At 42.3% G+C, this 57,671-nt stretch carries 40 protein-coding genes (2 of these 40 cut by a window edge); 20 read left to right on the forward strand and 20 right to left on the reverse strand.

The window, feature by feature from the left end; translation table 11 throughout:
• The 5 genes from B9T33_RS09845 to tviB all read right to left on the reverse strand — a co-directional run.
• A protein-coding gene (locus B9T33_RS09845) for an acyltransferase (protein ID WP_086178738.1) crosses the window boundary here: on the reverse strand, positions 1-158 show its start. The gene continues 391 nt to the left of window position 1, outside the view; 158 of the gene's 549 nt are visible here — the first part of the coding sequence; it begins with the start codon at positions 156-158; its stop codon lies beyond the left edge, outside the window.
• A gap of 94 nt (positions 159-252) precedes the next feature.
• Entirely contained in the window at positions 253-822 is a 570-nt protein-coding gene (locus B9T33_RS09850) for an acyltransferase (RefSeq protein ID WP_228145811.1), read from the reverse strand.
• Between the two features lie 23 nt (positions 823-845).
• Positions 846-2,018: an oligosaccharide flippase family protein gene (locus B9T33_RS09855; protein WP_086178740.1), complete on the reverse strand. Its 1,173-nt coding sequence runs from the start codon at positions 2,016-2,018 to the stop codon at positions 846-848.
• 10 nt (positions 2,019-2,028) lie between these two features.
• On the reverse strand, positions 2,029-3,054 hold the full coding sequence (locus B9T33_RS09860) for an NAD-dependent epimerase/dehydratase family protein (protein WP_086178741.1): 1,026 nt from the start codon (positions 3,052-3,054) through the stop codon (positions 2,029-2,031).
• A 13-nt stretch (positions 3,055-3,067) separates the two neighbouring features.
• Positions 3,068-4,345: a Vi polysaccharide biosynthesis UDP-N-acetylglucosamine C-6 dehydrogenase TviB gene (gene tviB, locus B9T33_RS09865; protein ID WP_086178742.1), complete on the reverse strand. Its 1,278-nt coding sequence runs from the start codon at positions 4,343-4,345 to the stop codon at positions 3,068-3,070.
• Between the two features lie 391 nt (positions 4,346-4,736).
• On the opposite strand from tviB, the gene B9T33_RS09870 reads away from it, so the two are divergent.
• From B9T33_RS09870 to ahr, 12 genes are all read left to right on the forward strand, one after another.
• Positions 4,737-5,807 carry a polysaccharide biosynthesis/export family protein gene (locus tag B9T33_RS09870; protein WP_213033196.1) on the forward strand — a complete coding sequence of 357 codons (1,071 nt, stop codon included), beginning with the start codon at positions 4,737-4,739 and terminating at the stop codon, positions 5,805-5,807.
• A gap of 2 nt (positions 5,808-5,809) precedes the next feature.
• Positions 5,810-6,238 (forward strand): low molecular weight protein-tyrosine-phosphatase, encoded by a 429-nt coding sequence (locus tag B9T33_RS09875; protein WP_086178743.1) that lies wholly within the window; start codon positions 5,810-5,812, stop codon positions 6,236-6,238.
• A gap of 28 nt (positions 6,239-6,266) precedes the next feature.
• Positions 6,267-8,459, forward strand: coding sequence for a polysaccharide biosynthesis tyrosine autokinase (locus B9T33_RS09880; RefSeq protein WP_086178744.1), 2,193 nt, complete (start codon positions 6,267-6,269; stop codon positions 8,457-8,459).
• Positions 8,460-8,705: 246 nt separating this feature from the next.
• Positions 8,706-9,419, forward strand: a complete 714-nt coding sequence (locus B9T33_RS09885; RefSeq protein ID WP_086178745.1) for an FKBP-type peptidyl-prolyl cis-trans isomerase — start codon at positions 8,706-8,708, stop codon at positions 9,417-9,419.
• 53 nt (positions 9,420-9,472) lie between these two features.
• A complete protein-coding gene (locus tag B9T33_RS09890; protein WP_086178746.1) occupies positions 9,473-10,165 on the forward strand; it encodes an FKBP-type peptidyl-prolyl cis-trans isomerase in 693 nt (230 codons plus the stop codon).
• 199 nt (positions 10,166-10,364) lie between these two features.
• Positions 10,365-11,105: a dienelactone hydrolase family protein gene (locus tag B9T33_RS09895; protein WP_086178747.1), complete on the forward strand. Its 741-nt coding sequence runs from the start codon at positions 10,365-10,367 to the stop codon at positions 11,103-11,105.
• Positions 11,106-11,156: 51 nt separating this feature from the next.
• A complete protein-coding gene (locus B9T33_RS09900) occupies positions 11,157-11,516 on the forward strand; it encodes an HIT family protein (RefSeq protein ID WP_086178748.1) in 360 nt (119 codons plus the stop codon).
• A gap of 144 nt (positions 11,517-11,660) precedes the next feature.
• A complete protein-coding gene (gene mutY, locus B9T33_RS09905) occupies positions 11,661-12,707 on the forward strand; it encodes an A/G-specific adenine glycosylase (RefSeq protein ID WP_086178749.1) in 1,047 nt (348 codons plus the stop codon).
• 54 nt (positions 12,708-12,761) lie between these two features.
• A complete protein-coding gene (locus tag B9T33_RS09910; RefSeq protein WP_086178791.1) occupies positions 12,762-13,301 on the forward strand; it encodes a M23 family metallopeptidase in 540 nt (179 codons plus the stop codon).
• Between the two features lie 16 nt (positions 13,302-13,317).
• On the forward strand, positions 13,318-13,563 hold the full coding sequence (locus B9T33_RS09915) for a hypothetical protein (protein ID WP_086178750.1): 246 nt from the start codon (positions 13,318-13,320) through the stop codon (positions 13,561-13,563).
• Positions 13,564-13,590: 27 nt separating this feature from the next.
• Positions 13,591-14,145 (forward strand): DNA-3-methyladenine glycosylase I, encoded by a 555-nt coding sequence (locus B9T33_RS09920; protein ID WP_086178751.1) that lies wholly within the window; start codon positions 13,591-13,593, stop codon positions 14,143-14,145.
• A gap of 49 nt (positions 14,146-14,194) precedes the next feature.
• Positions 14,195-15,217, forward strand: coding sequence for an NADPH-dependent aldehyde reductase Ahr (gene ahr / locus B9T33_RS09925; protein ID WP_086178752.1), 1,023 nt, complete (start codon positions 14,195-14,197; stop codon positions 15,215-15,217).
• 90 nt (positions 15,218-15,307) lie between these two features.
• On the opposite strand, the gene B9T33_RS09930 is transcribed toward ahr, so the two are convergent.
• Positions 15,308-16,750 carry a PLP-dependent aminotransferase family protein gene (locus B9T33_RS09930; RefSeq protein WP_086178753.1) on the reverse strand — a complete coding sequence of 481 codons (1,443 nt, stop codon included), beginning with the start codon at positions 16,748-16,750 and terminating at the stop codon, positions 15,308-15,310.
• A gap of 98 nt (positions 16,751-16,848) precedes the next feature.
• On the opposite strand from B9T33_RS09930, the gene B9T33_RS09935 reads away from it, so the two are divergent.
• On the forward strand, positions 16,849-17,283 hold the full coding sequence (locus B9T33_RS09935) for a hypothetical protein (RefSeq protein WP_086178754.1): 435 nt from the start codon (positions 16,849-16,851) through the stop codon (positions 17,281-17,283).
• 2 nt (positions 17,284-17,285) lie between these two features.
• Here B9T33_RS09935 and B9T33_RS09940 read toward each other — a convergent pair whose 3' ends face one another.
• On the reverse strand, positions 17,286-17,930 hold the full coding sequence (locus B9T33_RS09940; protein ID WP_086178755.1) for an START domain-containing protein: 645 nt from the start codon (positions 17,928-17,930) through the stop codon (positions 17,286-17,288).
• A 58-nt stretch (positions 17,931-17,988) separates the two neighbouring features.
• Complete coding sequence (gene dapB, locus B9T33_RS09945) at positions 17,989-18,810, reverse strand: 4-hydroxy-tetrahydrodipicolinate reductase (RefSeq protein WP_086178756.1); 822 nt, start codon at positions 18,808-18,810, stop codon at positions 17,989-17,991.
• 311 nt (positions 18,811-19,121) lie between these two features.
• Here dapB and B9T33_RS09950 point away from each other — a divergent pair, with 311 nt between their 5' ends.
• The gene (locus B9T33_RS09950) at positions 19,122-20,771 is read left to right on the forward strand and encodes a PglL family O-oligosaccharyltransferase (RefSeq protein ID WP_086178757.1); all 1,650 of its coding nucleotides are present in this window, start codon (positions 19,122-19,124) and stop codon (positions 20,769-20,771) included.
• 86 nt (positions 20,772-20,857) lie between these two features.
• Here the strand turns inward: B9T33_RS09950 and dnaJ are convergent, their stop codons facing one another.
• From dnaJ to B9T33_RS09970, 4 genes are all read right to left on the reverse strand, one after another.
• Positions 20,858-21,973 carry a molecular chaperone DnaJ gene (gene dnaJ / locus B9T33_RS09955; protein ID WP_086178758.1) on the reverse strand — a complete coding sequence of 372 codons (1,116 nt, stop codon included), beginning with the start codon at positions 21,971-21,973 and terminating at the stop codon, positions 20,858-20,860.
• A 108-nt stretch (positions 21,974-22,081) separates the two neighbouring features.
• Complete coding sequence (locus B9T33_RS09960) at positions 22,082-22,459, reverse strand: hypothetical protein (protein ID WP_086178759.1); 378 nt, start codon at positions 22,457-22,459, stop codon at positions 22,082-22,084.
• Positions 22,460-22,592: 133 nt separating this feature from the next.
• A complete protein-coding gene (locus tag B9T33_RS09965) occupies positions 22,593-25,730 on the reverse strand; it encodes an efflux RND transporter permease subunit (RefSeq protein ID WP_086178760.1) in 3,138 nt (1,045 codons plus the stop codon).
• Positions 25,727-26,836, reverse strand: coding sequence for an efflux RND transporter periplasmic adaptor subunit (locus tag B9T33_RS09970; protein WP_086178761.1), 1,110 nt, complete (start codon positions 26,834-26,836; stop codon positions 25,727-25,729). The genes B9T33_RS09965 and B9T33_RS09970 overlap by 4 nt, the downstream gene beginning before the upstream one ends.
• Positions 26,837-26,987: 151 nt before the next feature.
• On the opposite strand from B9T33_RS09970, the gene B9T33_RS09975 reads away from it, so the two are divergent.
• From B9T33_RS09975 to B9T33_RS09990, 4 genes are all read left to right on the forward strand, one after another.
• Positions 26,988-27,608, forward strand: coding sequence for a TetR/AcrR family transcriptional regulator (locus tag B9T33_RS09975; protein WP_213033195.1), 621 nt, complete (start codon positions 26,988-26,990; stop codon positions 27,606-27,608).
• A 155-nt stretch (positions 27,609-27,763) separates the two neighbouring features.
• A complete protein-coding gene (ppc, locus tag B9T33_RS09980; RefSeq protein WP_086178763.1) occupies positions 27,764-30,448 on the forward strand; it encodes a phosphoenolpyruvate carboxylase in 2,685 nt (894 codons plus the stop codon).
• A gap of 297 nt (positions 30,449-30,745) precedes the next feature.
• Entirely contained in the window at positions 30,746-32,050 is a 1,305-nt protein-coding gene (locus B9T33_RS09985) for a solute carrier family 23 protein (RefSeq protein WP_086178764.1), read from the forward strand.
• Between the two features lie 102 nt (positions 32,051-32,152).
• Positions 32,153-33,067 (forward strand): LysR family transcriptional regulator, encoded by a 915-nt coding sequence (locus B9T33_RS09990; RefSeq protein ID WP_086178765.1) that lies wholly within the window; start codon positions 32,153-32,155, stop codon positions 33,065-33,067.
• A 12-nt stretch (positions 33,068-33,079) separates the two neighbouring features.
• On the opposite strand, the gene B9T33_RS09995 is transcribed toward B9T33_RS09990, so the two are convergent.
• The 7 genes from B9T33_RS09995 to ilvD (B9T33_RS10030) all read right to left on the reverse strand — a co-directional run bounded on the left by B9T33_RS09995 (position 33,080) and on the right by ilvD (B9T33_RS10030) (position 42,363).
• Positions 33,080-33,817 carry a sulfite exporter TauE/SafE family protein gene (locus tag B9T33_RS09995; protein WP_086178766.1) on the reverse strand — a complete coding sequence of 246 codons (738 nt, stop codon included), beginning with the start codon at positions 33,815-33,817 and terminating at the stop codon, positions 33,080-33,082.
• A gap of 536 nt (positions 33,818-34,353) precedes the next feature.
• Entirely contained in the window at positions 34,354-34,776 is a 423-nt protein-coding gene (locus tag B9T33_RS10000) for a hypothetical protein (protein WP_086178767.1), read from the reverse strand.
• Between the two features lie 60 nt (positions 34,777-34,836).
• Positions 34,837-35,607, reverse strand: coding sequence for a sulfite exporter TauE/SafE family protein (locus tag B9T33_RS10005; protein WP_086178792.1), 771 nt, complete (start codon positions 35,605-35,607; stop codon positions 34,837-34,839).
• Positions 35,608-36,260: 653 nt separating this feature from the next.
• Complete coding sequence (locus tag B9T33_RS10015) at positions 36,261-36,548, reverse strand: chorismate mutase (protein WP_086178769.1); 288 nt, start codon at positions 36,546-36,548, stop codon at positions 36,261-36,263.
• Positions 36,529-37,851 carry a hypothetical protein gene (locus tag B9T33_RS10020; RefSeq protein ID WP_086178770.1) on the reverse strand — a complete coding sequence of 441 codons (1,323 nt, stop codon included), beginning with the start codon at positions 37,849-37,851 and terminating at the stop codon, positions 36,529-36,531. Before B9T33_RS10020 ends, B9T33_RS10015 begins: the two co-directional genes overlap by 20 nt.
• A 153-nt stretch (positions 37,852-38,004) precedes the next feature.
• Positions 38,005-39,690 (reverse strand): dihydroxy-acid dehydratase, encoded by a 1,686-nt coding sequence (gene ilvD / locus B9T33_RS10025; protein ID WP_086178771.1) that lies wholly within the window; start codon positions 39,688-39,690, stop codon positions 38,005-38,007.
• A gap of 843 nt (positions 39,691-40,533) precedes the next feature.
• Complete coding sequence (gene ilvD / locus B9T33_RS10030; protein ID WP_086178772.1) at positions 40,534-42,363, reverse strand: dihydroxy-acid dehydratase; 1,830 nt, start codon at positions 42,361-42,363, stop codon at positions 40,534-40,536.
• 464 nt (positions 42,364-42,827) lie between these two features.
• Here ilvD (B9T33_RS10030) and B9T33_RS10035 point away from each other — a divergent pair, with 464 nt between their 5' ends.
• Positions 42,828-43,241, forward strand: a complete 414-nt coding sequence (locus tag B9T33_RS10035; protein ID WP_143224007.1) for a hypothetical protein — start codon at positions 42,828-42,830, stop codon at positions 43,239-43,241.
• 90 nt (positions 43,242-43,331) lie between these two features.
• Here B9T33_RS10035 and B9T33_RS16355 read toward each other — a convergent pair whose 3' ends face one another.
• Positions 43,332-57,179 (reverse strand): tandem-95 repeat protein, encoded by a 13,848-nt coding sequence (locus tag B9T33_RS16355; protein WP_143224008.1) that lies wholly within the window; start codon positions 57,177-57,179, stop codon positions 43,332-43,334.
• A 373-nt stretch (positions 57,180-57,552) separates the two neighbouring features.
• On the opposite strand from B9T33_RS16355, the gene fmt reads away from it, so the two are divergent.
• Positions 57,553-57,671: the start of a methionyl-tRNA formyltransferase gene (gene fmt, locus B9T33_RS10130; RefSeq protein ID WP_086178774.1), read on the forward strand. It continues 841 nt past the right edge of the window; the window shows 119 of its 960 coding nt (coding positions 1-119); it begins with the start codon at positions 57,553-57,555; the stop codon falls past the right edge of the window.

A 57,671-nucleotide genomic window follows, 5' to 3' on the forward strand; every position in this document is an offset into this window, starting at 1 on the left:
ATGCTGACCAAGAACGGTTCCGAGCCCCAGCTTTTAATATAGATTCGGCAGTTTTCACCAACTTTCACACCTTTTTTACGTGCATAAGCCACACTGCCCTTTGCCATAAAATAAGCAAGATCAAACAGCTGTCGAAAAGCAGAAACCATAAATGCCATACGTATGACCTATGTCAGGATCAGAAAATCAAAAGGGAGAAAATTAAGCTGAATATTTTACGCTGAAAATATGTTTTACGATATGCATAGCACTTTATACAGATTTGATTTTTTTGGCCGGAATACCGACATACACCCCTGATTCAGGCAAAGGTTTTGACACTAAACTACAAGCACCAATCACGCTATCATCGGCAATAGTTACACCATCAAGTACCGTAACCCGTGCACCTAGCCAAATATTTTGCCCTAAACTCACGCCCTGCTTGGTAATCGCATCTTTCACCAACAGATCAGGCTCACCAAATTTATGGTTGCTGGCAATCAAAATACTTTGCGTACCAATACGGGTATTATCGCCAATCGTCACACCGCCACAACCATTGATAAAAGACTTAGAGTTAATGCTGACGTCTTGACCAATCGACACCTTGCCACCAAAGCATTTGATATAACAGCTTTCACCAATAAAACTGTGATCTGCAATTTCTAAAATCGCACCTTGCTCGACAATTAAACTGACATGATCTCCAATATAGACATTCTTTCCGATCTTGACTTGGCCATTAATCTCTAGGGTACACGATTTGCCGAAGTAACGGAATTGTGTGCCAAATGCCATGTTGTACAACACTTTACGGCACTGTGAAGCAAACCAATTCATGTATTTTAAGATTTTAAAAAACATCAGTTTTTGTTTCTCCACACCACATATAAAATGGCAAAGTTATAAAAAATTAATGCCACAGGCACCGCAAGTAACATATACACTTTATCAGCAAAGACTGCATAGAAGCCTGCAAATAAAGCAAACTTAATGATGAGTTCTACGATTTGCAACTTAAACAGCACTTGGCTGTTACGCTGAGCAATCAAAAAAGCGGAACTTGGTGGATTACAGAAAATCGCCCAATAGCCCAAAGCTAAAATTTGGAAATAGCTCGAAATACCCACCCATTCACTGCCAAAAACCCATAAATATAAAGATTCAGGCAATACAAAGACCAAGGCAAATAACGGCAGTGAAATTAAACTCAGTAGCACACTGGCTTTTAACGCATTCTGGCTTGAGTCCGCATCTTTAAATTTGCGAATAAAAAACTGACGCAGGGTTTGTGAGATTAGATTAATCGGGACACGCAAAGTCCGTTCAACAATGGCATAAAAACCCATCGCCTGCACACCGACAAAATGCGACACCACATAGTAAGGCAAATTATGTGAAAAACTATTCAGCAATGCATGAGGCGTGTTGGCATAAATAAAATCTTTGTAATGTTTAAATGCCTGCCAACTCACTTGATAGAGCTGATGTTTCAGTAAATAAATCAGCACCGCCACAATCATAATGACCGAGCTGAAGTTATAGCTGTTCACCAAACTAATTTGCATCACAAGCGGTAAAGACAGTTGAACCGCCACCACGATGGTACTACGAAAAACATTTAAACCTGCACAAAAATATTCTTTATGTGCGGAAAATTGATAATTATATAAACTCTGAATCAGGGTATTGGCAAGCACGCCTGTGGCGACTGCACTTGCCATTTCAACATTTAAAATAAAGCTGATGAAGATGCCACTAAGAATCGCAATGCCCGTTGAGAACACCGCCCCTTCAAAAATCAGACTCTTTTTATCTTGCTCGTCCGCGACTAACAATGCTTGATCGAGACGTAAATTGGCAACGGTCGATAAAACACTGACAATCGCCAATGCAATCCCGTAAGCGCCAAAGTCAGTAACAGAATATAGGCGTGTTAAAACAGGAAGTGCGATAAATGTAATTATCGCACCGACCAGTAAACTGAGTGTAATCAGTCCAATGGACTGATATTTTGCGAAAACTTTCGCAATCATCTGTTCAATATCATTTTAAGTTGTTTACGTACCAACGCATCGCAAGTTGAATGCCTTCAGCAATTTTAAACTGTGGCGTATAACCCAAGCCTTGCTCAATTTTGGCAATGCTGGCTTGTGAATGACGTACATCACCCGCACGAAAATCACGGTACACAGGATCACGGTCAAAGTTCACATCATTTGTCGCAAGCGCTGCCTGAATGGCACGGTACAACTCATTCAAAGTTGTTCGGTCACCTAGTGCAACATTATAGACCTGATTTTTTGCTTCATCACTTTGCGTTGTCGCAGCTAAAATATTCGCTTGCACAACATTTTGAATAAAACAGAAATCTCGACTGGTTTCACCATCACCATTGATAAAGACATCTTCGCCAGCAATCATTGATGAAGTCCATTTCGGAATCACCGCCGCGTAAGCGCCATTTGGATCTTGGCGTTGACCAAACACATTAAAGTAACGTAGGCCAATGGCTTTAAAGCCGTAAGTTTTTGCAAATACGTCTGCGTATAATTCATTGACGTACTTAGTAACTGCATATGGAGATAATGGTTTACCAATGTTTTCTTCTACTTTTGGCAATGCCGGATGATCACCATAGGTTGAACTGCTGGCTGCATAAGTGAAACTTGAAACATTGGCATCGCGTGCAGCAACCATCATGTTCAAGAATCCTGTGATATTTGCACTGTTAGTTAAAATAGGATCCGCTATTGAGCGCGGTACAGAACCGAGTGCTGCTTCATGCAGTACATAATCCACACCTGCACAAGCTTTTTGGCAATCTGCAAGGTTACGGATATCGCCTTCAATAAAGCTAAATTTTGCCCATTGTTCAGCAGTGACTAAGCTTTTTACTTCATCCAAATTATGCTGATGCCCTGTGGCAAAGTTATCTAAACCGACAACCGTTTGATCTAACTTTAATAATGTTTCAAGAAGATTCGAGCCAATAAAACCGGCCACACCCGTCACTAACCAAATTTTCGGTGCTGTTCTAAGGTTTGCACATACCTGTTGATATTGATTCATGATGGTATGCTCCTTACAAACGCAGATCAGATTCGGCTTGAGATAACACATATTTCAAGTCATATAACACATGCTCAGATTTACCTAAAGCACGGATAGCGTGCACGCCCATATCTTTAAATTGATGATGTGCAACGGCCAAAATAACGGCATCATATTTGCCATTTTCTAAGTTTGAAATTGGGCTAATACCATATTCATGCTCAGCTTCAGCTGCATCTACCCAAGGGTCATAGACATCTATCTGAGTGTGGTATTCTTTGAGTTCATTGACGATATCAATGATGCGGGTATTACGGATATCTGGGCAGTTCTCTTTAAAACTTAAGCCTAAAATCAATACCTTGGCATCTTCAACTTGAATGCGTTTTTTCAACATTGCTTTAACCAGTTGAGTCACCACATAAGCGCCCATACCATCATTTAAACGACGGCCTGCCAAAATAATTTCTGGGTTGTAGCCAATTGCTTGGGCTTTATGCGTTAAATAGTACGGATCAACACCAATACAGTGACCACCGACTAAACCCGGACGGAACGGCAAGAAATTCCACTTGGTGCCTGCAGCTTGCAAGACTGCTTCTGTATCAATGCCCATTTTATTAAAAATCAATGCCAATTCATTAATTAAGGCAATATTCACATCACGTTGGGTGTTTTCAATTACCTTGGCCGCTTCTGCAACTTTAATACTTGCTGCTTTATGTGTGCCTGCCTCAATAATCAAGTTATAGACTTGATCTACATAATCAGCGACTTCTGGTGTTGAGCCCGAAGTGATTTTTAAAATATTGGTAACACGGTGCAGTTTATCACCCGGATTAATACGCTCAGGGCTATAACCTGCATAAAAATCTTGATTGAATTTTAATCCTGAATTTTTTTCTAAAACAGGAATACATACTTCTTCGGTTGCACCAGGATAAACCGTTGATTCATAGACAACCACATCGTCTTTTTTAAGTACTTTAGAAATACTTTCGGATGCTTTAACCAAGGGAGTCAGGTCTGGTTGCTTAAATTCATCAATTGGCGTTGGAACTGTGACAATAAAGAAATTACAGTCTTCTAACTGCTGTAAATTCGTGGTATAGCTTAAATGCGTTGCTTGCTTTAATTCTTCTGGTGAAACTTCTAAAGTATGATCTTGTCCGCTCTGTAGCTCATCAATACGCTTTTGATGAATATCAAAACCCACAACGGGTACTTTTTTACCAAACTCAACAGCTAGCGGTAAACCGACATAACCTAATCCGATAATGGCAATTTTTAATTCGGAGAGTTGTAACATACTGAAGCCTATGCTATCGATGAATTTTCATTCATCTTCATGTTGTAAATAGCGTTAAATTATATCAGAAAATCATTTTTTGATTGTGTAATGATGTTCAACTCATAGATTAAAAATCTACGCTTAAATTTAAGTTAGACCATACTAAAGCATAGATAGACTCTTTAAACTTTCAATTTTGTTGGTAAAAATACGTTAATAAACTTAATTTATTTTATAAAAATGCTTTCTTAATATTACGATTTAAAACATCTTTGGCTATATTAACAATGACTATTAGTATAGAATTTTGCAGTCTAAAACATACAATTTGGGTAAATATACCCGTTTTAAAAGATTCAAATTTATAAATAGGATTTATATTCGCGTGAATTACTACCGTTATAGCATCATGTTGGCTTTGAGTCTTGGTATGGCTGGATGCGCAATGACCCCTGGACTACAGACATATGATTTACCAGAACAAGGTGCTTACCAAACTGATCAAGGGGCTGATCTAAATGTAGTACCTTTAACACAAGATAATATTCCTGCTATTTCTCAATCAAATTTCCAAGATTTCTCGCAAATTCAGTCCTTATTTCATCATCAGCAAACCATCTATAAATTAAGCGCGGGTGATGTGTTATCAATTCAACTTTGGGCATATCCTGAAATTACGCCACCTATTCAAGACGCAACAAATATTAAAGCAGTAGGCTACCCAATTGATCCAAATGGCAATGTACAACTCCCATTGGTAGGCTCAGTAAAAATTGCTGGGAAAACACTTGCTCAAACGAATTCATTTTTACGTAGTCAATTCAGTAAATATTTAAAACATCCTGACGTTGTGGTCAGAGTATTATCCTATGAAGGCAAACGTTACTTTGTAAATGGTCAGGTACTCAAAAGTGGTCAATATACTCTAAACGATCAACCTATTAGCCTTTACACAGCATTGGGTCAAGCTGGTGGCATCGATACTAAAACTGGCGATACCACCAATATTCAGTTGATCCGAAATGGTTCAACATACAATCTAAATACGATCCAACTCGAAAAAAATGGCTTATCGCTTCACAATTTACTTATCCGTCCCAATGACACTATTTTTGTAAATACAAAACAAGATCAAAAACTTTATGTCATGGGCGAGTCAAGTAAGAGCCAGGCAATTAACCTACGCGATCAGGGTATGTCATTAAGTGATGTATTAGGTGAAAGCGAAGGCATCAATCCATACTCGGCAAGTGCTGCAAGAATTTATGTCATGCGTACCAATGTTGAGCAAAAACAATCAACGATTTATCATTTAAACCTAAGTAGTATTGGTAATCTTGCTTTAGCAAATCAATTCCAAATGAAAAAGAATGATATTGTTTATATTGATGCAACTGGCTTGACGCGTTGGCAGCGTGTAGTTAATCAGATTATTCCATTCTCAAGTGCACTTTATAGTTTCGATCAACTTGGGAAATAATCATGGCTATTAAAAATATCCTCGTCGTCTGTGTTGGAAATATTTGCCGTAGCCCTATGGCGGAATATTTCCTCAAAAACAATTGCCCTGAACAGGTTATTGACTCAGCAGGATTATCTGCAATGGTTGGTCATGGGGCTGATGAAAAAGCCATTCATTGTATGGATCAATTTAATATTGATATGCGCCCACACATCGCAAAACAAATCAATGCGTCACTCATTAAGCAAGCTGATTTAATTTTAGTGATGAGCAACAATCAAGCTCAACACATAGAAAAGCAATGGCCGTTCGCTAAAGGGAAAGTCTTTCGTTTAGGGCATTGGCAGGGTCAAAATGTGCCTGACCCTTATAAGCATGATCAAGATTTTTTTAACGAATCTTGTAAAAACATAAGCAATTATGTTCAAGATTGGTTACCGCATTTTTAATATAAATTGAAGACTTAGTTGTTAAATTATGACTCAAACTGCAAAAAATGAAGATGATACTATTGATTTAAAAGAGCTATTTTTTTCACTGATCGCTCAGTGGAAATTAATTGCACTTTGCATCATATTAAGTTTAATCTGTGCCCTGCTCTATGTACGTACAACGCCTTCTATTTATTCAACTGATGCCTTAGTTCAAGTAGAAGATGGCAAAAGCGCCGCTTCAGCCGCTTTGCTAGGTGAGTTAAAAGATATGTCTGGCGGTTTGGGTCAAAAATCTCCCGCTGATGCTGAGATTGAAATCTTAAATTCTAGAATGGTCTTGGGTAAAGTTATTGATGATCTGAATCTCAATATTAAGATTAAAGACAAAAATGATAGTTTAGTTGGTCGACTATTTTCACCAGAAAAAGGCCAATTAAAATTTGACACACAAGGTGTCAGCTTCAATACCAAAAATAATAATTTTTTAATCAAGCAATTAGATGTTCCAAAATATTATCTTGATAAAAACCTTACCTTAAATTTTAAATCTGACGCACTCTATACTTTAAGCTATCAAGATAAAGTTGTATTTGAAGGTCAGCTAAATAAGCTGAATCAATTTACGGATAGCTACGGAACGTGGAAAGTTAATCTGTCAAGTACACAACCATTCAAACATGAGTTTACTCTATCTAAATTATCACTTCCTTCAGCTGTAAAAAATCTACAATTAAATTATGGCGTAGCTGAAAAAGGGAAAATGACAGGAATTATTGGACTTAACTATGCTGGTGAAGACAAACAACACATTACCAGTGTACTCAATCATATTTTAGAAATTTATCATCAGCAAAATATTGAGCGGAAATCGTTAGAATCTAAACAGACTTTAAGTTTTCTTGATCAGCAACTTCCAGAGTTAAAACAACAACTTGAACAATCTGAACTGAAATTCAACGAATTCCGAGAAAAATATAATACAATCGATGTTACTCAAGAATCTGAACTCATGCTCAAACAAAATATTGAGCTTGAGAAAATGCGTATTGAATTAAAACAAAAACAAGCTGAATTATCAGCAAAATATACACCTGACCATCCATTAATGTCTGAAATTAATGCACAGGTGAATACGTTAAATCAAAAGATTCAAGAACTCAACAAATCAATTAAACAACTGCCTGAAACCCAGCGTTTATATTTACAACTGTATCGTGATGTTAAAGTAAATACTGAGCTTTATACATCCCTGCTCAACAGCTACCAACAATTGAAAATCGTCAAGGCTGGTGAGATTGGTAATGTACGTATCATCGATACGGCGGTTGAACCAGAGAAACCAATTAAACCTAAGAAACTTATCATCCTTATACTATCTATGTTTGTCGGTGGCTTTATTGGTGTACTCATTGCTTTAGTTCGCAATATGCTACGTTCAGGCATCAAAGACTCTTCTGAAATTGAAAATAATCTTGATCTTCCTGTATATGCAACAGTGCCTCGCTCTCCAGTTCAGGAAAGTCGTATCAAGTTATTGAAGAAGAAGAAGACCATCCCTGTACTTGCTGTTAGAAATAGTGATGATATTGCTATTGAAAGCTTACGCAGTATGCGTACCGCAATTCATTTTGCACTCTCTTCAGCTAAAAATAATCTGATCATGATTTCTGGTCCAGCACCAGAAGTTGGTAAATCATTTATTTCAACCAACTTAGCAACGATTCTTGCACAAAGTGACAAACGCGTTCTGATTGTTGATGCAGACATGCGCCGTGGTTATTTAAATAAATACTTCAACCAAGATAATCAGCCGGGTCTAGCTGAATTTTTGAATGGGCAGCAAGGAATAGACAGTATTATCAAAGCTACTGAAATTCCGAATTTAAGTGTTGTTACCCGCGGTAAGAGTCCAACTAACCCTTCTGAATTATTAAGCTCAGCAAAATTCAAAGAGTTCTTGGATTTAATTTCACCGATGTTTGATCATGTGATTATTGATACACCTCCAGTCTTAGCCGTGACTGACGGTATTATCATTTCTCAATTTGCGGGTGTAAATCTAGTAATTGCTCGCCATGCAAAAACCCAAATGAAAGAATTAGAACTTACTGTCAATCGTTTCGAGCAAGTAGGCGTCAAAGTGAATGGTATTATTCTGAACGATATCCAACGCACTGCTGGTAGCTATGGTTATAACTATGCTTATGGTTATGGTGCAGCAAAAGATCAAGACTAATTCAGATCTTCATAAAAAAGCCATCGTTTAAGATGGCTTTTTTATTTTGCATAGATTAATTTTTATTCAGGCTTATGTATAAAAAATGTTTTATATATTCATATCGTTATAGTATAAAAATAAGAAGATGGCTATGATGAACTTTCCTGCACCTTAGCTATTCATACATATAGCTAAACGTTGAACAGGAAAAGTCTGCTAGAATTTCAGCAACTTTTTACATATAAAATAATTGTGGGAAAATATATGAGTAAGGCTCTACCTATCGCTGTCGCTGTTCTACTCGGCGGTGCCGCACTTGTTCCTGTTTACTATGCAACTAAAACACCTGCTACGCAATCAGCAACATCAACTCAACCTGCTGCAAATGCATCAGCCGTCGCTAAAATCAGCTACGCACTGGGTTATGAAGTTGCTCATCAAACACCACCTGAATTGGACATTAACAGTTTTGTGACTGGTGTTCGTGCTGGTCATGCACGCGCGAAACCCGCTTATACTGAAGAAGAATTGCAAAAAGCATATGCTGAATTCCAGCAAGAAATGCAAACAAAACAACTTGAAAGCAATAAGCAAGCGCAAAGCACAAGTGATTCTTTCCTAACTAAAAATAAAGCTAAAGCTGGCGTAAAAACAACAGCTTCTGGCTTACAATACATCATCACTAAAGAAGGTGCAGGTAAACAACCTCAAGCCAATTCTGTAGTGAAAGTTCACTATACTGGTAAATTGGTTGATGGCACCGTATTTGACAGTTCGGTACAACGTGGTGAGCCAATTGAGTTTCTATTAAATCAAGTGATTCCGGGTTGGACTGAAGGTTTGCAATTGATGAAAGAAGGTGGCAAAGCGACCTTATTTATTCCTGCAAATCTTGGCTATGGTGCACAGGGTGTTCCTGGTACGATCCCTCCAAACAGTACCTTAATTTTTGATGTCGAACTGATCCAAGTTAAATAAAACACTGTACAGGAGAGCAAAAAGCTCTCCTGCTTTATTTTTGAGATTGAATAATGAAATTACAGATGGGTATTTTGTGTTTGGCACTGTGTTCAAGCACTGTTTTTGCAAAAAACGTGAGCAATAAAAGTAGTGCTGCTGAACAAGTGGGTTATAGCTTTGGCTATCTCATGGGTCGTAGTAATGCAGAATCAATCAAAGATTTAGATATTGATGCTTTTGTTGCGGGCCTTAAAGCAGCATCTAAAGGGCAAGAATCTGCTTTAACTGATGAAGAAATGACGCGTGCTTTAACTCAATACAAGAAGCAAACTGAAGCAAAACAACTGATCGAACTTAAACAAAAAGCCGATGAAAATGAAAAAATCGGAACGGCTTTTTTAGCTGAAAATGCCAAAAAATCTGGGATTATAGTTACTAAATCAGGTTTACAATATCAAGTGATTGAGGCTGGTAAAGGTAAATCACCCAAAGCCAACGCGACCGTAAAAGTTCATTATGAAGGCCGTTTACTTGATGGTACGGTTTTTGACAGTTCAATTGCACGTAACCACCCTGCAATGTTTCAAGTCAGCCAAGTGATTCAAGGTTGGACTGAAGGTCTACAGTTAATGAAAGAAGGTGCAAAATATCGCTTCTTTATTCCAGCAAATTTGGCCTATGGTCAGATTGGTTCTGGTGATGTAATTGAACCAAACAGCACACTCATCTTTGATGTTGAACTTATTGAAGTTGTACCTAAATAATATTTTCATTCTATTCAGCATAAGCTAAACCGCTTATGCTGAAATTTATAGCATTCTAATCATTTTATTTTACAAATTATTTGGCAATTTTTGCTGTATTTTCATATTTAGCTTTTATATTAAATCATTCACTCACACTTTTTATGCTTTAATTTTCAACGTTTAATTTAGCCATTTACTGTTTTACAGGGATTTTTCCATGACTTTAAAAATTAAAACCCGCGAAATTCATTACACTGCTGCAGATGGATCACAGTTAGTCGGTTATTTTGCTGCACCTGAGTCAGAAACACCTGTTGCGGGTGTGTTGGTTTCTCCTGAATGGTGGGGTCGCAATGACTATACCGAACAACGTGCACGTGAGTTGGCTGAACATGGTTATGCGGCATTTGCACTTGACATGTATGGTGACAAAAAAGTAACGACGGATGCCAAGCAAGCTTATACATGGATGATGCAAACCTTTGATCACCCAGACACAATTGTGACCCGTGCGTCTGCGGCTTTAACCACATTAGCACAGCAATCTGAAGTAAATGCAGATAAACTCGCAGCCATAGGCTTTTGTTATGGCGGCAAAGTGATTTTAGATTTAGCGCGTTCTGGTGCTGCACTCAAAGCAGTAGCAACCTTCCACGCCACCTTATCTACTGCAACTCCTGCTCAAGCCAATCAAGTTCAAGCTGAAATTCTAGTTCAGCATGGCGAACTAGACTCGATGGTGAGTTTGGACGATGTCGCTGTGTTTAAACAAGAAATGCTGGCTGCACATGTAGAACATGAAGTCATTGTTTATGCAGGCGCTAAACATGGTTTCACCAACCCTTTAGCAGATGAACGTGCCAAAGCCAATGATGTCGATTTAGGCTATAACGCTGCTGCCGAGCAACAAAGTTTAGCTGCAATGTACGCCTTGCTTGATCGTAAGCTTCGCGCTTAACACCAAGCTTGTTATATCAAAAGTTATTTTAAGAAAAATGTGGAGAGAACAATGACAGAACTCAATTGCCCATATTGCAATTATGATGAATATGATGTGATCGCAAAAAATGATTTTGGTGTTGTACTCCCTGAACCCCAAAGCTTGTCTAAAGGTCATTGCGTTATTGTTCCCCTTCGTCATGTTGGCTCTTTTTTTGAAATCACTGACAAAGAACGTAAAAGTCTAATGTCCTTGCTTGAACAAGCCCGAAATGAGCTGAATTTATTACATCAACCTACAGGCTTTCATATTGGTTTTAATGATGGCACTGTATTTGGCGAAGCCATTGAGCATGTCCATATTCACATTATTCCACGCTACGAAAACCAAAAATTGGCTTTAGACCAGCGTTGGGGATTTCAAAATTAAGCTACATGCACATGTATAAAAAGGAGCTACGGCTCCTTTTTTATTTTTGACTATATAGCGCTTAGCTCACAAGCCTCAACTCGAAAAAGCGCTGCATACTGAAACATGTATACTATGTGCGTTTTCTACTAATGATGCTGTTTCATGTTTAAGTTTTCCGATGCCCTACTGGATTGGTTTGATGTCCATGGTCGACATGATTTACCGTGGCAAATTGCTGATGACCCTTACAAAGTTTGGGTATCTGAAATTATGTTACAGCAGACACAAGTCAAAACCGTCTTGCAATATTTCGAGCGTTTTATCACACGTTTTCCGACAGTCAATGATTTAGGAACTGCAACGTGGGATGAAGTCGCGCCTTATTGGGCGGGGCTAGGTTACTATGCTCGTGCGCGAAATTTGCATAAAGCTGCTGGAATCGTGGCTCGTCAAGGCCATTTTCCAGAGAATTTAGCAGAATGGGTTGAACTCCCTGGCATTGGTCCTTCAACGGGCGGAGCTTTAATGTCATTGGGTTTACGTCAATATGGCGTAATTATGGATGGCAATGTTAAACGGGTGTTATCGCGATTTTTTGCCATAGAAGATGACTTATCCAAACCTGCACATGAACGCGAAATGTGGAAATTGGCTGAATCACTGTGCCCAACTGAACGTAATCATGACTATACCCAAGCGATTATGGACTTAGGTGCGACCATCTGTACACCAAAGAAACCTTTGTGTTTTTATTGCCCTATGCAACAGCATTGCAAGGCACATCTGCAAGGTATTGAAACAGAATTACCTTTTAAGAAAGCCAAAAAAGCAGTTCCCGTAAGACGGGCCCAAGTATTACTAGTCCACTCAGAAAACGAGTGGTTCTGGCTTCAGCGACCAAGCTCAGGTCTTTGGGGTGGGCTCTGGTGTTTACCCATCTATGAAGATTCTAGCGAACTACAAAATCAAGCGTTATCGCTAGGTTTAACACCTCTCGCTCAGCATGTAGAGATATCACATAGTTTTACCCATTTTACATGGCAACTTGAAGCGATTTGTTTTCAAGCCCAGCTTGATCAGCAAGAATACATTGCGTTTGAACTCCAAGGCCAATGGTTGAGTCCCAATGCTGCAACTCAACTTGGGATACCGACTGCAATGAAAAAACTCATCACTGCGCTAGAAAATGACACGTCATCTGTGACATAGTCTAGGCAAACTTTTATTGCTAAAGGGACTGTTGTGACGCAAGGACTCGCTTTCATTCGGACATTTTTAATCGGCTTCTTCAGCCTTGCAGTCTTATTTCTTACGGCGTGTACCACAAATCCGCCAAAGCCCCCTTCTACAACACTTCCTGCGCATGAAGTCAAAAGATTGCAACAGATGCATTTAGCCAATCAACTTCCTGTACCCGTGCATCAAGTGAAACGTAGCCAACTCAAAGACACTTGGGGAGCAGCACGTAGCCAAGGACGTAGCCATGAAGGGATTGATATTCTTGTTCCACGTGGAACAAAGGTGCTGAGTGCCACAGATGGTCTTGTTGCAGACTTACGCAATAACAATTTGGGTGGTAAAGTGATATGGATTATGGGGCCAGCAGGCAGTTGGCATTATTATGCGCATCTAGATGGACATAAACGTGCCTTAGCGGTCGGTGACGTGATCAAAAAAGGTGATGTCATTGGTTATGTTGGTAACACTGGCAATGCCCGTCATACTGCGCCACACTTACATTATGGAATTTACTTGGGCGGTAAAGGTCGTAATGCTGTCAATCCATATCCATATTTACGTTAATTTTTAGGAAATATACATGTCAGAAGCGTTGATCAATCGTCTGGTCGAATTTGCAGAATCAGGTAATCAACAAAAAATCAGCTTGAATGGTCAATCGTATCAAGGCTGGATCATGGAAATTACTGAAGAAGCACTACTGATTAGCACGGGATATGCTGATAAGTCTGGGAAAGACGTATGGATTCAATTTGCCGATTTAGACCAAGCAATACTGTCTTATTGGGACAACAAAAATGACCAATGGGCTGAATTTAAGTTATAAACCACAAGAAAATACTGGAGCATTAACATGACAATTCAACGCTGTGGTTGGTGCTCGAATGACCCACTTTATATGGCATATCATGATCAAGAGTGGGGGCAACCTAGCCACGACGAGCAACATGTATTTGAAATGCTTTGCCTCGAAGGTCAGCAAGCTGGACTGTCATGGATTACCGTTTTACGTAAGCGTGAAAGCTATCGGCAACATTTTTTTGAGCAGCCGATTCAGAGCATTGCCCAACTCAGTGATCAACAACTCCAAGACAAATTACAAGATGCGGGATTGATTCGCCATATTGGAAAATTAACGGCGATCCGTGACAACGCACGTGCTTGGGAAAAACTCAAACACGATGGCATCGACCCTGTTGCCTGGCTCTGGAGTTTTGTTGATGCAAATGTGCAAAATAATGATGTGCCCGATTATAAAAGCGCGCCTGCACAGACAGCGCAAAGCCAAGCCTTATCAAAAGCACTCAAAAAGCACGGTTTTAAATTTGTCGGCCCGACCACCTGCTATGCGCTGATGCAATCTATTGGCATGGTCAACGACCACGAAAATCATTGTCATTTTAAATAAAGTTTCAACAATTAGTCTAAATCCAATTATTTTCATGAGGAATATTCATATGAGCGACAACTTAATCCGTGCATATGCAGCCATGAATGCTGGCGAAAGCTTGGTTCCATACCAGTTCGATGCGGGTGATTTACAAGCCCATCAAGTTGAAGTCAAAGTTGAATATTGTGGCTTATGTCATTCTGATATTTCGATTATTGAAAATGATTGGAAATCATCCGTCTATCCTGCTGTACCAGGCCATGAAATTATTGGGACCATTACGCAACTCGGTAGTGAAGCCAAAGGCTTGAAAGTCGGACAACGTGTGGGAATCGGCTGGACTGCTGAAAGTTGTCAGCACTGTGATCCGTGTATCGATGGTCGCCAAGTGCAATGTACTGGAACTAAGACTGCAACCATCGTCGGTCATGCTGGTGGCTTTGCCGAAAAAGTCCGCGCGGGTTGGCAATGGGTGATTCCCCTGCCGGAGGATCTTGATCCGAGCAGTGCAGGCCCCCTACTTTGCGGTGGGATCACTGTTTTTGATCCAATTTTACAGCACCAAATTCAGGCCATTCACCATGTTGCAGTGATTGGGATTGGCGGTTTAGGACACATGGCAATTAAGTTATTAAAAGCATGGGGCTGTGAAATTACCGCGTTTACCTCAAGTTTAGATAAAACCGAAGAACTCAAAGCCATGGGTGCTGACCATGTGGTGAGTAGTCGTGATACAACCGCACTCAAAGCACAACGCGGTAAGTTTAATTTAATTCTCAGTACGGTGAATGTCACTCTAGACTGGCCAGCTTATCTTTCAACGCTCGCACCAAATGGATGTGTACATATGCTTGGACTTGCACTTGAACCCATGCAAATCCCTGCGGGGATGTTGATTAGTGGCGCAAAATCGGTGACAGGATCTTCAACAGGTTCACCAGCTGCGCTACGCCAATTATTGAAATTTGCCGCACGACAAAATATTGCACCGCAGATTGAACTGTTCCCGATGTCGCAAGTGAATGAAGCCATTGAACGCTTACATTCAGGCCAAGTACGTTACCGTGTTGTGCTGAAAGCCGATTTTTAATGTATTGAAAATTGATTCCAAGCCTTAAAAAAAGCCTGCACATTTACAGGCTTTTTTTTATAGCGATAAATAAGATCATGTTTCTGATCTTTAGGCTGCAGATTTACCCTTCAGTTGTGATTTAACCCAGTCTGCCAATAGTTGAATGGCATGTTGAATGTCCGTCGTCAGTTCATGGCCTGCATTTAAGCGAATACAATTGTTATAGCGCTGGTCTTCACCAAATAAAATCCCAGGCACGATATTAATCCCCTGCTCAGCTGCGAAATAATACAAGGCTAAACTGTTGATCTGATCTGGAAACTGTAGCCATAGCGCATAATTGCCCTGCGGATCATTCAAACGAAAATCAATGCCATGAAAAGCCTGCGCAATAAATTGGCGGTATTCTTCAACTTGCTGCTTTAACTTAGGACGTAGCACTGTGAGATGCTGACGGTATTCGCGGCTAAAAATAAAATCGGCCAATCCCAATTGTAATGGGGTATTGACAGAAACATTGCGTAGCAGCAATTTCGCATGCAAATGTTTTAAGCTGGGTGGGATACAAAACCAGCCCAGCCGATACGAAGGCGATAAAGACTTCGACACCGAACCGCAGTACACCACATAGCCTTCACGATCCCAATACTGAATCGGTAGCGGCCGCTGCATGCTAAAACTGCATTCGGCATAAATATCATCTTCGATTACATAGCATTGGTACTGGGCTGCCAATTGGGCAATTTTTTCTTTCTCGGCATTGCTTAAACAAAAGCCCAGCGGGTTTTGAAAATTCGCGGTGAGTAAGCAAACTTTAGCGCCAGACTGTTGCATCGCTTGCTCTAAACGCACGAGGTCAAAACCTTCGGTATTGGCTGGAATCTCCACGATTTTGCGCTTCATCAGCGCTAACATTTGTAGCTGACCATTATAATTTGGTGTCGGTACAATCACCCCATCGCCCTCATTCGTGAGGCTTGCGATCATCACGGCAAGCGTCGGCATACACCCATTACTAATATAAATCTGCTCTGGCACAATATGAAAACCATCTTCTGCCCAATGTGCAGAGAGCGCTTCACGCAGACGCATATGCCCTTGGCGATCACTGTAGAGGAAATCTTCAGGTTTACTGTATTTTAAAGCCCTTTGAATTGAGCGGCTTAAGGCTTTGGCGGGAACCAGATTGGGAGACAGCTGAATGGAACCTAAATGAATCATTTTACTGTTGATGGCTGCTTCGTGTATTTCAATTTGCAGGCCTAAATTGGACACATCCCTTATTTTGGATTGAAAATCTGGGTGCTCTGGAGCATGAATGACACAAGTTGTGGTTTGTACTAACTGTTGCACAAAATAACCCGATTTGGCTTTAGCGTAAATTAAGCCTTGCGCTTCCAAGAGTTCATAACAGCTTTTGGCAGTATTTAGGCTAATCTCCTGCTGCTGTGCAAATTGGCGTAGGGAAGGTAGGCGCAGGTCCACGGCAATTTCCCCTGACTTAATTTTCTGCCCCAACTGCTGTGCTAGCAACTGATATTGAAAGGCCATATCTGTACCCACTTTTTTATATTTACTGTATCTGTACCCATAAACCTAACATATTTAAGCTTTCTGTACAGTTTTTCAATAAGATACAGGAGCGAGACATGAAAATAACCGCCGCTAGACTCACGCTTTTGAGCTGCGCCCTTACACTTTCTGCCTGTCAGCCGCACACATCAGATGCAACCGCTCAGCAGCACTTTATTTGTCAATCATTAATCGAAGGCTTTTTAAAAACACAACATTTGAGCCAGTATAAACTGTGGCATATAGAACCAGCACTGCAACATGCCGCTAGCTACCGTCGCTATATTTATCAAGCACAAGTTTCGAACAACATGAATTTATTACCTCGCCAGCAAAAATTAGCTTTCAATTGCGAGCAACTCTCTACGCGTCAATTCCAAATTCAATTTTCTGATCCTGCTCAGCAACATGCAACTGGAACGAATCATTTGCTCAGTTTACAGTTACCTGAACCTAAGCAAATGAAACAACTCACTGCCTATGCACTCTCATCATCCAATACTGGGAATTAAACCTACTTAAGAATCTCAGGTAATGGCGTGGATACTTGAGGCCTTCCAAGTTCTGCTTTCATTTTCTGCAACATCTGATAAGGCTGCTGCTGCACAAACATATTCACAAAACTGAGTGGAATAGAACCTTCAGGATTGGCATAGCCATAGGTCGATACTTTGACTTTTTTGTTGCCGAGGCGCTGAAAAGTCCAGTCCCCTTCATAATCGGTCAAGCGAACATAATTCGGATTGAGCGGGTAACCTTTTTGAATGGCTTTATTTTGAATGCTAATGATGCCTTGCGCATCTTTACGCATTTTACCCTGTACCACCAAATCGCGATCTTTTAATGGAAATGGAAAATCCAGCACCATATATAACGTAAATTCCCCTTTTTTATCATCTCGGGAAATAATTTTGACACTGCCCATATAAGGTACCCATTTCACGGCATTTTCTACATCTAAAACCAATGAAACGGCTTTTTCTAAGGGCACATCAAAGCTGGTTTCAGCCTTATATTGAAATACTGGATTTTTTTCATCTTGATAGGTCCAGACCTTTATATTGTTTTTATTAATACTAAGCTTAGCATTATCCATCGATTTAGCCTGTACTGTCGCAGCCAATGCGACAGCACACGCCATAAAAATGACTTTTTTCATTCCATTGATCGTCTTATTTTAATTTTATTTTGTTGTTATAAAGGATTTTAACGCGCTTTTAAACGTCAATATCGTTAAAACCCAGTACATCTTTCATATCGTATTTGCGTGCTTCACGACCAACCACCCATGCCGCAGCGCGAACTGCACCCGCAGCAAAGTTCATACGATTCGTCGCTTTATGGGTAATCTCCACACGCTCACCTTCGCCAATAAACATTGCAGTATGTTCACCAACAATGTCACCACCACGAATGGTTTGGAAACCAATGCTTTTTCGCTCACGTGGACCTGTATGACCTTCACGGCAATACACTGCATCTTCTTTCAAATCACGACCCAATGCGCCAGCAATCGCTTCACCCATCATCAATGCTGTACCCGATGGTGCATCCACTTTATGACGGTGATGTGCTTCGATGACTTCGATATCAACCGTGTCACCAAAGACTTTTGAAGCCAATTCAAGCAGTTTAATTGAAACGTTTACACCGACAGAATAGTTCGCTGCATAAACCACAGGAGTTTGTGTTGCTGTTTCATCTAAATAGGCTTTTTGTTCATCATTCATACCTGTCGTACCAATGACCAGTGCCACACCCGCTTCACGGCATAATTTCAAATGTTGTGCAGTAGCAGCAGGTGCCGTAAAGTCGATGAATACGTCGCAATCTTTGAGTACATCAGCAAGGTTCCCCACTACCTTCACGCCTACCGCACCGATACCTGCAAGTTCACCTGCATCTGCACCAACGAGGCTGCTTTCTGGACGTTCTACTGCCGCTGCCAATTGGTAGCCTGCTTGTTGAACTGCTTGAATTAAGATGCGTCCCATACGACCGCCTGCACCTAAAATCCCAATGCGTGGAGTAGCTGACATAACATTTTCCTAATGTTGATTCGAAATTGTTCTTACTATAGCAAAACTCCATGCACAGGCTAAGTTTGAAACAAAAATATTCCTTATTTTTCGTCTCACTCGTTCCTGCTCGGCTATCCTGACTCACTCGTATTTTTACGATTGTTTATTAAAAAATGGGGATACTCACACTGTTGAAATATCGCTCAGCATAAAATTGAATCTGACTTATTCAGCAAAAAGTGCATGGCTAAAAAATGACTGACTGTTACATCACCAAGATACAGCTTTTTCACGGTATGATAGGCGCGTTCTATTGATCCTGAATTTTCATGAAAACCTTACTGTATCTGTGTGCTGCCGGGTGTATTGCATTGGCCTGGCTGATTCCTATTCACTACCGTCCTTGGGCAACCTATACGGGTGAGCTATACACGTTTTTTGCGCTGTTTGCTTTGGCTGCCACGTTCTTTAAACAGAAGCTTGAAATTGCCAAGATTTCACTTCCTCTACTGATTTTAGCCCTGATTCCGATGCTACAACTGCTGTTCGGTCAGGTTTACTACTTCAGTATTGCACTGCTCTGTATGCTGTTTGTCTTCAGTTTCTGGCTGTGTATCAACATGGGCTTTAGTTTGTCACGTACAGCTGAAGCACGAGAAAAAACCTTTCGCTACGTCTGTATCACCTTTGCAGTTTCTGGTGTTTTGACGGGTTTGATTGCCATTTGCCAATGGCTGGATTTCGATCGTTTTCTGCCTTTTGTGATGAAAATCAGCGGGACAACGCGTCCATTTGCCAATTTTGCCCAGCCTAATAACATGGCAACGTTCTTGCTCATGGCCTTGTTGGCTTGTCTGTATTTATATGAACAACAAAAAGTTAAAACGCGCTATTTGGTGGCCTGCGCCATTCCTATTTTAGTCGGGATTGCCTTGAGCCAATCGCGCACTTCATGGGTGGCAAGCATCTGTATTTTGCTGTATTTGGCTTATGCCCAGTACCGAGATTATATCCGCCTGCGTTGGTTTTATAGTTTGGCATGGTTCCTTGGTTTTATCGGGCTAATTGTGATGATGCCAAAGCTCAGTCAATTGATGAGCCAAATGTCCGACATGAATATTCAGGAAAGTCGTGATGTAGTACAGCGTGCAGGCGGTGATATGTCTCGTCTGGCAATATGGAAGCAAATGGCACATGCCGTTGCTGCACAGCCTTGGTTTGGCTATGGTTGGCATCAAACCAGTACTGCGTTTGTAGCCATTTCCGATACTGTAGCTGGTCCTGTCTGGGTTCGTAGTGCACACAATTTCATCTTGGATTTTTTATTGTGGAATGGTGCAATTATTGGCGTACCCTTCTTGGCTTATTTTGCCTACTGGGGGATTCAACTGCAAAAATTGGCCAAGTCTGCGCTATCAATCATTGGTTTACTCATGGTCGGCGTTTTTGCCATTCATGCCATGTTGGAATTTCCACAAAATTACGCTTATTTCCTACTCCCTGCTGGCTTTATCATTGGGATATTACAAGCGGCAAAAGCGCAAACAGCTTCATTTCAACTATCGCCTTGGTTTATACGCATTGTCTTTATCATTGGTGTGCTGTTAATTACGGTCATTTATCGCGACTATGCCAATGCAGCGATTCAACTGGGTCAAGCGTCGAAATACGAAAAAAGTCCTGAGAAAATCACCAATCATGAGCCGATTTATTTACTGACCGAATTTAAACATCGTGTGGCAATTATTCGTTTGAATCCCTATCAAAAAGTCTCGGAGCAAACGATTCAAGAGACCGATAAATTGGTAAGAAGTTATCCTGCCAAATATCACTTGATAAAATATGCCCGTTTATTGGCTTTTAATGGTCGTGAGGTGGAAGCGCGTCATCAACTGCAACGCCTCAAAACCATTTATAAAATTGACATGAGCTATGAGGATTTACTGCCACCGATTCATCCCGCTCAAACCGAACATTAATATGTGGAAACACCCATAAAAAAAGCCTGCATGAATGCAGGCTTTTTTGATATGACTTATTTTTTGAATAAGCCAGTGAGAATCACTTAGTCAAATAGACGATCAAAGAATGATTTTTTCTTTGGTGAAGATGTATTGTCATCTCCATCCATGGTTTCTTGCAATTCTTTTAATAACTCGCGCTGACGTGATGTTAAGTTCACTGGTGTCTCTACCACAATGCGGCAAAGTAAATCGCCAGTCATGCTGGTACGTACAGGTTTTACACCCTTACCACGCAGTCGGAACAATTTACCTGTTTGTGTGCCTTCAGGCACTTTGAGGCTGACACGACCATCTAAAGTTGGGATCTGAATTTCTTTACCCAAAGCAGCATCTGCAATGCTTACAGGTACGTCCATATACAGGTCTGCGCCATCACGTTGGAAGATTTCGTGTTCACGAACAACCACTTCTACATATAAGTCGCCAGCTTGGCCATCACGGATCGCCTCACCTTTACCACTTAAACGTACGCGATCGCCATTGTCCACACCCGCAGGAATAGTAACTTCAAGCGTTTGTTGACGGTCTGACACACCTGAACCATGACATTTATTACATGGGTTTTTAATGATTTTGCCTTGACCACGACACGTGCTACAGGTTTGCTGCACAGAGAAGAAGCCTTGCTGCATGCGCACTTGGCCTGCACCATGACAGGTTTTACAGGTTTCAACATCGTTCGGGTTTTTAGAACCTTTACCATCGCAGGCATCACATGGTGCTGGCGCAGTAAAGGTAATGGTTTTTTTCACGCCCTTCACAGCTTCTTCAAGCGTAAGTTCCATGACATAACGTAAGTCTGAACCGCGACGCGCACGTTGCTGACCACGACCACCACCACCAAAAGCGCCACCGAAAATGTCGCCAAACTGACTAAAGATGTCTTCTGCGTTAAAACCGCCACCGAAGCCACCGCCGCCGCCCATACCACCTTCAAAGGCTTGATGGCCCATACGGTCGTACATGCTACGTTTTTCACTGTCTGAAAGAATTTCATAAGCTTCTGCAGCTTCTTTAAATTTTTCTTCAGCTTCTGCGTTATCTGGGTTACGGTCAGGGTGATACTTCATCGCCAACTTGCGGTAGGCTTTTTTAATTTCATCATCACCTGCGGTTTTAGAAACGCCTAAAACCTCATAATAATCACGTTTAGCCATGTCTGGCGATGCTCCTCACGGAATTCAATTTAATACTTAACTGTGGTCTGAAATTGGGGGATCAAACCATTTTTTCAAGGCTTCGACAGGAAAAAATTTTGTACAGGCTTAGAATACGGCTTTATTTTTAACGAATTTACCTAGACCTTTGATCCAAGCATTCAGTAAAAATAAGAAAGCGATTGCTGAAAATACGACACCGACCACCGTACATCCAGTAACCCAAAGATAAGTATCCCAGTAATAAAAAAACAAGGGGATAAACCACAGTGCGGCAAAGGCTGCCATGAGTGAATAAATAACGACGGTACGCATGACCCAAAAGGCTTGGGCTTGCAGCCAGACTTCAGCTGAATCGACTTGAGAGACTTTGCGTGCAAGCCAATAGGCAATTACACCGCTAATGAGGGTAAATAACGCGAAAAACATGAAGACATACGAGATCGCAATATAGCGGCGATACTTGGCTAAATTCTCTGCTGTCATTTGTTATCCAACCCCATAAACACAATATGCTGCGCTGCATTTGTGATCATTTTACTTTTTTAAAAATATCTATGTAGATCAGGTGCTACTATAGAGAAAAATTCAATATTTCGCACCCAATTTTATGACACTTTTATGGATTCTGTTGAGTTTTTTTCACTTTAAACCACTGTGCATACAATGCAGGTAAAAAGAACAGGGTCAACAGCGTCGCCACGATTAATCCGCCCATAATGGCAACCGCCATCGGCCCGAAGAAAATACTGCGAGAAAGTGGAATCATCGCCAGTACCGCAGCCAAAGCGGTCAGCACAATTGGACGACAACGGCGCACCGTCGCATTAATAATCGCATCCCAAGCCGACTCCCCCGACTGAATATCTTGTTCAATCTGATCAATTAAAATCAGTGAATTTCGCATGATCATGCCAGACAGTGCAATTGTTCCGAGCATCGCGACAAAACCAAAGGGTTTATTAAACAGCAACAGGAATAACACTACACCAATAATGCCCAGAGGCGCTGTTAAAAACACAATCACAGCCCGTGACATACTCCGCAGTTGAATCATCAATAAGGTCATGACCACTGCAAGGAAGAGTGGCATGCCTGCATTCACCGAACTTTGACCACGTGCAGATTCTTCTACCGTGCCGCCCACTTCCAATAAATAACCATTTGGCATCTCAGCACGTAATTGATCAAACGGCTCTGTTAACTCACCCACCACCGTGGCAGGCTGTAATTTACTGCGAATATCGGCACGCACTGTAATCGTCGGCAAGCGGTTACGATGCCAAATCAGGCCTTCTTCAAAGCGGTATTCAATTTTCGCAATTTGCGCCAATGGCACAGAACCGCCTTTTGCGGTTGGCACAGCCAAGCTACTGAGTGATCCCACATCTAGACGCTCGGCCTGATCGCCGCGCATACGGATTTCAATCAACTCACGTTTTTCACGATACTGATTAATCACTGCGCCACTGATTGAGCTATTGAGGAAATTCGCCAAATCTAAACTCGACACACCCATTTGACGTGCACGGTCTTGATCAATCTCCAATTGAATAACTTTACTTGGCTCACCCCAATCCAAATGTACATTGGTTGTGTTGGGGTTTTCACTGACTTTTGTAGATACGCGTTGTGCCCACTCACGTACCAAGCTGAGATCTTCGCCCGATACACGGAACTGCAATGGATAACCCACAGGTGGGCCATTTTCCAGTAAAGACACACGGGTACGTACTTCGGGCAATAATTTGCGAATTTCATCTGCTAATGACTGACGAATTTCATTACGGTCATCTAGAGATGAAGCCAATACCACAAATTGCGCAAAACTGGCTTGCGGTAATTGCTGATCTAAAGGTAAATAAAAACGTGGCGATCCCGTCCCCACATAGGCGACAAAATTATCAATACCCTGTTTTTTTGATAAGAATGCTTCGACTTTTTTGACCGCAGCTTCTGTTGCTTTGAGCGAAGCGCCTTCCTCAAGTTTTAAATCCACCAAAATTTCAGCACGGTTGGACGGTGGAAAGAACTGCTGAGGGACAGTTTTAAACATCAATATCGACAACACAAAGATGCCGACTGTCGCTGCAATTACCGTTTTGCGATAGGTCACACAGGTATCGACCCAACCACGAAAGCGTTGATAAAACTGTGTTTGGTAAGGATCGTGATGCTCACCTGCGTGGTGCATAGTGGGCTGTGGTTCAGGCTGTTTCCGCAGACGTGCCCACAGGCGTTGATACCAAGGTGCTTTTTGAATCAAATCTTTATTGAAATCTGGCAGTAATTTGTCACCCAAATACGGTACAAACAGCACCGCAGCAAACCACGACACAATCAGGGCAATGGTCACCACTTGGAAAATTGAACGCGTGTATTCCCCGGTACTTGATGCTGCTGTCGCAATGGGCAAAAAGCCTGCCGCCGTGATTAAAGTCCCCGTCAACATTGGAAAAGCCGTGGTGCGCCAAGCATGCCCAGCGGCTTGCAATCGCGTGTAGCCCTGCTCCATCTTAATCGCCATCATCTCGACGGCAATAATGGCATCATCCACCAATAGCCCCAGTGCCAAAATTAGTGCACCCAAGGATATTTTATGTAGCCCGACATCAAACATTTGCATGCCAGCAAAGGTCATAGCCAAAACCAAAGGAATGGAAAATGCCACCACCAATCCAGTACGAAAACCTAATGAGAAAAAGCTCACCAGCAGGACAATAATCACTGCCTCAGCAAGTACTTTCATAAACTCATTGACGCTGCGTTTCACCGCCACGGGCTGATCGGAAACTTTTTTCAGCTCCATGCCCAAAGGCAAAGTTTTTTGCAAACGCGCAAATTCAGTTTCGAGGTTCTTACCGAGTGCCAAAATATCACCGCCCTTACGCATCGACACGGCAATACCTAAACCATTTTCACCCATAAAGCGCATACGTGGCTGCGGTGGATCACTGAAGCCACGATAGACTTCTGCCACATCACCCAGTTGAATGGTGCGATCATTGACCAGCAAAGGCATCTGACGCAGTTCATCTATATTTTGTAGGTTGCCACTCACCCGCACTTGTATACGGTCTGAATTGGTTTCAAAGAAACCTGCACTGGCTACGGTATTTTGTTGTTGTAGTGCCTGCTGAATCGCAGTCACAGGAATGCCCAGTTGTGTGGCTTTGGTGTTGGAAATTTCAATCCAAATTTTTTGATCTTGCAGTCCGATTAAATCAACTTTGGCAACATCTTTGACCCGTTGCAATTGCAGTTGTAAACGGTCGGCATATTCCTTCATGGTGGCATAGTCGAAGTCTTTGCCCGTCAGTACATAGATATTACCGAAGGTATCGCCAAACTCGTCATTAAAGAAGGGACCTTGCACTCCAGAAGGCAACTGATGGCGAATATCATTGACCTTCTTACGTACCGTGTACCAAACATCTGGCACTTGCTGTGACCGTAAACTGTCTTTGGCGACAAATGTGACCATCGACTCACCCGGACGCGAATAGGCCATGATGCGTTCATATTGCCCTGTGGTCATCAGCTCTTTTTCAATGCGATCTGTGACCTGCATCGAGACTTCTTTGGCTGTTGCGCCAGGCCAATAGGTTTGAATCACCATCACTTTAAAAGTAAATGGCGGGTCTTCACTCTGCGACAATTTGGAATAGGACACGATCCCAATAATGCCCAGCAGAATCATAAAATAAAGGATTAAGCCTTTATTTTTCAGTGCCCACTCTGACAGGTTGAAATTCATGATTTCGCGCCTCCCGAAATTTGGACAGCACGATTTTCACGGTCGACTGGATGAATTTTTTGTTTTTCACGCAGTAAATGTACACCACCTACAACCACATAGTCGTTGGGTTTAAGTCCACTCAATACGGGTACCGTCTCACGACCATATTCCCCCAAAGTCACAGGGACTTTGCGTACCGTATGGTCTGCATTGACCACCATCACATAGGCCTGCTGACCACTGGCAGACACACTCGATAGTGGCACTTGAATCACATTGTGCTGTGCTTTGTTTAAAAAGACTCGAGCACTTTGTCCCAATTGGATCGCACTATTCCCTTCACGCAGCGCAACTTTGACGCTATAAGTGCGTGATTGATCTGCAGCTGGACTAATTTCACGGACAAAGCCAGCAAATTTTTCATTCGGCTTCGACCATAAGGTCACCCATGCATCCTGCCCTACCTTCATGTCAGATACCGCTTGTTCCGGTACACCAATCACGACTTCACGCTCACCCGCAATCGCCAATTGATAGGCGGGTTGACCAGCGGCAATCACTTGACCAACCTCAATATTCCGTTCAGTAATCACGCCATTTTTATTGGCAATTAATTGGTTATAGCCCGTTTGATTGCGGCTAACGTCATAGTTGGATTGGGCTTGCTTTAAATTGGACTGCGCTGCTTTATATTGGTTTTCTACCGCATCATATTGAGAGCGACTTACAGCATTGACGGGCAGTAATTGCTTGAAGCGCTTTAATTCATCTTCAGCAATTTGTGCTGCTGAACGTGCACTGTCCAATTGTGCTTGAGCTGCATTTAATTGCAGCTGCGCATCTTTAACATCTAGTTTTGCCAAGACCTGCCCGACTCGGACTTGATCACCCACATCGACATAACGCTCGGTAATTTGTCCGCCAACCCGAAAGGCCAAAGCCGTTTGCTGGCGCGCTTGCACATCACCCGCATAACTCTTTTGTTCAAAATGGCTGGCGCTTGGTTGAGTCACCATCACAAATGGAACTTCCTGTTCAGTTTGTGCTTTATCCTTGCTGCATCCCCATAAGGTCACACTGCAAACGATGATCATGCTGACAACTGTGGTCTTAATCGTACTCATGAAGTTCGCTCTTAATAAAAAGTATTTTTTAGGGCAGAATATTATTCAATTCGATTGGTTGTTTTTTAATTAATAAACCATACGGTACATTAATTAGATTATTTAATCGAAATCAATGACCTTTTCGCCTTTTTTGGAAATATTTCAGCAAATGAACGTCGGCCGCCCAAAAGATTTAGAAAAACGACAACGCATTTTGGAGTCGGCAAAGCAACTTTTTTTAGAAATGGGCTATCACGGCTCGAGCATGAATCAAATTGCGCAAAATGCTGGCGTAACCAAACTCACGGTATATAACCATTTTCAAGACAAAGCGACGTTGTTTACCTGTGCCATTGAAGACACTTGTGAAGAGATTTTAAGTACGCGCCCCCATCAATTACATGCGGGTAGTGATTTTTTGCAGGCTTTATATGAAGTCTGTGAATTGGCAATGAATATTATTAACTTACCCGAAGCCATCAAGCTCGATTTGTTGCTCTTAGAATTGGCTGCCGAACATAGCCCCTTGGTCGAACAGTTTTATAATGCCTCGCATTTAAAATTACGTCAGGTTTGGGAAACACTTTTTCGCGATGCCGCAGCATTTGATTTTATTCAGGCTGCAAACCCCGCGACTCAAACCGAATTGATTGTTTCGCTCTTGGCAGGTCTTCGCCATCAGGAAGTTTTATTGGGCATGCGGGATTGCCCAACAGCAGAAGAGCAACGCGATATCATTGGCTTTGCCATTGAAATCTTTATGTTGAAATATGGAAAATCCAGCACATAAAACCCCATGCCTGCAACATTTCCACGCTAATCTGTTTTAAATGGCATAACAATTGCTCATTTTCCTATAAAAGTCATCCGACTTTTGTCTGTACCCCCTTTTGCCACAGCACTTTCAGGGTATAGTCGAGACAGGAACAAGCGGAGAAATAACAAATGATTCAACAAATTGATGCTCCATTACGTGAAGACGTGCGCTTACTGGGCAATTTATTGGGTGAAACCCTGAAGCAGCATGCAGGACAAGATTTGTTTAATCAGGTAGAACAAATTCGTGCTTTATCGAAAGGTGCACGCGACGGACAAATCGAAGCAGAAAAGCAACTGGAACAATTGTTTTTAAACTTGAAAGATGAAGAAATTCTGCCACTAACCCGTGCATTTACCCACTTTTTAAACTTTGCCAATATTGCAGAGCAGTACCATGTGGTTCGTAGCCGCCGTCAAAGTGAATTTGATGAGCAGGCGCCCTCACCAAATCCACTCGATCATTTATTTGAAAAATTTAAAAGCAATAACATCAGTGCAGAACAACTGTATCAACAGATTTGCGAACTCAAAATTGAATTGGTCCTGACTGCCCATCCGACTGAAGTCAGCCGTCGTACCTTGATTCAAAAATATGATGGCATCAATGACTGTCTGTTTAAAATGGATCAGCAAAAACTCACTCCACGTGAACGCCAAGCCGTATTAGACGATTTAAAACAACTGATTTGCTCAGCATGGCAAACCGATGAAATTCGTCAACACCGTCCTACCCCAGTGGACGAAGCCAAATGGGGCTTCACAACCATTGAGCAGACCTTATGGAATGCTGTACCCAAATTCATGCGTGAATTGGATGGCATGGTACAAGACCATTGTGGTCAAGCTTTACCGCTGAATGTTGCACCAGTACGTTTTGCCTCATGGATGGGCGGCGACCGTGATGGTAACCCCAACGTCACCCATAACATTACCCAAGAAGTGTTATGGCTCTCACGTTGGAAAGCAGCGGATTTATATTTACGTGATATTGAAGACTTGCGCTGGGAACTCTCGATTCAAGAATGCAGTAAAGAACTTAGTGATTCGCTGGGGCATTTCCATCCAGAACCGTATCGTGAGTATCTACGAAACGCCCGTGAACGTCTTAAAGCAACGCGCAACTGGTTAGCCCTGAAACTGCGCGGTGAAGATGGTGATGACAGCCGAGTGATTAAAAGTCGTGATGCACTACTCGAGCCACTCATGGTCTGCTACCGATCACTGATTGATAGTGGTTTACCTGAAATTGCCAATGGAAAATTGCTCGACTTTATTCACCGCGTGAACTGTTTTGGTATTGAATTACTCAAACTGGATATTCGCCAAGAGTCGACTCGTCATCGCCAAGCGATTTCAGCGATTACTGAATACTTAGGTTTAGGCAATTTTGAAACATGGACTGAACAAGCCCGTCAAAATTTCTTAATTCAGGAACTTCAAAGCAAACGTCCTTTATTGCCAAAGCACTGGAATGAGCCGAAACAAAGCTTAATTGAGCATCCCGATGTGCAAGAAGTTTTTGCCACGATGCGTACATTGGCAGCACAGCCGCCAGAGAGTTTAGGCGCTTACATCATTTCAATGGCAGAACATCCGAGTGATGTGTTGGCGGTGTTATTACTACAAAAAGAAGCAGGGATTCAACAAGCACTGCGTGTGGTGCCGCTGTTTGAAACCTTAAAAGATTTAGATGGTGCTTCACGTACCATGAACACCCTATTTAATATGCATTGGTACAAACAGCATATTCAGGGCAAGCATGAAGTCATGATTGGCTACTCAGACTCAGCCAAAGATGCTGGCTTTATGTCTGCCAACTGGGCGCAGTACCGTGCTCAAGAAGAATTAACCGCAGTGGCGAAACAACATGGTGTGCAACTGACCTTATTCCATGGTCGCGGTGGTTCAATTAGCCGTGGCGGTGCACCAACCCAACAGGCCTTATTCTCGCAGCCACCGGGGTCAATTTCGGGCGCTATTCGAGTGACTGAACAAGGCGAAATGATTCGCTTTAAATTTGGTCTAGAAGGTATTGCGCTACAAAACTTAGAAATTTATACCGCTGCAACCTTGGAAGCAACGCTATTGCCTCCGCCAGAACCGAAACAGGAATGGCGTAAGCTCATGCACAGCATGACCGATTTATCAGTTCAGGTGTATCGTCAAACCGTGCGTGAAAATCCACATTTTGTAAAATACCTACGTACCGTAACCCCTGAACTTGAGTTACAAATGCTGCCGCTGGGTTCACGCCCTGCAAAACGTAAAGTTAGTGGTGGGATTGAATCACTCCGTGCCATTCCGTGGGTATTTGCTTGGACACAGATTCGTTTAATGTTGCCGGCATGGTTAGGTACAGGCGCTGCAATTAATCAAGTGATTGATCAGGGTCAAAAAGAAACCTTAGAAGAAATGCTACAACAGTGGCCGTATTTCCAAACCTTAATTGATATGTTGGAAATGGTCTTATCTAAGGCAGATGGTCATGTTGCGCTTTATTATGAGTCTCATCTGACTGACGATGCTGACTTGAAACAACTAGGTGAGGAATTACGCCAACGCCTTCGTGATGCGGTACAAACTCTATTGGCACTCAAAGGTGAATCAAAACTGCTGAGTAGCAATGATGTACTCGACCAATCGATGAAAGTCCGTAAGCCTTATTTATTGCCTCTGCATTTACTGCAAGCAGAGCTGATGAAACGCCGTCGTGCTTATTTGGCTGAACGCCAAGCAGAAAATACCCCAGTCGATCATGCATTGATGGTAAGTATTGCAGGTATTGCGGCAGGCCTCCGTAATACTGGCTAAATATTCCAATATTGATAGAAGCACACTGCAAGGTGTGCTTTTTTTTTGAGCGTTTATTTTCCTTATAAATATTTAGAAATATATAAAATAAAAAATATTTATGAAGTTTCACATAATTCAGCATCTGAATTAATTGCATGATTTAACTTCCTTTTTCCACATTAAATATTTTTACCAATTGGTAAAAATATATGTAAAGTCAGTTAATTAATTTGAACAAAATATTCTTAAAAGAGATTAAATCTTCTAAAAAACAAGAGTATGATGTGCACAATTTATCTTTTGAGTGCTCATTTTATGTCCAATTGGTTTCCCAAATGGCGCCCGTACGAAGGCAATATTGATGCACGTCCTGTAGGTACCAACGAGTACCTTCCACCTATGCAAAGTGTTGTATTGGGGATACAACATGCCTTTGCCATGTTTGGTGCAACGGTCCTTGCACCATTCTTGATGGGTTTTGATGCCAATCTTGCAATTTTAATGTCGGGCATCTGTACCATCTTGTTCTTCTTTATGACTGGTGGTCGTGTACCAAGTTATCTGGGCTCAAGCTTTGCCTTTATTGGTGTGGTCATTGCCGCAACAGGTTATGCAGCGTCAGGTACTGGCGCAGCAAATGCCAATATCGCATTGGCTGCTGGCGGGATTATGGCCTGCGGTATTTTATATGCCATTTTTGGTTTTATCGTGATGGCAACGGGTACCCGTTGGATTGAAAAACTCATGCCACCTGTAGTGACAGGTGCAGTGGTGATGATCATTGGTCTCAACCTTGCCCCAGTGACCATTAAAGGGGTTGCCGGTAATAACTTTAATATGTGGATGGCTTTAGTAACCGTTCTATGTATGGGTTCAATTGCTGTGTTCACCAAAGGTTTATTACAACGTCTATTACTCTTAGTTGGCCTTCTACTCGCTTACTTGGTGTATTACATCGTATCGAATGTGATGGGTCATGGCACACCAATTAACTTTGTTCCTGTACAAGAAGCCGCTTGGTTTGGTATTCCACACTTTCATTCTCCAGAATTTAGCTTCAATGCAATGTTGATCATTGCACCGATTGCGTTGATTTTGGTTGCTGAAAACTTAGGTCACATTAAAGCGGTAGGCGCGATGACAGGTGAAAACCTCGATCCGCATATTGGCAAAGCCTTTGTTGCCGATGGTGTTGCAACCACGCTTTCAGGTGGTGTGGGTGGCCCAGGGATGACCACTTATGGTGAAAATATTGGTGTAATGGCTGTAACGCGCGTTTACTCAACCATCGTGTTTGTATTCGCAGGTGTATTCGCCATTTTCCTTGGTCTGTCACCGAAGTTTGGCGCGATTATTCATACCATTCCACAAGCGATTTTGACTGGTGCATCGATTGTAGTCTTTGGTTTGATTACCATTGCGGGTGCGAAAATCTGGATTGAAAACAAAGTCGATTTCTCAAAAAATAAAAACCTGATGGTCGCTGCTGTGACGATTATTTTAGGTACAGGCGACTTTGCGCTGCAATTCGGTAACTTTAACCTTGGCGGGATTGGTACCGCGACATTTGCAGCCTTAATCCTGAACTGGTTCTTTAGCTTAGGCGATAAATCAGAATAATTTAGAATTTATGTAGTCTTTGAAATTTTAGCAGCCAAATGGCTGCTTTTTTTTATGGCACATAATTCGCTAAGATAAGACATCACTTTAGGAAGTTGCAGAATGCGTTTGGATTTATTTGACCTCCAACTGGTGCTACATATTGTGGAAACGGGTAGCTTGACCAAAGGTGCAGCCCGCTCAGCCATTTCCCTGCAAGCTGCCAGTGAACGGATTAAAAAGCTCGAGCAACATTACCGTACTGCCCTATTTATACGTCAAGCCAAAGGCGTGAAACTCACCTTAGCGGGGCAAACCTTGGTTGAACATGCGCAAAACATCCTCCAACAAGGCAAGCAACTGGAATTTGCCATGCAGCCCTTTGCTGAAGGTTTAAGTTCCAGTATGACTCTATGGTGTAATTCATCGGCACAGAGTGAATATCTGCCCTTTTTATTGCCGCAATATTTAGTTGAAAACCCCAATACGCAAATTGAATTGTTTGAAGCCGAATCGAAAGATATCGTTGCCGCTATTGAGCAAGGTACTGCACAACTGGGCTTAATTTCGGGTTTTTTTAAATCGACACATTTACAGACTTTAGAATTTGCCGATGATCCTTTGGTGCTGATCTGCCCTGCAACCCATGTGTTGGCTCAGCAGCATTCGGTAAAGCCTGCCGATATTTTGCATTATCCCTTTGTGGGCTTGATGCAATATCACTCCTTGCAACAATCCATTGAAGCCCAAGCCAAAATTTTGGGCTGTGAAATTCAATATCGGCTGCGCCTGCCCAACTTTGCCGCAATTGCCCAAGTGGTCGCCAATGGCGTCGGCATTGCAATTATGCCAAAACGTGCAGCGCAGCGTTTAAGGAGTGTTTATCAATTTGCCCAAGTGCAGCTGATGGGTGAATGGGCCAATCGGAAACTCTTGCTCACTGCACGCAGTTTTGATGAGTTACCAACGAGTTATCAGCATTTGAGTCAGTTTTTAATTTCACAAAAAATCAAGCTTGATGATCAGGAAAATGGCTGATTAACCACTGCCTTAAATCCAATGAAATTGATGCAGCATCATATAACTGCCCAAGGCAATCAGTCCGATAAAGAATACTTTACGGAATTTTTGCTCTGGAATGCGGTAGCGGATTTTTTTACCCGCCCACATGCCAATGAGTGCAGGAATCAGCGCCATCGCTGACATGGCATAATCAATCGGGATATCTTCCACAGGATTTTGCTGTAAAAATACGGCTAGGCAAATGGTTGAGGTAGTAAAAGCTAGGCCAAGCGACTGCACCAAATCGTCACGTTTCAGTTGCAGACCTTGTAAATACGGCACAACAGGGATCACCACCACACCTGTCGCGACAGTGAGTGCTCCACCCAAATAGCCTATAATTGGCGACAACCATTTTTCATGTGGCGCGAAATTCGGCAGGCTTTTGGCAAATAATCCATACAGCCCATACAGTGCCAGCATACCGCCGAGCAAGGCTTCGCTTTTAAATTCACCTTGCCCTAAGGTCGGGAAAATACTCCAAATAGAACCGACGATAATCCCGAGTAGCAAAGGCCAAAAGCGTTTGATTAAACGTAGCACATGACCTTCGGCAAACAGTTGCCAAAAGTTGGTCACCATAGATGGAATAATCAGTAAGGTTGCTGCCTGAAAAGGACTGATCACCATGGTGAGCAGGCCCATAGACACCGCAGGTAAGCCCAATCCAATGGTGCCTTTAATGAGTCCAGCCAATGCAAAGACTGTGATGACAAACCAAATCATGGCAAATCTCTTTGAGGTATTGACTCTATGTTATGTAATTCAGAGAACTTGAAAAATCACTGTTTTTTGAAGTGAACCTCAATCAAATATTGAGGCTAGGTTGAAATATCTATGCATAGTGTATTTGGGCTAAACAAAATCTTTTGATTTTGAATAAAATATAAGCGTATTGTTGGAATAGTTATGTAAAAGCCGTTCCAATGTGCTGTTTACTGGAGCGGCTTTAGTTAAGATATTTATAGTAAAATCTTAATAATTCCATATAACATGTAATATGTTAATTTTAGGAAAACTGTAAAATGCCATTACTTTGAGTTCTGCTAAAACTGCTGAAACTTACCCAAATGATATGAAATGGAAAATTTGGAAAGAATTAAGCATAGAAAGAATAAATCAAAAGAGAAACCATTAATCTTTTTTAGATATCCCTGAAACAATTAGTAGGTTTACATAGAAGTTTTTGATCACTTCGAGATAATCTGTAGTATGTCACAAACTAAAGAATCAAAGCTTTTTAAAGTCCAAAGACTATCTATTTATTCAGGATCTAAGTAGATAATTCCCATATCAATTTTATTAAGATGGTCAAAGCCTTCCCTATCTTCTGAAACTTGATCTACATAGAGGTCAGCATATTCAATTCTTTTTGTTTGATAATTAGGGAATGAAAAAAATAAATCTCCTGTACTATTAGCATAATCTACAGGAGGTCTTTTTAAATAGTATTTTTCAGTTTTAGCAGGAATAAAGAATTTTCCATTTGCATCTAATTTAGTATCAGGATCTGAAAGAATACCATTTACGCCAATATATCCTAGTTTGTTTTTTAGTGGTAACTTGGTTTTATTATCATAGACATAACCACTGAATTCAGACGTAAAAAAAACCGTTTTTTGAGTACACGAAGCTAGGGCTAAGATGATGAAAATAAATAAGAAGCTCGTAATTAATTTTTTCATTTTTTTGATATCCCTGAAAGAAATAAGAGCCCTTTAACATCTTGCTCATGAGTTTAAACCTTATGCAAAGAAAAGAGACAGCCCCATACGACCAATTAAAAATACCAACAAAATAAGGAAAAAGATGCGAATAAAACCGCTTCCATAGCGTAAAGCCAAAAATGATCCAACGATTGATCCCACTACATTACACAATGCCACAACCAGACCAATGTTCCAAAGAACATGACCTGATGGAACGAAAAACAGTAAAGCTGCACTAAAGGTCCCTAAATTGACCAACTTGGCGGATGCAGACGCATTTAAAAAATCAAAGCCAAAACACCGAACAAAAAGAAAAAGTAAAAAGCTGCCACTGCCTGGGCCAAACACCCCGTCATAAAACCCAATCAGTGCACCAAATAATATTCCTAATAAAATTTCCCGTTTACCACTATGAATATAGCGATGTACTTTGCCTAAATCTTTTTTTAGAAAGGTATAAATCGCCATGACGACCAATAGAACAAAGACGATATAGCTCATTAATTCTTTTGGAATATAGGAAACCGACATTGCACCCAAAAAAGAAAAGATAAATGCTGAAACCATAGTCGGTAGGAGCAAAGCCCAAACAATTTTTATTCTTTTCAAATATGTTGAAATTGAGGAAAGCGTACCCGCGAATACCGCCAGTTTATTGGTACCCAAAACCGTCGCCAAACTGTGCTGAGGTAAAGCATGTATTAATGCAGGGAGTTGAACCAAGCCACCGCCACCCACAGCAGCATCAATTAAACCACCACAGAATGCAAAAATACCTAATATCACTAACGCACTATCAACATCCATAAAATGCATAATCCATTCATATCAATTTTATTATTTTTCCAAACTAGCAGCTTTTTATTACTTAGACTCTCAAATGAAGTCCAACTATTCTCCATCCATTAAAAACCATTTAATCACGTTATGCGACAGATCTGATTTTAAAAAATATTGATACAAAAAGAGAAACCTAACGCAATTTCGACAAAGTGAATGATGTTAATTTAAAAAATTAAGATACATTTTCTCAAACTGTCTTTCACATATGAGAGGGTATAAAATAATGAAAAAAATATGTTTTTTTTTCTCTTACTCATGGGTACGAGAAGTATCTATGCGTGTGAACCTGCAAGTGTCAATTGGGAAAACGTATATCAGCAAGTCAAGCCCAATATTCAAAATCTAGACCAAGCAAAAAATATCTTCTTGAGCTTTGACGATTTTAAAAAAATTTCGAATATCTATCCCTATGAATAGCCCAAAGATCAAAAATTTCAGGGTACTGATGGAAAATTAAATTTATTTAATGACTTAGATGAAAACAAAGATAAACAACTTTCACAAAATGAAGTTTTTAATATTTATAAATACTTACCCAACCCATGTGCAGGGTGGCCTTGGTAAGTGATATTTACTTTTAAAGGTTCGTCATCGATGATTAAATACTACTATACCTATTAAGGTCGAATTTCTTTCAACTCACGCTGAATAAAATGCTGAATCATATCGCGATATAAACGCTCCACAATATCGGCATTTACACCGTGCTCTGTGGCCTGCTGACGAATTTTACTTATTACTGCTTCAACACGTTCGGGTGATTGAACATCTTGTACCGAGCGCTTAAAACGTACTGCTTGATCCACATAAAATTGACGCGCTGCGATCAGTTCAATAATTCCCTGATCAATCAAATCAATCTGAGCACGGGCTTGTTCTAAGGATTCAACTTTTTCTTTCTTCATCTTCTCTAGATTCACTTTCAGCAGCATTTTCACTTTTATACTTCTCTTCTAACACATTACTGAAAATACTTTCAATCATCCATACGCGGTATAAGCTATTAAATACATAACTTTGCCCAGCAATACGAAGCTCCAAAACAGGAAAATCTGGCTGTGATTTCATCTCACAGTGCATATCATTTTCTTGTAATTTTGCTGCAATATCATCATGGGTCATTTCAGATATTTCCAATTCATACTGCAATGTTTGAAAATGCGCTTTGTAAGATAAATCACGTCCCTTGGTCCAGACCGCTTCCAAAATACGATACATCACCTCTACGCGCTGCTCTTCAGGCGCACTATAGTACAACTGGGTCATTTGCAACGTTGCAGCCTCGGTCGGACGACAAAATGGGGTAAATTTAACTTCAGTCCGTTTAGATAAACGTGTTGCCAAACTCCAGTCGAATAAATCGCGACCGTGATAACTTAGCGGATACACATTCAGTTGAATATTATAAAAATCGGCCAATTCTTCTTTAATATATGCCAGCAGCAGCCAAGAAATCGGGTCTTCCAGCGCGATATACAAATCCAGTTCTGGATCAAGCGCTTGGATTTCATTTAATTCTTCTGCATCACTGATGAGATGCTCACGCCATTCAATATGATTGATCATAAAGATCGGGTTATCGGTCAGCAATTTTTGTTGTTTTAAGCGACGAGTGAGACGCAGCAAATCATCTACGGCATGGTATTTACGTTCACCGAATTCAAAATAACCCGATAAAATCGGGGTGTCTGTAAAGATACGTTCAGGAAAATCTTGCGCTTTATGATGGCGACTGGCCATGGCATAAAGGGTACGCAGCTTGCCATACTGTTTTTGCCATAGCATGTGGAACACATCTTCCAATAAATATAAGAAATCCTGCCCACGTAAAGGGGTATTTTTTAAAATCGTTTCAGCTTGTTGTATGGCTTCTTGTGGCGGCTGTTCTGGTGTGTCATGAAAACTAAAACGATGCTGACGCGATAAAATTTGTGCATCATTCAAGCAATATTGTTGCCATTCCATCGCCGACATTTGATTCGGCGGCTCTGCCGCTTGGTTGGAAATAATGACTTTGAGGGGCTTAATTTCATCACTGAGAATATCTTCGAGCTGTGGCAGTTGTTGTGCAGCCAAGTAGCTATACACATCATCTAACCGAAGATAAACACTCAAACCTTGGTCCGTGGGTAACACCGCTTGTCGGGTCGGTTTCTGATAGAACCAACTCGATCGGATTGGATCGAACCAACGGCGTAACAGTGACATGCGTTTTTTGCCTCAAAAAGTTGGGTTGTGCTAACCGCTGTCAGCACATACACGAAATTCAACAGCCTATTATGAAGATGTTTTGATGTTGATATAAGCCTTGTGCAAAACTTATATCAAGTCAGGGCTAAATGTTCAATGTTTTACAAGGGATTAGAGTTCAAGATTAAGGTCAGTGACCGCACCTTTTTCTGCTCCTGAGGTTAACTTGGCAAATTTCGCCAAAGCACCATGGGTATAGTTCGGTTTTGGTTTCACCCAAGCGGCTTTACGTGTAGCAATTTCTTCTTCCGATACATGCCAGGTCATTTCTCGTGTTTCAGCATTGATGGAAATTTTATCGCCATTTTTCACCAAGCCAATCGGGCCGCCCTCATAGGCTTCTGGTGTTACATGACCAATCACGAAACCGTGGCTACCACCTGAGAAACGTCCATCTGTCAACAGTGCAACTGACTGACCTAGGCCTTTACCAATGATTGCAGAAGTCGGTTTCAGCATTTCTGGCATGCCCGGTCCACCTTTTGGCCCTACACCACGAATCACCACCACTTCGCCTTCTTGCACTTCGCCGTCTAAAATACCGCGCATTGCGCCTTGCTCACCTTCAAATACTCGCGCAGGGCCTTCAAAATACAGCCCTTCTTTGCCAGTAATTTTCGCAACTGCACCTGTTGGTGACAGATTACCTTTGAGTACCACTAAGTGTGAATCTTTTTTGATCGGCGCATCAAATGGCAGAATAATCTGCTGACCTTCTGGATAATCTTCGACATCCGCCAAGTTTTCCGCCAAAGTTTTGCCCGTGACCGTCAAGCAAGAACCATCCAACATCCCTGCATTCAACATGCGCTTCATCAACGGTTGAATACCACCAATCGCAATCAGTTCAGACATCAAATATTTACCTGATGGACGTACATCGGCCACCACTGGAATGTCTTTACCAATACGCACAAAATCATCCAAAGACAGTTCTACACTTGCGGTATGTGCCATTGCAATCAAGTGCAGCACGCCATTGGTTGAACCACCTAAAGCAATCAATACTTTAATTGAGTTTTCAAAAGCGGCTTTGGTCATGATGTCGCGTGGCTTAATGTCCAAACGCAGCAAGTTCATGACGGCTTCACCAGCGCGTTGGCAATCGGCAATCTTATCCTCAGATACTGCTTCCTGCGCAGACGAACCCGGCAGACTCATGCCCAGTGCTTCAATCGCTGAAGCCATCGAGTTGGCTGTGTACATACCGCCACATGAGCCCGGGCCCGGTAAGGACACTTCTTCAATCTGCTTGACCTGAATTTCGTTAATTTCGCCTTTGGCATATTGGCCCACGGCTTCGAACACAGAAATCATGTCGGTATGCCCTGCACCCGGCTTGATGGTACCGCCATAAATAAACAGCCCCGGGCGGTTCAGGCGTGCCAAGCCCATAATGCAGCCCGGCATGTTTTTATCACAACCGCCAATCGCAATCACACCATCATAGGCCTGACAGCCCACGACGGTTTCAATTGAGTCGGCAATCACTTCACGCGAAAGTAGCGAATATTTCATGCCTTCGGTACCGTTGGAAATACCGTCAGAAATAGTAATGGTATTGAAAATAATGCCTTTACCACCTGCTGCATTGACGCCAGCTTCGGCCTCACGTGCTAAGCCATCGATATGCATATTGCACGGTGTGACATTGGCCCAAGTCGAGGCAATACCAATAAATGGACGGGTAAAGTCTTCATCTTGAAAACCCGTTGCACGCATCATGGAACGTGCAGGGGCATTTTCAATGCCTTCGTAAACGGGAGCGGAATGTTCTCTTAAATTATCTTGACTCATTGTTCTTCCTTGGCGATGGCTGATTTGAGCTTCAGCTTTTGGCGGATTCTTTTCATTTGATTGTATAGAAAGTGCTCGGTATGTAAAAGAAATTACATCCCAACAAATGAGATTTTAGTGTATTCAAGACTTTTCAATCACATGACAAAGCCATATAAAGTGGATGAGAAGGTTTGAATAATGGGGGGATTTTTCATATAAATCCTCTTCCTAACCCTAACCCTCTCCTTTAAAAGGAGAGGGAACATCCATTATTAATCCATGAAGCACGTAAGCTAGCTGAAGCAAACCATTTACGATATTTGATACGCGACAAGACCATCTGCAACTGTTCGAGGCAGGACTAAAATTAATATTTAATGTTTCTGTGATGAATGTGAAAAATGTTGATATCTGACGAGTTTTGCAGATGGAAATGGTTTTGGTTACTTTTGCCGAAACAAAAGTAACATCCGAGCTCCGAGCATTTACTTAATAATGATAAGACTCCGTCGTGTCATTCTTTTAAATTTAGAGACTATAAAAACCAACTTCCACAATATTCAATTTAGTGAAAATCAATATAAAAATATCATCACAAAAATTCTGAATCTAGGTTCTAAGCTCCCTCATACAGCCTCATATTGAACAATAAAATTCTAAAGTTAGCTCGTAGGCACTCTTTACTTTTGACAGGCCAAAAGTAAACAAAAGCCTTTATTTTCCCGATATAGCATCCCTGCTATACGGGCAAACGTGCGACTTCCTGTCGCCCCCTCCCTAGCAAAAGTTAGGGAGTTCAGAATATTACTTGCATAAAAAAGCACCCCATTTGGAGTGCTTTTTTATTTAGAAATCTATAGCTTAGATTTCACGTACTGCGCCTTTCGCTGCACTGGTCGTATGCATCGCATACGCCTTCAATGCTTTAGAAATTTTACGTGGACGTTCTTCAACTGGATGCCAGCCTTTCGCTTCTTGTGCCACACGACGTGCTGCCATGGTAGCTTCATCAACAGCCAAGTTGATGGTACGGTTTGGAATATCGATTTCGATTAAATCGCCATCTTCCACCAAACCAATCGCACCGCCTTCTGCTGCTTCTGGAGACACGTGACCAATTGAAAGACCTGATGAACCGCCAGAGAAACGACCGTCAGTTAATAGTGCACATTCCTTACCTAAACCTTTCGATTTTAGGTAGCTGGTTGGGTACAACATTTCTTGCATACCCGGACCGCCGCGTGGACCTTCATAACGAATCACAACGACATCACCTGCTTTGATTTCGTTGCCCAAAATCGATTCAACCGCAGCATCTTGGCTTTCAAATACGCGTGCAGTACCGTTAAATTTCAGGATGGAATCATCCACACCTGCCGTTTTCACGATACAGCCGTCTAAGGCAATGTTGCCGTAAAGCACTGCTAAACCGCCGTCTTGTGAGAAAGCATTGGCAGCGTTACGGATCACGCCATTTTCACGGTCACCATCTAAACGCGAATAGTAGCGGTTTTGTGAGAATGCTGTCTGCGTTGGCACGCCGCCCGGCGCCGATTTAAAGAAGTTGTATACATCTTCATCTTCTGTGCGGATGATGTCCCATTTGTCCAAAGCATCTTTCAAGGTTTTTTCATGCACGGTCGGTACGGAAGTATCCAATAAACCGGCACGGTCCAGTTCGCCCAAAATGGACATGATGCCGCCGGCACGGTGCACATCTTCCATATGCACGTCTTGTTTTGCCGGTGCAACTTTACACAATACCGGCACTTTACGTGACAAACGGTCAATGTCGGCCATGGTGAAATCAACTTCAGCTTCGTGCGCTGCCGCCAATAAATGAAGCACTGTATTGGTTGAACCGCCCATTGAAACATCAAGCGTCATTGCATTTTCAAAGGCGGCTTTAGTGGCAATTGAACGCGGCAATAAGCTGTAATCGTTTTCTTCATAATGACGTTTGGTAATTTCAACAATCAACTGACCCGCACGCTCGAATAGTTTTTGACGGTTGGCGTGTGTCGCTAAGGTTGAACCATTGCCTGGAAGGGATAGACCCAAAGCTTCGGTTAAGCAGTTCATTGAGTTTGCAGTAAACATGCCTGAACATGAACCGCAGGTTGGACATGCTGAACGTTCGTATTCCGCCACTTCTTCATCGGTGAAGCTGTCATCGGCTGCAACAATCATGGCATCGACAAGGTCAATCGCGTGTTCATTGCCGCGGATTTTGACTTTACCCGCTTCCATTGGACCGCCAGAAACAAATACCACTGGAATGTTCAGACGCATCGCGGCCATTAACATGCCCGGGGTGATTTTGTCGCAGTTTGAGATACACACCATGGCATCAGCACAGTGCGCGCTCACCATGTATTCAACTGAGTCGGCAATCAAGTCACGTGAAGGCAATGAATACAGCATGCCGTCATGACCCATGGCAATACCGTCATCGACTGCAATGGTATTAAATTCTTTGGCTACACCGCCTGCTTGTTCAATTTGACGTGCCACGAGTTGACCGAGGTCTTTTAAATGCACGTGACCTGGTACAAATTGGGTGAATGAGTTCACAACCGCAATAATCGGTTTACCGAAGTCTTCATCTTTCATACCAGTTGCGCGCCATAAGCCACGCGCACCCGCCATGTTTCTTCCGTGTGTCGATGTTTTTGAACGATAGTCAGGCATTTTTTATTTCCAACAAAGTGTGAGCTTGGAATGAATCATGATGACTCATTCTGGCTAAATCATACTGACCGTGTCAGTGAAATCAGTCGAATTTCACCCGTATCATACACCAAGCCCCTGTTTTTCAAGATGGCTTTTTGGCTTTTGCAAATGTGAGATCGGGCGATAGATTAAATTCGGTGATTTGATGACATGAATCTTTTAACTGAAACTACTATAACGCCATCAAAGCCTGCACAATACAAAACTTTCATGAATAATTTTTAAATTTTATATAAATATAATTTATTTAAAAAATATAAAATTACTCTTTTGAGTTATAAAAAGTCTGCTCAAAAATAAAATCTAAAATAAATCATCATGCACTGAATTATTCGTTTAAATTAATGGTGATATTTTAAGCGTTTTGAAATAGATAACGATATAATGATGAACTAAATTTTATGATCTTAGGCTTAATGACAATGATTAAAAAAACACTGCTGACTTGCCTTGCATTTTCTGCTCTTACAGCATGTACAACGTTCTCCAATTATTCCAAACCTTCGAATTTATTGTTCCAGAAAAATGTTGAAGATGCTGTTCAAATCTTGGTACAGCGAGATGAAAAGCTCTGTCAGGATGAGCAGGAGAAACAGCAAAACTGCCCTATTCATTTTTATATCAATGATTTTAAATCGGGCGATTTTTATATTCAAAATGAAGCCAAATATTATTTAAAACCAAATGAATATAAATTGACGGTCAAAAACTGTAAGAACAAATGCACAACCAGCGAAATTCAGGTCAAAGTGGCTGAGGATATGTTAGATAAGCGATTTATTTTAACCTTAGACGACAACGATAAACCTTTAATTATTCAAAAAACACCGCGCTAAGCAATAAGATAGTGTTGCAATCGATTCACTAAAGCAGCACAAATAAAAAGCCGGTTCGAAAACCGGCTTTTTATTTGTGGTCATTCTTTTTTAGAACACGATATGGTTACCATTTAACAGATCAGCAATGGTTAATGCTGAAGATTGGTTTTCCAATACAACAAGTTGCTTATCGCCAAAAGCGCCACTTGTTCCATCACGATCTACCGAAACTGTCACGGTTTTCGCTGCCGCATCATAGTTTAACTTAATAAAATTAGAGGCATTCGAAGCAGTTACCGTGCTCAAGAAGAATCCAGCATCAAATTTGAGTACATCTTCGGCGCGATTAAAGTCGGTCCAGCGGTCTATATCATGACCTGCACCACTGTCAGAATTAAGCAAGGCATTATAAACAACAGTATCAATACCCGTTCCGCCATTGATGATATCATTGCCCTGACCGCCATAAATCGTGTCATTTCCACCTTGACCATATATGATGTCGTTACCTTCTCCACCGCGGATGGTGTCATTACCACCACGAGTATCTCCAGCAACATTTAAACTGGCATGGTTGTTTTGAATAAAGGTGTACAGATCCGATTCCGTTGGCTTATGACCAAGAGATATTGTGAGATATTCTTCGAGTGCCAATAACCCAGAACCATTTGGTAAATGTAATGGTTTTGTTTTACCCAGACTTGTCCAATTCAAATTATCAGTATTAATCACATCACCGAATAGAACATCATTGCCTTGCAAGCCATCAATCGTATCGTTACCTACACCCATTAATACAAATGCAGATTTACCACCAAACAATGCTGTATAGAACTCGGTCTTCGTACTTACGACTACAGGTTCGCCTGTTGCACCCGTTACGTTCGTATATGTTGCAGGAGTATTTAGAACTATATTATCAATACCGACTGTAAAATCATAATTATTGAGACTTGTAGTGTAAGAAGAGTTATCTGCGGCTGTAACTTTTAATCTATATGTACCAGCAGCAATATTTTGTAAACTGGCTGCGTAAGTTCCAGATATTGCGCTAGTCGCACTATAGCCATCCTTATAATTAGTAGAAATCCACAGCCCATTGACTTTTTGCTCTAATTCAACTGTAGTTACATCACCTGTGTAAGCATTATTTAATAACAAGTCTAGAGTGATATAGCTATTGGCACGGCTAACATTAAACTCTTTACTAGTCACCACTAAAGATGAACTATTCGGAGCATTGGTAGAATCATTCAGATTAATGTAGCCACTATTAGATAGATAATCATTGTAAACAAAGCTCACTGTGCCATTGCCATTACTACTCCAATCAGTAGGCTTATTATTATCTGCAGTTCCATTCGGCGCTCCACCAAATGTTGTTGGGAAATCAGCAATAATTGTTTTAGTGTATGTTAGTGGGAATTGGACAGAACCTGTTGTACTCAATTGACTCGTATTATCAAAGAAGTTTAGATAGTCCTTAGTAACACCATTGCCAAGTCCAATCGCATGTACTTCAGACTTCGCAGCTAAAGCCACAAAACCCTTTATAGACTCTTGAAGGTTCGTTGCAGTTGTCGTCGCACCATCACCTGCTTCGGTTGTGCCATTCATATAGTATGTTGGGTTACCATCGGTCAGGAAATAAGTAACATTTTCATAAGAACCGACCACATCTGCTGAAGTATTAAACCAATGGGTGGTTTCCTCAAAACCAGCTTCATAGTTGGTACCGCCATTTGCCACCAAAGCATCAACAGCTGCATTGAAAGCTGTTAAATCCGTCGGATCAAAGTCCTTAATCGAAATTTTATTTGTCGTTAAGCTATCCGCTGAGAAGCCAATTAAGGTCACATTAATCGTACTATCATGCTCGGCCAATACTGTTGCAAAGTACTTCAGCCCTTCTTTTAATAAATCCATACGAGATTGGCCTGCAGCTGGAGCTGGTGAGCCATCTAAGCCATAAGCCATACTGCCTGAGGTATCTACCAAGAAAGCTACGTTATAGTTATGACCTGGTTCAATAACCGTCTCTGTTCCGCCAGTATCACCTAGTAAAATATCACTCCCCGCACCACCATCTAACACATTATTTTGGTTATGGTTTTGAGGCAACATTTCCGGCCCTGTTAGTACTGAAGACGCTGCATAAACATTAATTGTTAATGGTAGTATTGTTGTGGCTGTAGCGCCATTTGCAGCTTCTTTAGACGTCGCCTCAATGGTCATATTAATCGTATAAACTGTTGGTGATTTGATCGTTAACTCTTTCAAATTCCAATTACTTATATTAGCAGTCGTATTACCAGCTGTAGCAGTAAATGTATTTACTCCATCTGAAAGCGTTGCACCGACTGGAATCTGTTTAATACTGATATTTGAAATGGTCTCTGAACCATCTTTATCCACCAAACCGACAGTCACATCACTTAATTGAATTTCAGTATTTTGCTCACCTTGGTTAACACCATACACTTTGTAGTAACCACGTGTATTTGACGTACCTACCAATGACCCAAGGTGTAGATTTTCTTTAGCTAATTCCGTTGAGGCCGCAGTCAATGTAGGGAACATTTTCGCAGTCGTGCTGGTTCCTGATTCAACAACTGAAACACTATAAGAACCTGGACCTGCTTGGTTATGCATATAAAGCTCTAAACTAAATAAGCCTGATTCTGTTGGACTAAATTGTACAGTTTTAGTTTTGCCTGCTTCTGTGCCCCATCGTGTATCAATGACCGTTCCACCATCTGCTGGGTTAGCAAATACTAATCGTACGGTGTCATCACCATTCATACTGATGGTATAGGTTTTACCTTTTTCCAGATATACATAACCCGTCGCATCAATTGCATTCCCCGCTGCTACGCTTGTACTTGCTAAATTCGTGGTGCTTGCAATGGTTGAAGATGGCACAGTTCCCGCGTTAACCAAACCTTCGATCGCAGATTCTAAAATATCACCTGCAACACCGAAACCATTACTATTCCCGAGATTAACATTGGTCCAAGTAGTCACTGTTAGACCCATATTCGTCATGCTACTAGATTGCGTTGCAAAACTAATGGTTGGCGCATCAGCCACAGGAACAACAGAGATATTCAATGTTGAAGTGACTTGAGGCCCAAGCGTATCGCTCACGTTATAACTTACGGTTGGTACACTGCCGCTCCAGTTTGCTACTGGCGTAAAACTATAGCTGCCGCTCGCATTAATAAGAAGCGTACCAACACCTGTAATCGTCGCTGACTGTCCTGCCGTATAAGTTGTTCCACCGACCATGAAACTAACTACCGATACAGGGCCATCAACACTTGATGTTCCTTCCAACACATTGCCATTAATAGGAGTATCTTCATTGATGGATACTGTTTCAGGGGCATCCGTGAAACTGTCATTCTGAGCGACCACATTGACTGTGACTGTTGTTGTTTCAGCAACACCTGTTGGAGTCTTAGAGGTATAGCTAAAATTCACCGTTCCAAAATAGTTTGGCGCTGGGGTGAAGTTCAATTTACCATCTGTAGTTAAAGTGACTGTGCCATTGGTCACTGCAACCGTGCCACCTACTGCAATCGCTGTACCATTAATATGCGTAACAACTTTACCTTCACCTTCATAGCTATCATTGCTTAATACATCAATCGGAATCGAGCTATCTTCGTTCACAATGGCTGTATCTGCCGTTGCATCAGCAACGGCATTGACGGTTACATTAATGGTTTGAAGCGTGGTAAAGCCTTGATCATCCGTGATCAACACGGTGAAGCTGTCTGTACCATTCCAATCTGCTTTTGGTGTGTAGCTCCATTTACCTGTCGCATCAATACTTGCGGTACCGTTGCTTGCATTAGTTTGTACTTCAAATTTCGCATTTGTAATGCCATCTGGGTCGGCAATCACTAAGGTGTTGCTGATCACAGTATCTTCATTGCCTGTACCTGTTGCACCACTGCTCACCGTGGTGTTTGCATCATTTACCGCAGTGACATTCACAGTCACTGTCGTTGTTTCAGCAACACCTGTCGACGACTTAGAGGTGTAATCGAAGCTCACAACACCGCTGTAATTGGCTGCTGGGGTGAAGTTCAATTTACCATCTGTAGTTAAAGTGACTGTGCCATTGGTGACTGCAATCGTGCCACCTACTGCAATCGCTGTACCATTAATATGCGTAACAACTTTACCTTCACCTTCATAGCTATCATTGCTTAATACATCAATCGGAATCGAGCTATCTTCGTTCACAATGGCTGTATCTGCCGTTGCATCGGCCACGGCATTGACGGTTACATTAATGGTTTGAAGCGTGGTAAAGCCTTGATCATCCGTGATCAACACGGTGAAGCTGTCTGTACCATTCCAATCTGCTTTTGGTGTGTAGCTCCATTTACCTGTCGCGTCGATACTTGCGGTACCGTTGCTTGCATTGGTTTGTACTTCAAATTTCGCATTTGTAATGCCATCTGGATCGGCAATCACTAAGGTGTTACTGATCACAGTATCTTCATTGCCAGCCCCGCTATTGCCACTGACAATAGTCGTTACTCCGTCGTTTACTGCATTATAAGTTAACGATAAATTAGAATTTTCTAGCGCGCCAAAACCATCTGTAAGCGTATAAGTGATTACAGGTACTGTCCCGCTATAATTCGGTACAGGTGTAAATATGTAGGCTCCAGAAGCACTGATTGTGATTGTTCCAACATTATTAATCGTTGCAATCGAACCTGCACTATAGACCTGTGTAGATCCACTCACCTGGAAGCTTTGAAGCGTAATTGGACCATCACCGCTGGTTAAACCTGAATCAATCACGTTGCCCGTTGCAATGACATCTTCATTTAATGTGATCGTTTCATTGCCATCATTAAATAAATCATCAACTGGCGTAACTGTAATACTTAAATTAGATGTTTCAACTGCACCATATCCATCTGACAAGGTATAGCTAATACTTGGCACGGTACCGTGGTAGTTCGCCGCAGGAGTAAAGGTGTACACACCATTTGCAGCGATAATGATGCTCCCCACATCACTAATGATAGCTGTCTGACCAGCAGTATAAGTTGTACCCGCTACTTGATAGCTTTGTACAAAAATTGGACCATCACCACTTGTCAGGCCACTATCAATAACATTCCCAGTTAATACCGTGTCCTCAAGCGTGGTTGGATTTTCATCTCCATCTACAAATAGATCATCCACTGGATTGATATTTACTGTAACTGTTGAAATAACATGACCACCGTTACCATCATTGACTTCCACTTCAAATGTGTCAGTCCCAGAAATATTGGCATTTGGGGTATAGGTATAATTTCCAGTTGCAGGATCAAGTGTCACTTTTCCTAAAGTAGGTTGCTTCACAATGCTATAACTGAGTACATCTGTTGTATCCACATCACTCGCCGCGACATTGCCAGAAATTACGGCATTTTCATCAATATCGAAGCTGTAATCCTGTGTAGTCGGTACATCATTGACTGGTGTGACGATGATTGGAATCACAATACTCGTCGTAGTTGAACCATCATTTACAGTCACAGTAAATTGGTCATTGCCATAATAATTATTAGCTGGGGTGTAGATATAACTACCATCTGCGGAAATCGTCACCACACCATGTAGTGCATTTGAAGTCACGCTGTAGGTTAAAGTGTCTCCATCAACATCATTCGCTACTACTTTGCCTGAAATGGCTTGATCTTCAGGTATTGTTAAACGTTGAGGAATAGATTGAATCGTCGGAGCATCATTGACTGGTGTAATGGTGACCGGCACTTTGACTTGCGTTGTGCCACCATGACCATCATTGATGGTCACTATAAATTCGTCTGCACCGTTTGCATTTGCATCAGGGGTATAGATATAGCTACCTGTAGCAGCATCAATACTTACGCTCCCTTTCGTTGCTCCAGTCGAAACGCTATAGCTCAGGCTGTCTCCATCAATATCATTAGCAACCACTTTACCGGACTGAGGTGTATCTTCGAGCGTCACGATTGGATCGGCTGTTGCGGTTGGCAGATCATTCACTGGCGTCACAACTACTGGAACGGTAACGGTTGTAATTCCGCCGCGGCCATCGGACACAATGACTGTAAAGCTATCTGGACCGAAGTAATTATCATTTGGTTGATATTGATAAACCCCAGTATTGGCATCAATGGTGACCGTACCGTGAGTTACAGTGCTTCCAATACTATAAGTTAATGTATCTCCATCTACATCACTTCCCGTTACACGGCCTGAAACACTGGTGTCTTCTGGCGTTGTTAAGGTATCTGGTGTGATCGTCACCACAGGCACATCATTTACTTCAGTAACCACAATATTCACGGTTGAAAGCGTTGTTCCGCCGTGACCATCATCAACAATCACTTTAAAGCTATCTTGACCAAAGAAATTAGCTTTCGGCGTGTAACTAAATGTGCCATCGCTGTTTACGACGACCGAACCATTTGCAGGTTTATCGCTATTTGACAAACGATAAGTCAAGCTATCACCGTCAACATCACTACCCGTCACAGCTCCTGAAACGAGCATATCTTCTGATGTTGTTAAGCTATAGTCAGGCACAGTAGGTGCATCATTGACTGGCGTGATTTCAACTTGAACTGTGACCGTCGTTTGACCACCTTGACCATCACTGACAATCACATCAAAGCTGTCACTTCCTGTTTGATTATTCAATGGTGTGTAAGTATAAGTACCGCTATTTTCATCGAGGGTCACTGTACCTTTACTTGGTTTACCATTTTCAATCATCGTATACGTTAAGCTATCGCCATCAACATCCGAGCCATTGATTTGACCCTGTTTTGGCATATCTTCAGAGGTAATGATCGGTTCTGCGTAGCCGAGAGGATTGTCATTTTCTGGAGTAACAACGACATTTACGGTAATTGGAGTAACAGTCCCAGATTGGTCTGTAATCCCCACAACAAAGCTATCTGAACCATTGTAATCAGCGGTAGGCGTATAAGTATAACTACCATCTGGACGTAGAGTGACTGTTCCATGTGCAGCATCAGTCACCAAATTATAAATCACTGTATCGCCATCTCGATCATTGGCAATGATCTGACCATCAATTTGTTGATCTTCAGGCGTTGTGATTGCCGGTGCATAACCTGTAGGTAGATCATTTACGGGGCTAATATTGACTGTAATGACCGAAATTGCCACGCCACCTTTACCATCACTGACTTCAACACGGAATGTATCTGTGCCATTTTCATCCTGATGTGGCGTATAGCTATAACTACCATCTGACTGTAATATCACACTACCCTTACTTGGCTGTCCAACGAGGGTATAGCTCAGGCTGTCACCATCTACATCTGTCGCTACAACTTTGTCAGTGATTGCAGTATCTTCCGCTGTCGTCAACGTTTGATTGGATGTGATTGGTGCATCATTCACAGGGGTCACGGTGACCGGAACTGTAACCGTCACAGTTCCACCGTTGCCATCACTCACCGTGATTTTAAAGCTATCTGATCCGTTGAAATTCAGTTCAGGCGTATAGGCATAACTACCATCTGGCTGAAGCTCTACCGTACCATGCGCAGGATTTTCACTGACCACATAAGTTAATTGATCGCCATCGGCATCTGTCGCATTTACCTGACCAAAGACTTTTTGTTCTTCTGGTGTAGTTAAAGCTTCAGGAGAAGTGTGGGCGACAGGTGCATCATTCACTGCGCTAATGTTGACGCTAATTGTCGAAACTGTCTGACCCCCTTGGCCATCATCAATCGTGACTTTAAAACTGTCTGTACCATTTGCATCCATTGCTGGTGTATAGACAAATTGACCTGTTGCAGGATCAATTGAAACTGTGCCTTTTGATGGCTGTGTGCTGACACTATAACTTAAGGTGTCATTATCGATATCCGCAGCAATGACCGTCCCATTAATCGCAACATCTTCAGTGGTATTCAAGCTTTGATTTGAAGTTGTTGGTAGGTCATTTACCGGTGTAACTTCGACAGGAACAACAAGACTGACATTTCCACCTTTGCCATCACTGACCACTACAGTAAAGTTATCTGAACCAAAGTAGTTCGCATTTGGTGTATATACATACTGACCTGAACTATTGATCGTCACCGTGCCATGGCTTGGTGCAGCATCAATACCATAAGTCAGAACATCACCATCGACATCTTGTGCATTAATTTGCCCTGACACCGACTTATCTTCTGGTGTGATTAATGTCTCAGGTGTACGGCTCACACTTGGCGCATCATTTACAGGCGTGATATTGACGACAATCGTAGATACTACCGTTCCACCATGGCCATCATCAACCACGATCTTAAATTGATCGACACCATTGGCATTTGGATTTGCGGTATAGACATAGCTACCATCAGGATACACGACCACCGTACCTTTGCTTGGCGCATCAACTGTATTGGAAGATAAGCGATAGCTTAAAACATCATTATCTGCATCTGAACCTACGACTGTACCTGTCAGGCTCTGATCTTCATCGATTGTAAAATTATAATTTGGAACGTTTGGTGCATCATTCTCTGGTGTGATGTTGACCGTGACTTCAACCGTCGTGGTTCCGCCCTTGCCATCACTGACTTCAACAGTGAACTTGTCTTCACCCGTGATGTCTGGATTTGGCGTATAGATATATTCGCCAGTATTTGGATTAATCGTCACCGTGCCTTTGTTCGGTGGGGTTTGTTCCGTATAAGTCAATGCATCTCCATCGACATCCGTGCCCGTCACTTTGCCAGTCACAGGAGTATCTTCTATGGTGGTGATTGGATTAGCGGTTGCCGTTGGTGCATCATTCACAGGGGTAATATTCACTGTAATTTCTACAGTTGTAGAGCCACCATTACCATCACTGACTTCAACGGTAAATTTGTCCTCGCCAGTGACATTTGGGTTTGGCGTATAGGTGTACTCTCCTGTATTTGGATCAATACTCACCGTGCCTTTGCTCGGTGGCGTTTGCTCCGTATAGGTGAGTGTATCTCCATCCACATCCGTGCCCGTCACTTTGCCTGTCACAGGGGTGTCTTCAGCAGTCGTTACTGGATCAACTGTTGCTGTTGGAGCATCATTCACAGGAATGACATTCACCGTCACTTCAACCGTTGTCGTGCCTCCTTTCCCATCACTCACTTCAACCGTGAAACTGTCCTGACCATTGCTGTTCGCATTCGGGGTGTAGCTATACTCTCCCGTATTCGGGTCGATGATCACCGTGCCTTTGCTCGGTGGGGTTTGTTCCGTATAGGTCAGTGTATCTCCATCGACATCCGTGCCCGTCACTTTGCCAGTCACAGGAGTATCTTCAGCAGTGGTGATTGGATCAGCGGTTGCCGTTGGTACATCGTTCACTGGTACGACCGTTACTGGAACAGTCACAGTGGTTGTACCACCTTTGCCATCACTCACCGTTACTGTAAAGCTGTCACTACCGTGGTAGTTGGCATTCGGTGTATAGGTATACTGACCTGTGCTGTCATCTATCGTTACCACACCTGAGTTCGGTGCTGTGCTGATGATGTAGCTCAGTTTGTCTCCATCCACATCTGTGGCTGTAACCTTACCTGCAACAGGCGTGTCTTCAAATGTCTTCACCGCTGGTGATGCTGCAACAGGCACATCATTCACAGGAGTGACATTCACTATCACCTCAACTGTCGTTGTGCCTCCTCTCCCATCACTCACTTCAACCGTGAAACTGTCCTGACCATTGCTGTTCGCATTCGGGGTATAGCTATACTCGCCCGTATTCGGGTCGATGATCACCGTGCCTTTGCTCGGTGGGGTTTGTTCCGTATAGGTCAGTGTATCTCCATCGACATCCGTGCCCGTCACTTTGCCTGTCACAGGCGTATCTTCTGTAGTCGTGATCGGATCAGTTGTTGCCGTTGGCGCATCATTCACTGGGGTGATATTTACTGTAATTTCTACAGTGGTAGAACCGCCATTGCCATCACTCACTTCAACAGTAAATGTATCTTCACCTGTGGCATTTGGATTTGGCGTATAGCTGTATTCACCCGTGTTCGGATCAATGATCACCGTACCTTTGCTCGGTGGGGTTTGTTCCGTATAAGTCAGCTGATCGCCATCGACATCCGTACCCGTCACTTTGCCTGTCACAGGGGTGTCTTCAAGCGTTGTGATTGGATCCGTGCTTGCCGTTGGCGCATCGTTCACTGGAGTGATGTTGACAGTCACTTCAACCGTCGTGCTTCCACCCTTGCCATCAGTGATGGTGACCGTAAAGGTGTCTTCACCAGTCGTATTGGCATTTGGGGTATAGATGTAGTTGCCTGTATTTGGATCAAGGCTGACCGTGCCTTTGCTCGGTGGCGTTTGCTCGGTATAGGTGAGTGCATCTCCATCGATGTCGTTGCCAACCACTTTGCCTGTTACAGCCGTATCTTCTAGTGTAGTGACTGTTGTTGCTTGCCCAGTCGGTGCATCATTCACTGGGGTGATGTTAACAACCACTTCAACAGTGGTGCTGCCGCCATTGCCATCAGTGATGGTGACCGTAAAGGTGTCTTCACCATTGCTGTTTGGATTTGGAGTGTAGGTGTATTCACCAGTATTTGGATCAATCGTCACCGTGCCTTTGCTCGGTGGCGTTTGTTCCGTATAGGAGAGTGGATCGCCATCAACATCCATACCCGTCACTTTGCCTGTCACAGGCGTGTCTTCATTGGTTGTGATTGGATCAGTTGTTGCCGTTGGCGCATCATTGACAGGGGTTACTGTCACTGGAACTGTCACAGTGCTTGTACCGCCTTTGCCATCACTCACCGTCACAACAAAGCTGTCTGTTCCGTTGTAGTTGGAATTTGGGGTATAGGTGTAGGCACCAGTGTTTGGATCAATGCTCACCTGACCATGTGCCGGTGGTTGAATCACCTCATAAGTCAATGGATCTTTGTCAACATCTGTACCCACGACCTGACCGGTCACTGCTGTGTCTTCTGCTGTGCTGACTGGTGTGGTGCTTGCGGTTGGAGCATCATTGACTGGGTTGACGGTAATAATCACTTCTGCACGTGCAGTGCCACCAAACTCATCAATCACTGTCACAAAGAAGACATCTTCACCTGTGGTATTTGGATGTGGGGTATAGCTGTATTCACCAGTCAGTGCATTGATGACCACATTGCCTTTCAATGGCTGTTCATCAAGTTGATAACTTAAGCGGTCACCGTCAATATCTACGGCATCAATTTTAGAACTCAGTACCGTATCTTCGTCAATGTTACGTAATTGGTCTTCTGCCGTTGGATCATTGTTTTTCAAAATGGTGACGGTAATGTCGACTGTCGTGGTCGCCCCTGCACTGTCTGTCACTGTGACAGTAAAGCTGTCTTGTGGACTATAGGTTGATCCTGCGGTGTATGTGTATTGACCGCTCACTGGATCTATGCTCACTGTGCCGCCATTGGCAGTTGGGCCTGTCGGCACACTGTAGCTCACCTGACTGCCATCTTCGGTGTCATTACCTTTGACTTGTCCTGTTACAGGGATTTCTTGGCGTGTCGTAACATCAGGGGCTGTTGCAGTCGGCGCATCATTAACGGCGTTAATCGTTACAGGCACGGTGATGCTTGTGGTTCCACCTTTGCCATCATCCACCAATACAGTGAAGCTATCACTGCCGTTATAGTTAGCATTTGGCGTATAGGTATAGGCACCTGTGGTCGGATCTAGGCTGACCGTTCCATGTTCTGGTGTGGTCGTAATGCTATAGGTCAGTAAATCTTGATCGGGATCGCGCGCAACGATTTGGCCTTTGACCGGTTGGTCTTCATTGGTCGTTGACGAGGTTGGTGTTGCGATCGGTGCATCATTGATAGGGCTAATCGTGACTGGAATCGTGACTGTCGTGGTTCCACCCTTGCCATCACTCACGGTGACTACAAAACTGTCTAAGCCTGTCGCATCTGGATGTGGGGTGTAAGTGTAAAGACCTGTTGCAGGGTCTAGGACAATATCGCCTTTTGAGGATGGCGTGGTCACGGTATAGGTTAGGCTGTCACCGTCGACGTCCTGACCTGTGACTTGGCCAGTCACAGGGGTATCTTCTGTGGTGCTGATTGCAGGTGAACTTGCTGTTGGTGCATCGTTCATTGGAGTGATATTCACCGTCACTTCAACAGTGGTTGTCCCGCCATTGCCATCATTCACTTCAACGGTAAAGGTATCTTCACCTGTGGCATTTGGATTTGGAGTATAGGTGTAATCGCCCGTGTTTGGATCAATCGTCACCGTGCCTTTGCTCGGTGGGGTTTGTTCCGTATAGGTCAGTGCATCTCCATCTTTATCTGTTGCTGTGATCTTGCCTGTAATCGGAGTGTCTTCATCGCCTGTCACTGTGCTGTTGCCTGCAACAGGTACATCATTCTCTGGTGTGATGTTGACCGTGACTTCAACCGTCGTGGTTCCGCCTTTACCATCGCTGACTTCAACTGTGAATTTGTCTTCACCCGTGGTGTCTGGATTTGGAGTATAGGTGTATTCACCTGTATTCGGATTAAGCGTCACCGTACCTTTGTTCGGTGGGGTTTGCTCGGTATAGGTCAGTGCATCGCCATCGACATCCGTGCCCGTCACTTTGCCAGTCACAGGAGTATCTTCAGCAGTGGTGATTGGATCAGCGGTTGCCGTTGGTACATCGTTCACTGGTACGACCGTTACTGGAACAGTCACAGTGGTTGTACCACCTTTGCCATCACTCACCGTTACTGTAAAGCTGTCACTACCGTGGTAATTGGCATTCGGTGTATAGGTATACTGACCTGTGCTGTCATCAATCGTCACCACACCTGAGTTCGGTGCTGTGCTGATGATGTAGCTGAGTTTATCTCCATCCACATCTGTGGCTGTGACCTTGCCTACAACAGGCGTGTCTTCAGGCGTATTCAGTGCTGACGTCTGTGCTTCTGGATTGTGATTCACATCCACAATGTTCACTACAACTTCGACACTAACCTTGCCGCCATGACCATCATCGACTTCTACAGTAAATTTATCTTCACCATAAACCAAAGGATTTGGGGTGTAGGTATATTCACCTGTATTCGGATTAATCGTTACCGTACCTTTGCTTGGCTGCTCTGTCACCGCAAAAGTCAGCGGATCACCATCCACATCATTGGCAGTAATTTTTCCTGAAACCGCTTCACCTTCAGGAGTTATGATCGGATCAGCTGTTGCTGTCGGTACATCATTCACTGGCGTAATGGTCACAGGAATCGTGACCGTCGTACTTCCCCCTTTTCCATCGCTGACAGTCACCACAAAACTATCTGTGCCATTTTCATTTGGATTAGGCGTATAAGTGTACTCACCCGTTTTAGGATCAATGCTGACTAGACCATGTTCAGGCGCTGTCGTCACACTATAAGTCAATGGATCTTGATTACTATCTTGTGCCGTCACCTTCCCACTAAAAGGCACATCTTCATTGGTCACAATCGGATCTGCAGAGGCAACAGGCGGTTTATTTGCCGGAGGGTTTGAGCTACCGCCGCCATCACTCCCCGCAATAATTGCACCACCCACAACACCACCGACGATCCACGGTAAAATCGGGCTAAGCGTTGAAGTCGAAGGAATTAAAACTTCCAGGCCTGAAATTGGCTGAAAACTAGCAACGCCATTGCTAAAGTCAAACCATAAAAAACCACACTCATCATCGAGTAAAACAAGGTCTGAATGGTAATCTGTATCAAAAGTCTCAAAGAATTCATGAATGACTATTTTTTCACCCGAATTCAAAATCAAAACAAGATCATCACCTTCTCGCAAAAACTCTTTAATGTCTTCACGATGCAATTCAACCTTAACAATTGAAGGCAAAGTGAGATCTATCTCTGAAAGTGTAATTTCAGCAATTTTTTCTTGAGTCGCTTTTTGATAAATTTCGATATTCGCCATTTGTTTTACTCATATTTTTTTTAATTCATACGCACAAATTGAATACTAAATAATCACATGAGTAAACAACTTTTTGTGACTTATTTATCATTTTATTTAATGTTTGTGAAATATTTTTATTTTTGTGAATTTTTTATAATTAATTTATTGATTCTATTATTAATTTTATTCTACTTTTCCACCATTTTATTTCGCTTATTTTTCTTTATTCTTTTGGCTTTTTTGACCCATTTTTAGCCACTAAAAGACTTAAATTTTAGGCTAAAAATTAGTGTCAGCTAGTGACTAATTTTGTCATAAAAAATGACACATATTCACCTTATCTTGGCTTTGCTATAATCCATATATTCAACACACATTCGGTTCATTCATTTTGAAAATCATCTTTGCCGGTACACCAGAATTTGCCGCAACAGCACTTGCTGCCTTGCTCAAAACTCAACATGAAATCGTTGCGGTATATACTCAACCTGACCGCAAAGCTGGACGTGG

This window comes from Acinetobacter sp. ANC 5054, from assembly GCF_002135295.1.
Taxonomy (GTDB): domain Bacteria; phylum Pseudomonadota; class Gammaproteobacteria; order Pseudomonadales; family Moraxellaceae; genus Acinetobacter.

Bases quoted from the DNA above. Each gene is read 5' to 3' on its own strand.
- B9T33_RS09850 (WP_228145811.1), bottom strand. From the start codon at position 822: ATGAATTGGTTTGCTTCACAGTGCCGTAAAGTGTTGTACAACATGGCA.
- B9T33_RS09855 (WP_086178740.1), bottom strand. From the start codon at position 2,018: ATGATTGCGAAAGTTTTCGCAAAATATCAGTCCATTGGACTGATTACA.
- B9T33_RS09860 (WP_086178741.1), bottom strand. From the start codon at position 3,054: ATGAATCAATATCAACAGGTATGTGCAAACCTTAGAACAGCACCGAAA.
- tviB (WP_086178742.1), bottom strand. From the start codon at position 4,345: ATGTTACAACTCTCCGAATTAAAAATTGCCATTATCGGATTAGGTTAT.
- B9T33_RS09870 (WP_213033196.1), top strand. From the start codon at position 4,737: ATGTTGGCTTTGAGTCTTGGTATGGCTGGATGCGCAATGACCCCTGGA.
- B9T33_RS09875 (WP_086178743.1), top strand. From the start codon at position 5,810: ATGGCTATTAAAAATATCCTCGTCGTCTGTGTTGGAAATATTTGCCGT.
- B9T33_RS09880 (WP_086178744.1), top strand. From the start codon at position 6,267: ATGACTCAAACTGCAAAAAATGAAGATGATACTATTGATTTAAAAGAG.
- B9T33_RS09885 (WP_086178745.1), top strand. From the start codon at position 8,706: ATGAGTAAGGCTCTACCTATCGCTGTCGCTGTTCTACTCGGCGGTGCC.
- B9T33_RS09890 (WP_086178746.1), top strand. From the start codon at position 9,473: ATGAAATTACAGATGGGTATTTTGTGTTTGGCACTGTGTTCAAGCACT.
- B9T33_RS09895 (WP_086178747.1), top strand. From the start codon at position 10,365: ATGACTTTAAAAATTAAAACCCGCGAAATTCATTACACTGCTGCAGAT.
- B9T33_RS09900 (WP_086178748.1), top strand. From the start codon at position 11,157: ATGACAGAACTCAATTGCCCATATTGCAATTATGATGAATATGATGTG.
- mutY (WP_086178749.1), top strand. From the start codon at position 11,661: ATGTTTAAGTTTTCCGATGCCCTACTGGATTGGTTTGATGTCCATGGT.
- B9T33_RS09915 (WP_086178750.1), top strand. From the start codon at position 13,318: ATGTCAGAAGCGTTGATCAATCGTCTGGTCGAATTTGCAGAATCAGGT.
- B9T33_RS09920 (WP_086178751.1), top strand. From the start codon at position 13,591: ATGACAATTCAACGCTGTGGTTGGTGCTCGAATGACCCACTTTATATG.
- ahr (WP_086178752.1), top strand. From the start codon at position 14,195: ATGAGCGACAACTTAATCCGTGCATATGCAGCCATGAATGCTGGCGAA.
- B9T33_RS09930 (WP_086178753.1), bottom strand. From the start codon at position 16,750: ATGGCCTTTCAATATCAGTTGCTAGCACAGCAGTTGGGGCAGAAAATT.
- B9T33_RS09935 (WP_086178754.1), top strand. From the start codon at position 16,849: ATGAAAATAACCGCCGCTAGACTCACGCTTTTGAGCTGCGCCCTTACA.
- B9T33_RS09940 (WP_086178755.1), bottom strand. From the start codon at position 17,930: ATGAAAAAAGTCATTTTTATGGCGTGTGCTGTCGCATTGGCTGCGACA.
- dapB (WP_086178756.1), bottom strand. From the start codon at position 18,810: ATGTCAGCTACTCCACGCATTGGGATTTTAGGTGCAGGCGGTCGTATG.
- B9T33_RS09950 (WP_086178757.1), top strand. From the start codon at position 19,122: ATGAAAACCTTACTGTATCTGTGTGCTGCCGGGTGTATTGCATTGGCC.
- dnaJ (WP_086178758.1), bottom strand. From the start codon at position 21,973: ATGGCTAAACGTGATTATTATGAGGTTTTAGGCGTTTCTAAAACCGCA.
- B9T33_RS09960 (WP_086178759.1), bottom strand. From the start codon at position 22,459: ATGACAGCAGAGAATTTAGCCAAGTATCGCCGCTATATTGCGATCTCG.
- B9T33_RS09965 (WP_086178760.1), bottom strand. From the start codon at position 25,730: ATGAATTTCAACCTGTCAGAGTGGGCACTGAAAAATAAAGGCTTAATC.
- B9T33_RS09970 (WP_086178761.1), bottom strand. From the start codon at position 26,836: ATGAGTACGATTAAGACCACAGTTGTCAGCATGATCATCGTTTGCAGT.
- B9T33_RS09975 (WP_213033195.1), top strand. From the start codon at position 26,988: ATGAACGTCGGCCGCCCAAAAGATTTAGAAAAACGACAACGCATTTTG.
- ppc (WP_086178763.1), top strand. From the start codon at position 27,764: ATGATTCAACAAATTGATGCTCCATTACGTGAAGACGTGCGCTTACTG.
- B9T33_RS09985 (WP_086178764.1), top strand. From the start codon at position 30,746: ATGTCCAATTGGTTTCCCAAATGGCGCCCGTACGAAGGCAATATTGAT.
- B9T33_RS09990 (WP_086178765.1), top strand. From the start codon at position 32,153: ATGCGTTTGGATTTATTTGACCTCCAACTGGTGCTACATATTGTGGAA.
- B9T33_RS09995 (WP_086178766.1), bottom strand. From the start codon at position 33,817: ATGATTTGGTTTGTCATCACAGTCTTTGCATTGGCTGGACTCATTAAA.
- B9T33_RS10000 (WP_086178767.1), bottom strand. From the start codon at position 34,776: ATGAAAAAATTAATTACGAGCTTCTTATTTATTTTCATCATCTTAGCC.
- B9T33_RS10005 (WP_086178792.1), bottom strand. From the start codon at position 35,607: ATGGATGTTGATAGTGCGTTAGTGATATTAGGTATTTTTGCATTCTGT.
- B9T33_RS10015 (WP_086178769.1), bottom strand. From the start codon at position 36,548: ATGAAGAAAGAAAAAGTTGAATCCTTAGAACAAGCCCGTGCTCAGATT.
- B9T33_RS10020 (WP_086178770.1), bottom strand. From the start codon at position 37,851: ATGTCACTGTTACGCCGTTGGTTCGATCCAATCCGATCGAGTTGGTTC.
- ilvD (WP_086178771.1), bottom strand. From the start codon at position 39,690: ATGAGTCAAGATAATTTAAGAGAACATTCCGCTCCCGTTTACGAAGGC.
- ilvD (WP_086178772.1), bottom strand. From the start codon at position 42,363: ATGCCTGACTATCGTTCAAAAACATCGACACACGGAAGAAACATGGCG.
- B9T33_RS10035 (WP_143224007.1), top strand. From the start codon at position 42,828: ATGATTAAAAAAACACTGCTGACTTGCCTTGCATTTTCTGCTCTTACA.
- B9T33_RS16355 (WP_143224008.1), bottom strand. From the start codon at position 57,179: ATGGCGAATATCGAAATTTATCAAAAAGCGACTCAAGAAAAAATTGCT.